The organism is Pseudomonas sp. GD03862 (assembly GCF_029840855.1).
Classification (GTDB): domain Bacteria; phylum Pseudomonadota; class Gammaproteobacteria; order Pseudomonadales; family Pseudomonadaceae; genus Aquipseudomonas; species Aquipseudomonas alloputida.
Window position 1 is genome coordinate 1 of record NZ_JAOCDI010000027.1, and the last position, 57,392, is coordinate 57,392.

Genomic DNA, 57,392 nt, shown 5'->3' on the forward strand with positions numbered 1-57,392 from the left:
GCTTGCCCTGGGCGTGGGTGGCCAACCGTTCCAGTGCTGCGCGCAGTTTGGGGTCGGTAATGCCCTCGGCGGTGTCGCGCAGGCTCTCGGCCGCACTGTTCGAAAGCTCGGCAGCATGCCCGCCACGCTTGGCCGGCACCAGCGGCGGCTGCACCTTGTACAGGATGCGCCTGAGGTTGCCGAATGCTTCCATGGCCTGCAGTGCCGCCAACAAGCGCTTCTGCTGGTAGCGCAGGCGGGTTGCCCAATGGCCGTCGGTAACCACCAGCAACAAAGTACCATCGCGCCAGGACGCCACATGGCAGTGCTCGCGGGCAGCCGGTTGCAACTGGCTTTCCAGCAGGCGCTGCAAGTGTTCCAGGCGCTCGGCCTGGTTAAGCAGCAGGCGCAGCGGGCGCACCTGGCGCAGCAGGGCGGAGGGCGGCTGGGCGGGGGAGGGTTTGTAGGCCATGGGGGTACGCGTGAGGTGACGTGGGCACAGTCTAACATCTCCGTTGCCTGTGCCGGCCTCTTCGCGGGTGAACCCGCTCCTACCAGGGCTATCGATACCTCGTAGAAGCGGGTTCACCCGCGAAGGGGTCGGCACAGGCAGCCAAAGACAAGACTGGTTCTCGATAGCTTTCATGTTGCCAAGCCTTGAACTCAGTGAAAATGCCCCTATCTAAAACAGGCCCCCGCCAAAACGCTGTATCAGCATCGTGGAAATCCACCACTTTCCTCACCATCGTTTCCGGGTAGAATGCTCGTTCGCATGCGGCCTATGGGCTGCACGGGCGACTCATGGGGCCGCCCTCCATCCCTACGTGTGGAAGATCCTGCCGATATGTTTGCGCCTTTGTTAAAAAAACTTTTTGGAAGCAAGAACGAGCGTGAAGTCAAACGCATGCTCAAGACGGTGAGTATCGTCAATGCCTTCGAAGAGAAGATGGTGGCCCTCTCCGACGAGCAACTGCGGGGCAAGACTGCAGAGTTCAAGGAACGCCTGGCCAAAGGCGAGACACTGGACCAGTTGCTGCCCGAAGCCTTCGCCGTGGCCCGCGAGGCCGGCAAGCGCGTCATGGGCATGCGCCATTTCGATGTGCAGCTGATCGGCGGCATGACCCTGCACGAGGGTATGATCGCAGAAATGCGCACCGGTGAAGGCAAGACCTTGGTCGGTACCTTGGCCGTCTACCTCAACGCATTGTCCGGCAAGGGCGTGCATGTGGTCACCGTCAACGACTACCTGGCGCGCCGTGACGCCAACTGGATGCGCCCGCTGTACGAATTCCTCGGTCTGTCGGTCGGTATCGTCTCGGCCTTCCAGCCGCCGGAAGAAAAGCGCGCCGCCTATGCAGCCGACATCACCTACGGCACCAACAACGAATTCGGGTTCGACTACCTGCGCGACAACATGGCGTTCAGCCAGGACGAGAAGTTCCAGCGTGAACTGAACTTCGCCGTGATCGACGAAGTCGACTCCATCCTCATCGACGAAGCGCGTACCCCGCTGATCATTTCCGGTCAGGCAGAGGACAGCTCCAAGCTGTACATCGAGATCAACCGTCTGATCCCGCGCCTCACCCAGCACATCGAAGAGGTCGAAGGCCAGGTCACCCAGGAAGGCCACTTCACCATCGACGAGAAGAGTCGCCAGGTGGAGCTGAACGAAGCCGGTCACCAGTTCATCGAAGAGATGCTGGCCCAGGCGGGCCTGCTGGCTGAAGGCGAGAGCCTGTACTCCGCGCACAACCTGGGCTTGCTGACACACGTCTACGCCGGTCTTCGTGCACACAAGCTGTTCCACCGCAACGTCGAGTACATCGTCCAGGACGGCCAGGTTCTGCTGATCGACGAACACACCGGCCGTACCATGCCGGGTCGTCGCCTGTCCGAGGGCCTGCACCAGGCCATCGAGGCAAAAGAGAACCTGAACATCCAGGCCGAGAGCCAGACCCTGGCTTCGACCACCTTCCAGAACTACTTCCGCCTGTACACCAAGCTGTCCGGCATGACCGGTACGGCCGACACCGAAGCATTCGAGTTCCAGTCGATCTACGGCCTGAACGTGATGGTCATTCCGCCGAACAAGCCACTGGCGCGTAAGGACTACAACGACCTGGTGTACCTGACCGCTGACGAGAAATACGCCGCGATCATCGCCGACATCAAGGAAAGCATGAAGCTGGGCCGTCCGGTGCTGGTGGGTACCGCGACCATTGAAACTTCCGAGCACATGTCCAACCTCCTGAAAAAGGAAGGGATCGACCACAAGGTGCTCAACGCCAAGTATCACGAGAAGGAAGCCGAGATCATCGCGCAAGCAGGCGCGCCAGGTGCACTGACCATCGCCACCAACATGGCTGGCCGTGGTACCGACATCCTGCTGGGCGGTAACTGGGAAGCCGAAGTGGCTGCCCTGGAAAACCCGACAGCCGAGCAGATCGCCCAGATCAAGGCCGACTGGCAGAAGCGTCACCAGCAAGTGATCGAGACGGGTGGCCTGCATGTAATCGCTTCCGAGCGCCACGAATCGCGCCGTATCGACAACCAGCTGCGCGGCCGCTCCGGTCGTCAGGGCGACCCGGGTTCCAGCCGCTTCTACCTGTCGCTGGAAGACAGCCTGATGCGCATCTTCGCCTCTGACCGGGTGAAGAACTTCATGAAGGCACTGGGCATGCAGTCGGGCGAGGCCATCGAGCACCGCATGGTCACCAACGCTATCGAGAAAGCCCAGCGCAAGGTCGAAGGCCGCAACTTCGACATTCGTAAGCAATTGCTCGAATATGACGACGTCGCCAACGAGCAGCGCAAGGTGATCTACCACATGCGCAACAGCCTGCTGGCCGCCGACAACATTGGCGACACCATCGTCGAATTCCGCAAGGAAGTCCTGGACGCTACCATCAGCCAGCACATTCCGCCGCAGTCGCTGCCAGAGCAGTGGGACGTAGCCGGCCTGGAGGCTTCGCTGGCCAGCGATTTCGCCATCAAGTTGCCAATCCAGCAATGGCTCGACGAGGACGATCACCTCTACGAAGAGACCCTGCGCGAGAAGCTGCTGAGCGAGATCACCACGGCCTACACCGAGAAGGAAGACCAGGCCGGTCTCGAGGCCCTGCGAACCTTCGAGAAGCAGATTCTGCTGCGCGTACTGGACGACCTGTGGAAAGACCACCTGTCGACCATGGACCACCTGCGTCACGGTATTCACCTGCGTGGTTATGCGCAGAAGAACCCGAAGCAGGAGTACAAGCGCGAGTCGTTCAGCCTGTTCCAGGAGCTGTTGGAGTCGATCAAGCGCGACACCATCCGCGTGCTGTCGCACGTACAGGTTCGCCGCGAAGACCCGGCCGAAGAAGAAGCCCGCCTGCGCCGCGAGGCCGAAGAGCTGGCGAGTCGCATGCAGTTCCAGCACGCCGCTGCACCGGGCCTGGGAAGTGAGCAACTGAGCGAGGAGGGTGCCGAAGTAGCGGTAGCCTCGGCGCCAGTACGCAATGACCAGAAGCTGGGCCGCAACGAGCCGTGCTGGTGTGGTTCGGGCAAGAAGTTCAAGCATTGCCACGGTCAGATCGAGTGATCTGAACCTAACGTTGTACAAGCCTGGGGCCGCTTTGCGGCCCTTTCGCGACACAAGGCCGCTCCCACAGGTACCGCGCTCGTCCATGATCGGGCGCGATCCTTGTGGGGGCGGCCTTGTGTCGCGATGGGGCGCGAAGCGGCCCCTTTTTCGACATCATCGTTTTTTCTAGGAGCGCTCTAATGGCTGTTGGTCTTGGTCCTTTGCCCACCCTGCACCCGGTTCCGGGTTTTGAACTCGGTATCGCTTCTGCCGGTATCAAGCGCCCGGGGCGCAAGGATGTGGTGGTCATGCGCTGTGCCGAAGGCTCCAGCGTGGCTGGCGTGTTCACCCTCAACGCCTTCTGCGCAGCGCCGGTGATCCTGTCCAAGCAGCGTGTACAGGGCACCGTGCGCTACCTGCTGACCAACACGGGTAACGCCAACGCCGGCACCGGCGCGCCAGGCCTGGCCGCCGCCGAGCGCACCTGCGCCAAGCTGGCCGAACTGGCTGGCGTACCGGCCGAGTCGGTACTGCCGTTCTCCACCGGCGTGATTGGCGAGCCGCTGCCGGTCGAAAAGATCGAAGGCGCGCTGCAGGCCGCCCTCGACAACCTGTCGGAAAACAACTGGGCTGAGGCCGCTACCGGCATCATGACCACCGACACCCTGCCCAAGGGGGCCAGCCGCCAGTTCCAGCACGATGGCGTGACCGTCACCGTTACCGGTATCAGCAAGGGTGCAGGCATGATCCGCCCGAACATGGCGACCATGCTGGGCTACATCGCCACCGACGCCAAGGTGGCGCCAAAGGTACTCAAGGACCTGATGCTGGACGGCGCCAACAAGTCGTTCAACCGCATCACGATCGATGGTGACACTTCGACCAACGATTGCTGCATGCTGATCGCTACCGGCAAGGCCGACCTGCCGGAAGTGACCGAAGCCAGCGGCGCGCTTTTCGAAGCGCTGAAAAAGGCCGTGTTCGAAGTGTGCATGGAAGTGGCCCAGGCCATTGTCCGTGACGGCGAAGGCGCGACCAAGTTCGTGACCGTGCAGGTCAACGGCGGTGGCAACCACCAGGAGTGCCTGGACGTTGGCTACGCCGTGGCCCACTCGCCGCTGATCAAGACCGCGCTGTTCGCTTCCGACCCGAACTGGGGCCGCATCCTCGCCGCCGTAGGCCGTGCCGGTGTACCGGAGCTGGATGTGAGCCTGATCGATGTTTACCTGGACAGCGTTTGCATCGCGAGCAAAGGCGGCCGCAGCCCGAGCTACACCGAAGCGCAGGGTTCGGCAGTGATGGCCCAGGAAGAGATCACCATCCGAATCGAACTGGGCCGTGGCCAGTGCAGCGAAACCATCTGGACGACTGACCTGTCCCACGAGTACGTGAAGATCAACGCCGAGTACCGTACCTGATCTACTGATCCGAAGGCCTCTTCGCGGGCACGCCCGCTCCCACAGGTGTTGCAATGCCTGCAGGAGCGGTGCGGTCCCTGCAGGAGCGGGCTTGCCCGCGAATGGCCGCGCAGCGGCCTGCGGGTTTTGCAATACAAACCTGATGGAGCCGAACCATGAGCTATCACCTGATCATCGGCGACAAGCTGTACTCCTCCTGGTCGCTGCGTGGCGCCCTGGCGCTCGAGCTGGCTGGCGTGCCCTACGAAGAAACCCTGATCAAGCTGAACCAGCCTGATACCCGCCAGCGCATCCTCGCTTTCTCCTCCACCGGCAAGGTGCCGTTGCTCAAGACCGAGCACGGTGTGATCGCCGATTCCCTGGCCATCGCCGAATACCTCAACGAACAGCACCCCGACGCCCAGCTGTGGCCTGCCGACGCAGCCGCCCGCGCCCAGGCCCGTTCGGCTTGCGCGCAGATGCACAGCGGTTTCTTCGCCCTGCGCGGTGCCATGCCGTTCGACCTGTCGCGTGACCAGGCGCTGGACACTGTGCCGCTGGACGTGCAGGTCGATATCGACCGTATCGTCGCGCTGTGGTCCGAATGCCGCGTGGTGGCCAAGGACAGCGGCCCGTTCCTGTTCGGCAAGCCAAGCCTGGCCGATGCCTTCTTTGCCCCGGTGGCCGTGCGCCTGCGCACCTACCGCGTAGAAGTCCCCGCCGAGGCGGCAGCCTACATCGAGACCATTTATCAGTGGCCAGCCTTCCAGGCATGGCAACAGGCAGGCCTGGAGGAGCGTGAAGCGTGAAACGGATTCATGTAGTGGCTGCCGTCATTCGCGGTGCTGATGGCCGTATTCTGATCGCACGCCGTGCCGATACCCAGCACCAGGGCGGCTTGTGGGAGTTCCCCGGTGGCAAGGTGGAAGAAGGCGAAAGCGTCGAAGCAGCGCTTGCCCGCGAGCTGCGCGAGGAGCTGGGTATCGAGGTAAGCCGGTCGCGTGCGCTGATCAAGGTCAGCCATGACTACCCGGACAAGCAGGTGCTGCTGGACGTGCGCGAGGTCGAAGCGTTCACTGGCGAACCCCATGGCGCCGAAGGCCAGCCGCTGGAATGGGTTGCCCCGCGCGATTTGCCGCAGTACGAATTCCCCGAGGCCAACAAACCGATCGTCGCCGCTGCGCGCCTGCCGGACCAGTACCTGATCACCCCGGATGGCTTGGAGGTGCCGCAGCTGCTCAAGGGCATCCAGAAGGCCGTGGCCAATGGCATCCGTCTGATCCAGTTGCGTGCCCCGGACATGTACGACCCCAAGTACCGCGACGTGGCGGTGGATGCGGTCGGGCTGTGTGCGGGCAAGGCGCAGCTGATGCTGAAAGGGCCACTGGAATGGCTGGGTGATTTCCCGGCGGCCGGTTGGCACCTGACGGCCGCGCAGCTGCGCAAGTACGCCGCCAGGGGCCGGCCGTTCCCCAAGGAGCGCTGGTTGGCGGCATCCTGCCACAGTGCCGAAGAGCTGGCGCTGGCTGAGCAGATGGGCGTGGACTTTGTCACCTTGTCGCCAGTGCAGGCGACCCAGACGCATCCGGATGCGGTGCCGCTGGGCTGGGATGAGGCGCAGCGCGTGATTGCCGGGTTCAACAAGCCGGTTTATCTGCTGGGTGGGGTAGGGCCGAGTGAGCGCCAGCAGGCCTGGGAGGCGGGTGCACAGGGTGTGGCCGGGATCCGGGCGTTCTGGCCACAGGTTTGAGTCCCCTGTAACAGGGGCTGCTGCGGGGCCCATTCGCGGGGCCCGCTCCCACAGGAAACTCACAAGCTTCAAGCCTGCTCGAAACCTGTGGGAGCGGGCAGGCCCGCGAATGGGCTGCAAAGCAGCCCCAGAAGTATCAGCCTTTCGGTTTCTCGGCGGGCTGCCACAAAACCTCAGCCACCCCCTGGCGCCGCCCGATGATCCGCGCCGCCACGAACAATAGATCGGAAAGCCGGTTGATATACGCCAAACCAACGCCTTCCAGCGGCTCCACGGCATTCAACTGCTGACACCGGCGCTCTGCACTGCGCGCCAGACTGCGGCACACATGCGCCTGCGCCACCAGCGCCGAACCACTGGGCAGAATGAAGTTCTTCAGCGGCCCCAGCTCTTCATTCCACACATCGATGGCCGCCTCCAGGCGTTCCACTTCCGCCAGGGTCAACGCCTGGTAACTGGGCATCGCCAGCTCGCCACCCAGGTCGAACAAGCGGTGCTGACACGGCGCCAGCACTGTGGTCACTTCATTCAGCCCATGCTCGGCGAGCCCCGCCAGCAGCAACCCCAACTGGCTGTTCAGGCTGTCCACCTCGCCAATCGCTTCGATCCGCGGGTGGTCCTTGGGCACCCGACGGCCGTCGCCCAGGCCGGTTTCGCCTTTGTCGCCGGTGCGGGTATAGATCTTCGAAAGGCGGTAGCCCATGTCATTGCTCCGTTCTGGCCGGCACCGCCGCTGCCGGCTGGGTGAGGGGCAGGCGTAGGGTAAAGCAGGTGCCTTGGCCTGGCGTGGATTGCACTTCCATCTGCCCCTTGTGGTTGTTGGTGATGATGAAGTAAGAGACCGACAGGCCCAGCCCGGTACCCTGGCCGATTTCCTTGGTGGTGAAGAACGGCTCGAAGGTGCGCTTGCGCACCGCCTCGGGCATGCCGACGCCGTTGTCTTCGACCTGGATTTCCGCCCATGGCGGGTTTAGCCGGGTGCGCAGTGTGATGCGTCCGGGCTCGCTGGGTTGCGGGCGTTGGTGGATGGCCTGGGCTGCGTTCTTCAGCAAGTTGAGCAGTACTTGTTCCAGCTCGTTGGCGGTACATGGCACCGGCCCCAGGTCGGGGTCGAACTGGCGCACGATGGCTTGCCCCTTGAAGTCGAAGCCGATGGCCAGATCGAAGTCATTGCCGGCAATTTCAAGCGCCTGATCGATCAGTGCCGGCAGCTCGCATGGCTCCAGCTGGCGGTTGCTGCGGCGGCTGAAGCTGAGCATGTGGGTGACGATCTTCGCCGCCCGGGCGCCGGCCTGCTGAATGCCGTCGAGCAGCTGCGGCACCTCGCGGCTGTCCAGGTAGCGGTTGATCGTGGCCAGGTCGATCCCCAGCTCTTCGGCCTGTTCCTGGTTGCGCGGCAGGTCGGACGACAGGCGTCGGCGAATGTTCTGCACGTTGTGCAGGATAGCGCCCAGCGGGTTGTTGATTTCGTGCGCCATGCCGGCAGCCAGACCACCGACCGAGAGCATTTTTTCCGATTGCACCATCATTTCTTCCAATGACAGGCGCTGGGTGATGTCGTCGATACGAATGACCACGCCGCGCCCGCCGCCGCCGGTCAGTGGGTAGAAGGTCAGGGCGTAGTGGCGCAGGTCGTCGCCCTTGGGCCAGGTTACCCGCTCGATCTTCGCCACTCGATGTTTTTCCACGGTTTCCTTCAGTTGCGGGAGGAACGGCTTCAGCGGCTCGAACGCAATGAACACCGGCTGGTTAAGTGCCTCGTCCAGTGGTGTGCCGGAAAGCACCGTGGCTTCGTGGTTCCATTGGGTCACGTAAAGCTGTTCGTCGAGGGCGATCAGTGCCGAGGGCATCGAGTCGATGATGCTGTTGAGGTAGTTCTGGAAACCGGTGAGCTTTTTCTCGATCTTGCTGCGTACCTGTACTTCCAGTTCCAGCTTGCGGTTGGTGTGGCGGGTTTCTTCAGCAAGGCCCTGAGCCTGGTCGTAGGCACTCTGGAACTCGTCGCGGGCGCTCTTGAGCTGCTGCTCGCGGGCCTCGATGCGCGACAGCATGGTGTTGAAGGCCTCGGCCAGGCTGCCGATTTCATCATCGTTGCCGCGTTGGGCGCGCAAGGCGTAGCTCTCTTCGCGGGTAACCTGGCGGCTGAGTTCCTCAAGCTGGTTGATCGGTTGGGTGATCAGGCGTTTGATCTGCCGGGCGATGACGATCCATAGCAGGACACTGAACACCAGGATGCCCAGGCTGGCGCTGAGTGTGCCGGTGTAGAAGGCCGTGGGCAGTTCGCTGCTGGCTACCAGCAGCAAGTGTGCCGGTGGGTTGGCATCGCGGGGGATGCGGATCAACTGAGTGCTGCGAAACTCCATCAGGCGCCAGCCGTCGATGTTGCGAAAACGTTTGGGCAGGGCCAGCGGCTCGCCATGCTGCAACTGCGCCAGCATTCGGCCATCGCCACCGTAGACCGCGGCGGCGCGTAGCGGTGTGTAACTTTCCAGTTCCTTGAGCAGGGCACGGGCCGTTTCCGGGGTGTCGCCGGCGCGGGCTGCAAGCTGAGGATTGGCCACCAGCCGGCCGATGGTCTGCATGGCCTGAGGCGCCATGCTTTCCTGGGTGATCCAGTAGGCGGCGCTGATGAAGGTGAGGTTGGCCATCAGCAAGATGGTCACCAGCAATACCAGCAGGGCCGCCAGCAGCTTCTGCCCGACCGGGAGGTTTTCCAGGCGTTGGCGCAAGGTCATGGGCAAGGCAATGTCCGTATCCGGTTGAAGGGCCGCGTCAGTCGCAGGGCAAACCACGCGCGCGCAGGTTTTCGACCAAGCGCTGCAGCAGGTGTTCCAGCTGCGGCAATTGCAGGCCATGACGGCCCGCAGCGCGGCAAGCATGGCCGAGCAGGTAGTGCAACTCGGTGCGCCGTCCTGCATGCACGTCCTGGTACATGGAAGAGTAGTTGGCTGCGGTGGCGAGGATTACCCGCTGCACTTCTTCCTCCAGCCCCTCGGCTGCTTGCGGCTGGCCGCAACGGCGCAGCAGGCGGGCCAGCTCGACGCACAGGGCCTGCACTTCACCCAGGTGCCCCAGCAGCCCGCCATTCTGGCAATCGTGAAGCACGGTCAGCGGGTTGATGGCGCAATTGAGCGCCAGCTTGCGCCACAGGCGGGTCAGTATGTCTACTGTCCATTCTGCGGGGATACCGGCCTCGTGCAGGTCATCGAACCAGGCGGGGATCATGGGGTTACGTGGGTCGCCCAGCCAGTTGAAGCCATGGCCGGCAAAACGCACCTGCCAGTCCCCCTCGCGGAAGGCGCCTTCGGTGCTGGAGGCGAAGATGCAGCGAGCGTGCGGCACCAGGTCTGCGACTTCATCCTGGCTGCCAAGGCCATTCTGCAACAGCAGCACTTCGGCGCTCTCGGCCAGCCGTGGCGCTAGACCGGCAATCGCCGGGGCAGCGTCATAGGCCTTGCAGGCCACCAGCAGCCGGTGGATCGGGCCATGCGCCTGCGCCGTTTCGGCTGGTATGGCGTAGTGCCGGGTTTGCTCCTGTTCGATCAGGGTCAGGCCACCGGCCTGTTGATAAGCCTGCAGCCGTTGCCCGTCACGCAGGATCAGGCGCACGGCCTTGCCTGCGCGTGCCAGGCGGCAGGCCCACAGACTGCCAAGGCTACCGGCGCCGAGAATATGCCAGGTGCTGCTCATATGCGTTTCGCAACCCGTTATAATGAGCCCGCATTTTAACCTTCAAACCCAGCGCGCTCCATCTTCAGCCTGAGCGCGCTTTTATTTTGGGAGAACAACCATGCCTTCGTTCGACGTGGTATCGGAACTGGACAAGCACGAAGTGCAGAACGCGGTCGACAACGCCATCAAGGAACTGGACCGCCGCTACGACCTCAAGGGCAAAGGCACCTTCGAGTTCAAGGACAAAGAGCAGACCGTGATGCTCACCGCCGAGGAAGAGTTCCAGCTCGAGGCGATGCTGGAGATCCTGCGCCTTGCACTGGTCAAGCGCAAGATCGACGTGAAGTGCCTGGAAACCAAGGACCCCTACGCCTCCGGCAAGGAAAAGAAACAGGAAGCCAAGTTCCGCGAAGGCATCGACAAGGACCTGGCAAAAAAGATCGTTGCCACCATCAAGGATGGCAAGCTGAAAGTACAGGCCGCCATCCAGGGTGAGCAGGTACGGGTAACCGGCAAGAAACGTGACGATCTGCAGGAAGCCATTGCCCTGCTGCGCACCAAGGAATTCGACATGCCGCTGCAGTTCAACAACTTCCGCGACTGATGCGGGGGTGGCCCGGAACCCCGATGGCCAAATGATGTCCATGGGGGCCGGGGTTGCGTAATAACACGCGCGGCCTGTTCTACCGTGTACTTGCCGCTCGGCATCAGGAGATGAATATGGATTTGAACGCTGAGGTCGACCAGCTCGTCCGCCAATCCCAGACGTGGATCCCTTTGATCATGGAATACGGCAGCCGTGTGCTGCTGGCACTGCTGACCTTGGCGGTTGGCTGGTGGATCATCAACAAGGTCAGCGCCCGCCTCGGCAAGCTGGTTGGCCTGCGCAACGCCGACCTGGCGCTGCAGGGCTTCATCAGCACCCTGGCGAACATCGTGCTGAAGGTGCTGCTGTTGGTCAGCGTGGCCTCGATGATCGGCATCGAGACCACCTCGTTCGTCGCCGCCATCGGTGCCGCAGGCCTGGCCATCGGCCTTGCCTTGCAGGGCAGCCTGGCGAACTTCGCCGGTGGTGTGCTGATTCTGATGTTCCGCCCGTTCCGTATCGGTGACTGGATCGAGGCGCAGGGCGTTGCCGGCACAGTCGACAGTATCCAGATCTTCCACACCGTGCTGCGCACCGGTGACAACAAGACGGTCATCATGCCCAATGGCAGCCTGTCCAACGGCATCATTACCAACACCAACCGCCAGCCGACGCGCAAGGTGGTGTTCGATGTGGGCGTTGACTATGAGGCCGACCTGCAGAAGGCCCGCAATGTGTTGCTGGAGCTGGCAAAGGACCCGCGTGTTCTGCAAGACCCGGCACCGCAGGCGGTCGTGTCGACGCTGGGCGACAGCTCGATCACCGTATCGCTGCGCTTGTGGACCAAGACCTCCGATTACTGGGACGTGATGTTCATGCTCAACGAGTATGCGCGTGACCGGTTGAAGGCCGAAGGGATCGACATTCCGTTTCCGCAGCGGGTTATTCGCGTGGTGCAGGAGGCTGCAACGCAGTAATACCGCGTTCAAGCCGGGGCCGCTTTGCGCCCCTTCGCGGGCAAGCCCGCCCCTACGAGGACATGCGTGTTCTGTGTAGGAGCGGGCTTGCCCGCGAAGGGGCGCAAAGCGGCCCCAGTTTTTTTCGACCCTGATTACACTTGCTCACAGCAATTTCCAGCCATTTCTGGCATATAGCGTGACCCCGCCCGCCACACCCGATACGCCATCATGAAACCACTGCTGTATATCACCCCTCTGCGTGCCTTGCTGTTCGGCCTGACCCTGGCCCTGTTCGAACTGCTGACCTACCTGGCCAGCGATGCGGTCATGCCGGCCATGCCTGTCGTGGTCAACGACCTCGACGCCAGCCCCGAATACATACCCCATGCCCTCAACCTGTACCTGCTGGGGGGCGTGGTACTGCAATGGCTGATCGGCCCGTTGGCCGACCGTTATGGACGGCGCCCTTTGCTGCTGGTCGGCTGCGCATTCTTTGGCCTGGCCTGCCTGGCTACCTTCTGGGTCCAGGACATCGGCCTGTTCAACCTGTTGCGTCTGTTGCAGGGCATTGGCCTGGGCTTTGTGGTCACCGTCAGCTACCCAGCCCTGAACGAGGCTTTCAGCGAGGCTGATGCCGTACGCATGATGGCCCTGTTGGCCAACATCGCCTTGCTGTCGCCCCTGCTCGGGCCGCTGGTGGGCACCTTGCTGCTGCAATGGCTGGACTGGCGCTGGCTGTTCGTGGCATTCGCCATCGGCGCGGTGCTGGCCTGGCTGCTGCTGTACCGCCTGATGCCGGAAACCCTGGGCGTGGAGCGCCGTGACGGCTCGCGGCTGGCGTTCACGCCGATTCACCTGCTGCCACTGCTGGCGGGCTATGGCCAGTTGCTGGGCAACCGCCGCTTCGTTGCAGGCAGCGCCGCCCTTGGGTTGGTCGGCTTACCGCTGATTGGCTGGATTGGCCTGTCGCCGGTGCTGCTGATTCACGATGAGGGGTTGAGTACCCTGGAGTATGCCTTGTGGCAGTTGCCGGTTTTTGGCGGGCTGATCCTCGGTAACCTGATCATCAACCGTATTGCCGATCGCTACCCGCTGCCAGCCCTGGTGCGTGGCGCGCTCTGGCCATACCTGGCTGGCCTGTGCCTGATGGTGCTGGCGACCTGGTACTGGCCGAGCGTGACCAGTGTGGTGGCCGGCATGTCGTTGTATGCGCTGGGGTTGGGCGTGGCCAATGCGGTGCTGTACCGCATGACGCTGTTCTCCAGTGAGCAGAGCAAGGGGCTGGTTTCGGCCATGCTGGGGATGATCACCATTGCCTTGCTGGGGCTCGGCGGTGCGCTGCTGGCGATGATTGGCGCCGGTGCCAGCTTGCTGCATTTTGCCCTGGCGGCGGGGGTGGCGGGGGCGTTGGCGCTGTGGCCGCTGTGGTTTGTGGTGGGTGGGCGGCCTGGGGAAGGGGCTGTAGCTCGATAATCGGTATTGCCGGTGCCGGCCTCTTCGCGGGTAAACCCGCTCCTACACAGGGCCGCGCCGCCTTGTAGGAGCGGGTTTACCCGCGAAGAGGCCAGCACAGGCAATACAAAACTTCAGGGCCGCTCAGCCACAGAGTGATCCTCGGCCACCGGCGTCCCCCGCCCGGCTTCCTGATGCCACTGCAGGGCGATCAGGATCAGCGTAGGCACCCCCAGCAGCGCCGTGATCAGGAAGAAGTCGTGGTAGCCGAACTTCTCCACAATTACGCCCGAATACCCGCCGATCAGCCGCGGCAACAGCAACATGATCGAACTGAGCAGCGCGTACTGGGTCGCCGAGAACTTCAGGTTGGTCAGGCTGGACAGGTAGGCGACAAAGGCCGAGGTAGCCATGCCGGAGCTGAAGTTGTCCAGCGAGATGGTCACCACCAGCATTTCCAGGTTCGGCCCCATGTCAGCCAACATCAGGAACAGGATGTTGGTGCCGGCAGAGGCTACGCCGCCAATGAACAGGATGGGCATGATGCCGAAGCGTACGATCAGCAGGCCGCCAACCCCGGCGCCGACCAGGGTCATGATCAGGCCGAAGATCTTGCTGACGCTGGCAATCTGGTCCTTGGTGAAGCCCATGTCGATATAGAACACGTTGGCCATCACCCCCATCACCGTGTCCGACATGCGATAGGTGGCGATCAGGCCGAGCAGCAGCAGAGCCTGCCAGCGGTAGCGGGTGATGAAGTCGTTGATCGGGGTCAGCACGGGAGCCAGGCCACGACGGCCGAGGCTCGACAGGCAGGCCCAGGTCAGCAGCACGTAGAGGATCAGGCGCAGGAAGGCGCGGTCTTCCAGCAGCAGGTCGAGCGGCGTGGCATCACCGGAGACCACGCTGGACCAGCCGGTATTGAACATCTGGGTGAAGCTGGCCGGTACCGAGACCAGCAGGATGATCAGCACGAACACCGAGGCCATCTGGTGCACCAGCCCATAGCGCGCAGCCGACAGCTGGGTGCGCATGGGCACTGGTGGTTCGCGCATGACCAACGTGGTGAACAGGGCGGGCAGCATCATCACCCCGAACATCACGTACGTGCCGGCCCAGGCCTTGTGCAGGTAGCTGAAGCCGGTAGAGCCGAACCACTCGGCGAAGAACAGGGCACCGGCCGTGGCGAGCAAGGCAGCCACCCGGTAGCCGGCCATGTAACTGGCTGCGAGTGCGGCCTGGCGCTGGTCGTCAGCGATTTCCAGGCGGTAGGCGTCGACTGCAATGTCCTGGGTAGCCGAGGCGAAAGCCACCAGTACGGCCATGGCAATCAGCCAGGAGAGATGCTGTTGCGGGTCGCACAGGCTCATGCCGACCAGCCCGATCACCACCAGCGCTTGCGACAACAGCAGCCACGAACGCCGGCGCCCGAGGCCGCCAAGCAGCGGCAAGCGCCATTGGTCGAGCAGCGGTGACCAGACCCACTTGAAGGCGTAGGCCAAGCCAATCAGGCTGGCATAACCGATGGTTTCACGGGCAACGCCGGCTTCGCGCAACCATACCGACAGGGTCGAGAACACCAGCATGTAGGGCAGGCCGGCGGCGAAACCGAGTAGCAAAAGTACCAATGTTGACGGGCTGGCATAGGCAGCAAGCGCAGCGCGCCAGGTTTTACGGGGCATGGGCCAACATCTGCCTCAAGTTTTCGAAAACAAAGCGCGCACTCTAACCGCTGTGCTCCATTGGGCGCCAGCCATGGCGCGTCATATCCACACGATTGTTGCTTACATTCACACCTTCCCCGCGTAACCGCGCCCTTTGTTCATCGCCCGACGGGGTGCCCAGCGGCAGGCTCAGCCGGCCACCTGCACCGAGCACCCGGTGCCAAGGCAGGCGTGTGTCTGCAGGCAACTGCCCCAGGGTACGCCCCACCCAGCGCGCCGCACGGCCAAGCCCGGCCAGTTCGGCCAGTTGGCCATAGCTCACGACCTTACCGGGTGGCACTTGGCCCAGTACTGAATACAGCGCCGTTCGTCGGCCCTCGGCCGAATCGAGGGCGTGCTCATATCCATCAGACATCTCGCCCGCCTTGGGCTGCAGATGAAACCGGACCGGTGGTCTGGTAAATGAGAGTTGAACTCAACGGCATACTCCCGGTCTGTCCTTGCTCTGGTCGTGGGTATCTGGATAATGCCCGGCTTTTTCGTCAAATCGAACCCATAGTCCGCAAACAAAGCCCGTTTATGAATTCTAGATCCTTGTTGTGCCTTCTTGCTGTTTCCCTGTGTGCCTCTTCAGTGTGGGCCGACACTGTGTGGATGAAGAACGGTGACCGGCTAAGTGGCAAGATCAAGGTATTCGACGGCGGCAAGCTGCTGCTGGAAACCCCTTATGGCGGGTCCATCGCCCTGGACTGGAAACAGGTCCAGACGCTGGAAAGCGACCAGGAGATGCTGGTCAAGCAGGACGCCTACAGCGGAGAGAAAGCCAAGTCGCTCAAGGCGGCAGAGCCAGGCAAGGTGACCTTGGCCAATGGCGATTCACCGAAGACGGTGGAGCTGGCCAGCATCGAGCAGATCATGAAGCCCAAGCCGCTGGTCGAGGATTTCGTGTGGAAAGGTAATGTCGACGTGGCGCTGGACTACAAGCGCGCAGAGAACGACACCGACGATTACGACGTGGGCTTCAAGACCACTGCCCGCCATGGCCGCTGGCGGCACAACGCCGAGGGTGAGTACAACCGCGAGACCAAGGACGACGTCACCACCACCAACAACTGGAGCGCCGAGTACGCGCTGGACCGCTTCATTACCGATAAGTGGTTCTGGCAGGGGCGTGCGGAATACAAGCGCGATCACATCGAAGACCTGGCCCGCCAGCGCACCGTGGGTACCGGCCCGGGTTACCAGTTCTGGGACGATGAGCTGGGTGCGTTCTCGCTGGGCTCACTGATCAACCGCACTGATTTCGAGTACCGGGACGGCGGCAAGGATAATTTCTATTCTGCGGCCGTGAAGTGGGATTACACCCGCTACCTGATCGGCAAGAACGTGCAGCTGTTCACCAACGGCGAGTTCGCCAAGCCGCTGGGTGGCGTGGCCGACTACTCGCTGGATGCCGAGGTTGGCCTGCGCTACAAGGTCACCGAGTGGGCCTCGCTGAACCTCAAGGCGGAGAAGGATATCATCACCGGCACGCGTGAGAGTGACCTGGACAAGACACGCTATACCGCGGGCTTCGGCGTTACCTGGTAAGGCGTCTGGATGCAGGTCAGTGGCACAGGCAGCTGATAATGCTTATCTTGTCCCCAACCCGTCCGCCAGGAGCCGCCCTCAAGTGAGTACCAACGCCATTCGCCCCGCCCGGGAACTGCTGCTCAAGGAATACCGCGGCGTGCTTTCGACACATTCCAGGTCGATGCCTGGCTACCCCTTCGGTTCGGTCGTGCCGTACTGCCTGGACGCCCAGGGCAACCCGCTGATCCTGATCAGCCGCATTGCCCAGCACACCCACAACCTGCAGAAGGACCCCAAGTGTTCGCTGCTGGTGGGTGAGCGCGAGGCCGAGGATGTGCAGGCGGTAGGGCGCCTGACGGTGATGGCCGAAGCGCACAAGCTGGTCGACGAGGCCGTCATCGAGGCCGCCGCCGAACGCTATTACCGCTATTTCCCGGACGCGGCCGACTACCACAAGGCCCACGATTTCGATTTCTGGGTGCTGCAACCGGTGCGCCACCGCTACATCGGCGGCTTCGGTGCGATCCACTGGCTTGACCATGTGACCTTGGCCAACCCGTTCGCGGGCAAGGCCGAGGGGAGCATGATCGAACACATGAACAGCGATCACGCCAGTGCCATTGCCCACTACGTCGAATTGACCGGGTTGCCACAGCACGTACCGGCGCAGATGGTTGGGGTAGACAGCGAAGGCATGCACCTGCGCATCGGCCAGGCAGTGCACTGGTTGCCTTTCCCCACTACTTGCAACACGCCGACACAAGTCCGCGAGGCCTTGGTTTTGCTGGCTCGCGCCGACCATTGGCCGCTTGTGATGCAAGCCGAGGGTTGAAATCCGGAGCGCAGGCATCCATTTGAGGTCTTATTGGAAGGTTATCTTCCGTCGAGGAACCCTTGATGCGTGCTTTTCTACTGCTGTTTCTGATTTTTCCTGTGCTGGAGCTGTTCGTCTTCGTGAAGGTCAGCGCGGCTATCGGTTTCTTCCCGGCGTTGCTGCTGATCATCGCCGGCTCCGCCCTGGGCGTACTGGTCATGCGGGTGGCCGGCCTGGCGACTGCATTGCGCGCCCGTGAAAGCCTGCAGCGCGGTGAATTGCCCGCCGAGGACATGTTCCAGGGCATGATGCTGGCCGTGGGCGGTGGCCTGTTGTTGCTGCCCGGCTTCATCAGCGACGTGCTGGGTGTGCTGTGCCTGCTGCCATTCACCCGCCGCCTGGCGGCGCGCAAGATGCGCGAGCGTGCCGAGGCCCAGGCCATGCGCCAGCGTGCATTCCAGGATGACCCCTTCCAGGCGCAGCCGCGTGATGGCGGCCACCGCCCGAACGTGATCGAAGGCGAGTACGAGCGCCGCGACAAGTAAGAAGGACCGGGGCCGCGCAAGCGGCCCCGGTTTTTTTTGGCCTGATGAAAAATTTTCTATCTCGAGCCTTGTAATTGGATGTGGCGGCCTCATGTATGTGGTCACCGCAAGGTTTCTGGTGGCAACACCAGACATTACACAGGTGGTTCGCTCACAGCGGGCCACCCCCGGCAACGCCGGACAGCATCAAAACCGCCGGTGTCGAACCGGCCGATGAAAACCACAATTTGGGAGAGATCGACAATGAAACTTCGTCCTCTGCATGACCGCGTAGTCATCCGTCGCAGCGAAGAAGAATCGAAAACCGCTGGCGGTATCGTCCTGCCGGGTTCGGCCGCTGAAAAACCAAACCGCGGCGAAGTTGTAGCCGTCGGCACCGGTCGCGTTCTGGACAACGGCGAAGTTCGCGCGCTGGCCGTGAAAGTGGGTGACAAAGTGGTTTTCGGCCCGTACTCGGGCAGCAACACCGTGAAAGTCGATGGCGAAGACCTGCTGGTCATGGCCGAGAACGAAATCCTCGCCGTTGTCGAAGGCTGATTTCCCCCGACTTCCCGTTACTCCAAAGTTTTTCAAGGATTAAACGATCATGGCTGCTAAAGACGTAAAATTTGGTGATTCCGCTCGTAAGAAAATGCTGGTTGGTGTCAACGTTCTGGCTGACGCGGTAAAAGCGACCCTGGGCCCGAAAGGCCGTAACGTGGTACTGGCCAAGAGCTTCGGCGCGCCGACCATCACCAAGGACGGCGTTTCCGTCGCCAAAGAAATCGAGCTGAAAGACGCTTTCGAAAACATGGGCGCCCAGCTGGTCAAGGAAGTTGCTTCCAAGGCCAACGACGCTGCCGGTGACGGCACCACCACCGCTACCGTTCTGGCTCAGGCCATCGTCAACGAAGGCCTGAAAGCCGTCGCTGCCGGCATGAACCCGATGGACCTGAAGCGCGGTATCGACAAGGCCACTGCTGCCGTTGTTGCCGAGCTGAAGAACCTGTCCAAGCCATGCGCCGACTCCAAGGCCATCGCCCAGGTAGGTACCATCTCTGCCAACTCCGACAACTCCATCGGTGAAATCATCGCCGAAGCCATGGAAAAAGTCGGTAAAGAAGGCGTGATCACCGTTGAAGAAGGCTCGGGCCTGGAAAACGAACTGTCCGTCGTAGAAGGCATGCAGTTCGACCGCGGCTACCTGTCGCCGTACTTCGTCAACAAGCCGGACACCATGGTTGCCGAGCTGGAAGGCCCGCTGCTGCTGCTGGTCGACAAGAAAATCTCCAACATCCGTGAGCTGCTGCCAGTTCTGGAAGCCGTTGCCAAGGCCGGCCGCCCACTGCTGATCGTTGCCGAAGACGTTGAAGGTGAAGCGCTGGCTACCCTGGTAGTCAACAACATGCGCGGCATCGTCAAGGTTGCTGCAGTCAAGGCTCCGGGCTTCGGCGATCGCCGCAAGGCCATGCTGCAGGACATCGCTGTCCTGACTGGCGGCCAGGTCATCTCCGAAGAAATCGGCCTGTCCCTGGAAACCGCTACCCTGGAGCACCTGGGTAACGCCAAGCGCGTCATCCTGTCCAAGGAAAACACCACCATCATCGACGGTGCTGGCGCTGACACCGAGATCGAAGCACGCGTCAAGCAGATCCGTGCCCAGATCGAAGAAACTTCCTCGGACTACGACCGTGAGAAGCTGCAAGAGCGTCTGGCCAAGCTGGCTGGCGGTGTTGCCGTGATCAAGGTCGGTGCCGGCACCGAAGTTGAAATGAAAGAGAAGAAAGCCCGCGTTGAAGACGCCCTGCACGCTACCCGTGCAGCCGTTGAAGAAGGCGTGGTGCCTGGCGGTGGTGTTGCCCTGGTTCGCGCCCTGGCAGCCATCATCGACCTGAAAGGCGACAACGAAGACCAGAACGTCGGTATCGCGCTGCTGCGTCGCGCTGTTGAATCCCCGCTGCGCCAGATCACTGCCAACGCCGGTGATGAGCCAAGCGTGGTTGCTGACAAGGTCAAGCAAGGTTCGGGCAACTTCGGCTACAACGCCGCTACCGGTGAATACGGCGACATGATCGAGATGGGTATCCTGGACCCAGCCAAGGTCACTCGCTCGGCGCTGCAAGCTGCTGCTTCGATCGGTGGTCTGATGATCACCACCGAAGCCATGGTTGCCGACCTGCCGGAAGACAAGCCAGCTGCTGGCATGCCTGATATGGGCGGCATGGGTGGCATGGGCGGCATGATGTAAGCCAGCCTTACCCCTGCACCATCAAAAAGCCCCGGTTCGCGAGAACCGGGGCTTTTTTTATTGCTGTCGGGGCCTCTTCGCAGCACAAGGCTGCACTTGAGCCTTGTGCTGTGAAACGAGTGGATCAACCGACCAGCGGATCACCGACGTGCAGGATTTTCATGCCGTTGGTGCCACCGATGGTGTGGTAGCTGTCACCCTTGGTCAGAATCACCCAGTCACCTTGCTCCACCAGGCCACGTTTGAGCAGCTCGTCGACCGCCGCCTGGCTCACCTTGTCGGCCGGCAGCGCGGCCGGGTCGAAGGCAATCGGGTACACGCCACGGAACATCGAGGCGCGCGCCTGGGTGGCGCGGTGCGGCGACAGGGCGAAGATCGGTACATGCGAACGCAGGCGCGACATGATCAGCGGGGTGTAGCCGCTTTCGGTCAGGGCGATGATCGCCTTTACGCCTGGGAAGTGGTTGGCAGTGTACATGGCCGCCAAGGCGATGCTTTCGTCGCAGCGCTGGAAGGTGGTGTGCAGGCGATGGCTGGACTTCTGGCTGGTCGGGTGCTTTTCGGCACCCAGGCAGATGCGTGCCATGGCCTGGACAGCTTCGATCGGGTAGGAACCGGCGGCGCTTTCGGCCGACAGCATCACCGCATCGGTGTTGTCCAGCACGGCGTTGGCCACATCGGACACTTCCGCGCGGGTCGGCATCGGGTTCTGGATCATCGACTCCATCATCTGGGTCGCCACGATCACGGCCTTGTTGTTGCGGCGGGCGTGCTGGATGATCTTCTTCTGGATAGCGATCAGCTCGGCGTCGCCGATTTCCACGCCCAGGTCACCACGGGCAACCATCACCGCGTCGGAGGCGGCGATCAGCTTGTCGAGGGTCTCGTCATCGGCCACCGCTTCGGCGCGTTCGATCTTGGCCACCAGCCAGGCGCTGCCGCCGGCTTCATCACGCAGCTTGCGCGCGTATTCCATATCGCTGGCGTCACGCGGGAAGGATACGGCCAGGTAGTCCAGGTCCATTTCCGCAGCCAGTTTGATGTCGGCCTTGTCTTTTTCGGTCAGGGCCGGTGCGGTCAGGCCGCCACCTTTACGGTTGATGCCTTTGTGGTCCGACAGTGGGCCACCGATGATCACCACGCAGTGCAGGGCATCTGCAGTGGCGGTTTCGACGCGCATGACCACGCGGCCATCGTCGAGCAGCAGTTCGTCACCAACGCCGCAGTCCTTGACCAGGTCGGGGTAGTCGATACCGACGATGTCCTGGTTGCCTTCGGTCAGCGGGTGGGCGGTGGAGAAGGTGAACTTGTCACCGATCTTCAGTTCGATGCGCTTGTTGGCGAACTTGGCGATGCGGATCTTCGGACCCTGCAGGTCGCCCAGCAGTGCAACATGGCGGCCGTTCTTGGCGGCGATGTCACGGATCAGGCGCGCGCGGGCCTTGTGCTCGTCCGGCGTGCCGTGGGAGAAGTTCAGACGTGCCACGTCCAGGCCGGCGAGGATCAGTTGTTCGATCACTTCCGGCGAGTTGCTGGCGGGGCCAAGGGTGGCGACGATTTTGGTGCGGCGGATGCTCATGCACAGACTCCTATAGTGAAGCGCAGCGAAAGGCTACTCCTGAATCTCGCTGTAGTCATTGTTCCGTTGCACTACCTGCAACCAAGGCAGGGTGGCATTTGAACGGGGCAGGGTATCCTTGCAAAAGGGTGTGAAGATTTGCAGGCAAACGCCGATACACTGGCATCAAAGGAGATCCCCATGCGAGCCCTGATCGTTTTAGCCTTGGCCGCCAGCGCCGTCGGCTGTACCCGCTGGTCCATGGACCACCACCTGAACAATGCCTACCGCGCCTACGACCGCGGCGATTGCGCACGGGTCATGCTCGAACTGTCGCAGGTTGATCGCACCAGCCGTGCCCGGCCGTTCATCCACCCCGAAGTGTCACTGCTGCGCGGCCAGTGCCTGGAGCGCCAGGCGTTGTACGTGGACGCGGCGCAGACCTATCAGTACCTGATCCAGCAGTACCCGGGCAACGAATATGCCTATCGCGCCCGGGCGCGCCTGCAGACCTTGGAAAAACTCGGCCATTTGCGCGGTGCAGAAACGGCCGTGGCCAACCCGGTGACGACCGTACCTTGGCGCTAACACAAAGGTGTGGTTTATTTCACGGGATTTGCTGCGCGTGCTGCGCTAATCTGTAACTCAGCTGTTACAACAACCGCCAGTACCTAGTATTCCTGGCATCAGGTACGGAATACACTCGCGATCATGTTCAACAAGCGCCACATAGAACGTCATCAGCTACCTTGTGTCCTCAAGGTGTTCAACCGCTTTACCGGTCAGGAGATCGGTCAGCTAGGCAATGCCTCTGAAAATGGGTTGATGGTCATCAGCCAGCTGCCCGTGTTGGTCGGGCCCGATTACGAGCTGCAACTGCGTATGCCCCTGCCTGGCGGCGGGCACCAGTTCGTCAACCTCACTGCCAGTTGCCTGTGGTGCCGCGAGGACCAGACGCCTGGGCACTACGATTCGGGCTTCATGCTGCTGCAGTCTCCGCGCGAGTACGATGATTTCGTACGTTCGTTGCGCGACTATTTCAGTTTCCGCCCCGCCAACGCTCCCGTCTGAACGTTCATTTTTCAGAATCGCGCTAGAATCGGGTCGACCTTGATACAGGACGACCCCGTGACCTCCAGCATTTTCTGGCACGACTATGAAACCACCGGCATCAACCCGCGCTGCGATCGGCCGCTGCAGGTGGCCGGCCTGCGCACTGACTTCGACCTTAACGAAATCGACGAGCCAATCAGCCTTTATTGCCGACCGTCGGACGACATCCTGCCGCACCCGGCGGCCTGCCTGGTGACAGGCATTACGCCGCAACTGCTGGCGGAGCAGGGCCTGTGCGAAGCCGAGTTCATGACTCGCGTGCATGCCCAGCTGGCGCAACCGGGCACCTGTGGTGCCGGCTACAACACCCTGCGCTTCGACGATGAAGTGACCCGCTACAGCCTTTACCGCAACTTTTTCGACCCCTATGCCCGTGAATGGCAGGGAGGCAATAGCCGCTGGGACCTGATCGACATTGTGCGCACCGCCTATGCCTTGCGCCCGGAAGGCATTGAATGGCCGCAACAGGACGGGCGCACCAGCCTGCGTCTGGAACTGCTGAGCAAGGCCAATGGCATTGACCACGGTCATGCCCACGAAGCGCTTTCCGACGTGCGGGCAACCATTGCCTTGGCTCGCCTGATTCGGCAGAAACAACCCAAGTTGTATGACTGGCTGTTTCAGCTGCGCAGCAAGCATAAAGTAATGGAGCAGGTCCGTCTGTTGCAGCCACTGGTGCATATATCCGGGCGTTTTTCGGCGGCGCGCAATTACCTGGGGGTCGTATTGCCACTGGCCTGGCACCCGCGTAATCGCAATGCACTGATTGTCTGCGACCTGCATCAGGAAACCCTACCGTTACTGCGGGAAAGTGCTGAAGTTTTACGTCAGCGCTTGTACACCCGGCATGATGAATTGGCCGAAGGTGAATTACCGGTACCGCTCAAATTGGTGCAGATCAATCGCTGTCCGGTAGTGGCGCCGCTGTCCGTATTGCGCCCGGTCGATCAACAACGATTGGGCCTGGACTTGACGTTGTTACAATCGCGCGGTGAACAACTGGCCAATCAACAGGCGCAATGGCAAGAAAAGCTGGAGCACATCTATGGCAAGGACGAGTTCGCCCCGAGTGAGGACCCGGAACAGCAGTTGTATGATGGTTTTATAGGTGACCGCGACCGGCGCTTATGCGAGCAAGTTCGTGCGCTGGAACCGGCGCAGTTGAGCCATGGCCAATGGATGTTCGATGATCCGCGTTTGCCGGAGCTGTTGTTCCGCTACCGGGCACGTAACTTCCCTGAAACCTTGACCGGCGAGGAGCGGCAACGTTGGTATGGCTTCTGCCAACAGCGCCTGAGCGACCCGCAGTGGGGGGCGCCGAATACCTTGGGCGACTTCGAAAAGGCGCGCCAGCAAGCCTGGGAGGGCGCCGACGAGGCAGGCAGGCGCGTGTTGGAGGCCTGGCAACTGCATGCTCGACAACTGCAGGAACGCTATTCCATCGGCTGATGGCAGATAAACAAAAACGCCGGCAATGTGCCGGCGTTTTTGTTGTGCGAAGCAAGAGGGCGTATGCGGATAATCAGTCCAGCAGGGTTGCCCAGCTTTCAACCACGTCGCCGCCCCAAGTGGCTTTCCACTCTTTCAGGGTCTTGTGGTTGCCGCCTTTGGTTTCGATCACTTCACCGTTGTGCGGGTTCTTGTATTGCTTGACCTTGCGTGCGCGCTTGGTGGCGGTAGTCTTGACCGAACCACGAGGTGCCTTGCTCAGTTTCGACTCTGGATCGAGCAGGGCAATCACGTCGCGCAGCGACTTGGAGTACTCGCCCATCAGTGTGCGCAGTTTGCCTTCGAACTCCAGTTCTTTCTTCAGCTTGTCATCCTGCGACAGATTGGCCAGGCGGGCCTGAAGTTCCTTGATGGCTTCTTCGGTGGCGCGGTACTCGTTGATCAGGGACATGGAGTGTTCCTTAATGCGTGTTCAGAAATGTGTGGGGCAATAATAGACAGCCCATACTCGCAAGTAAACATAAGATTGGGCAATTAACTGTTAATTAAGCTGTGACAGCATTTCTCTACGTGAACAAAATTTTACATATGCCCCGTGCGTTTCCTCTTGTCTGTCAGGCAGCGCCCGTGTGGCGTTTTCGGGCTTGCATATGCCATCGCGGTAACGATCAATACTGCGTTTTTTCTGGCGGACCGCTAGAATAGGCGCCTTTGCGAAGTTCTGGAGTCTCATTCATGCGCACCTATCGTCTGGTGATCGCCTGCCCCGACCGTGTAGGCATCGTGGCGAAAGTCAGTAATTTCCTGGCCTTGTACAATGGCTGGATCAACGAAGCCAGCCACCACTCCGATGAGCAGAGCGGTTGGTTCTTCATGCGTCATGAAATCCGCGCTGAATCGCTGCCGTTCGGTATCGAAGCCTTCCGTGAGGCGTTTGCGCCGATCGCCGAAGAGTTCTCCATGACCTGGCGCATTACCGACTCGGCTCAGAAAAAACGCGTGGTATTGATGGCCAGCCGTGAGTCGCACTGCCTGGCAGACTTGCTGCACCGCTGGCACACCGATGAGCTGGACTGCGAGATCCCTTGCGTGATTTCCAACCACAACGACCTGCGCAGCATGGTCGAGTGGCACGGTATTCCGTTCTTCCATGTACCGGTCGACCCCAAAGACAAGGCCCCGGCCTTTGCCGAGGTGTCGCGCCTGGTGCAGGAGCATGCGGCCGACGTCGTGGTACTGGCCCGCTACATGCAGATCCTGCCGCCACAACTGTGCCGGGACTATGCCGAGAAGGTGATCAACATCCATCACAGCTTCCTGCCGTCGTTCGTCGGCGCCAAGCCTTACCACCAGGCCGCCCTGCGTGGGGTGAAGCTGATCGGCGCGACGTGCCACTACGTCACCGAAGAGCTGGATGCCGGCCCGATCATCGAGCAGGATGTGGTGCGTGTCAGCCATGCCGACAGCATCGAGGACATGGTCCGCTTCGGCCGTGATGTGGAGAAGATGGTGCTGGCCCGTGGCCTGCGTTATCACCTGGAGGACCGCGTGCTGGTGCATGGTAACAAGACTGTGGTGTTCGACTGACACCGTCCGGCTTGCTGTGAGATGCGGGGCTGCTGCGCAGCCCTGTCGCGACAGGGGCGCAGAGCGCCCCGGCAATCCTGGGTGAAACGGCCATGACCAAGCAACGCAACAACCCCGTCGCCTCACCTCCACCGACCCTTGGCGAAGGCTGCCTGGCCCGCTACGACCCTGAAGCCCTGGATGACACGGATGGCACCGACTTCCCCGGCGCCGCCGAACTCTGGCAACAGCTCAACCCGCCTGACGCCGCCAGCGCTCCAGCAACGGACGTCCCAGCAGGCACACAAACACCGGCCCCCCAGCCAGTAGATAAAAGTAGTACGTAACCGCCCGCCATATCAGGATTGCCGCAGCTGCGGTCGAGCTGCCCACCAAGGGTGTCAACAGGCTGGCCGACGTCAGCTCGGCGGCCCCGGCGCCGCCAGGCAGCAGACTGAATTGGCCGGCGCTGAGCGACAGCATCTGCACCAGGAAGCTGGGAATCCAGTGCAGGTTTACCCCCAAGCCCCGCAGCACCAGGTACAAGACGCTGTAGCGCAGCCCCCAGTGGATGCAGGTCAGGGTGAACACCAGGCTCAGCCTGCGCTTGGGCAGGCGCCAGGTCTGCGCCAGTGCTGCAACGAAGTGCAGCAGTTTGCGCGCCCAGCGACGTTTGCGCGGCTGGCCCATCCCCATGCGCTGCAACAGCCTGCCGTTCATGCGCATTATCGGGCGCCGGTAGCGCAACAGCCCGATCACCCCGGCCAGTGCTGAGCACAGCAGTAACGCACTGCCAAGCAACATGCTTTCCTGGCTGCGGCCCAGGCTGTGGAACAGCGCGTAGCCGGCAATCGCCAGCATTGCGCAGAAGAAGAACACCAGGTCGTTCAACTGGTCCATGGCAAAAACGGCGCCGCTGCGCGCCGGGCGGATGCGGTCTCGCGCCAGCAGGGCCATCAGGGTCAGCGGCCCACCACTGCCGCCAGGGGTGGTGCAGATGGCAAACTCGGTGGCCATGACCACGCCCAGGCTGCGAGCATGGCTCAACTGTTTTGCCTGCTCACCCAGCAACAGGCGCAGGCGCAGCGCATTGATGACCCAGCACAACAGAATCATCCCCAGCAGCATGAGCAGCAGGTGCGGGTCGAACCGGCTCAGCCTCGGCAGCAGCTCGCTACCACCCAGCAATGCTGGCACCAGCGCTGCACCCAGCAATGCCAGCGCCAGCCAGGCCCAGCGCTTCATGCTGCCCCCTGGCGCTCCAGCCAGGCAGATTTGGTCAGCGGTTCGCGGCCATCCTTCAACAGTCTCTCCAGCGTGCGCAACCAATAGTCACGGGATGAGCGATGGCGCATGTCTACAGGGTGCAGCCCCAAGCGCAACGTGCTCGCGCCCCGCCAGCGCTGGCATTGCCAGTCGCATAGCGTGCGGGACAGTTTGCGACGCCATGCGCTCCGGGCGCTCCAGACCAGGCCTGGCGCATCAATGGCCGTAAAGTCCGGCAAGCGGTACAGATGCTGCGGTGTACTGGTGTATTTCAGTGGCAGGCGGCACAGCGCTTGCCGCGTGCCCTGGCTCATGAGCCAGGCCGGTGCGACAAACCCTGCCACAGGCCACCCTTGGTCCTCGAACAGTGCCAGGCCCTCCTGTAGCCGGGTAAGCGCTTCGTTCTCATCAAGGCTGTAGAACTCGCCTTCATGGGTATAAATGCGCCGCATGAAGTAGTCGACGGGGCTGCGCGGTACGGGGCCTTCGTCAGCATGGGCATAGCCGTGAAGTGCCAGTTCGTCGCCTTTGGCAAGGCGTTCGTCCAGCAGACGGCAGAACGAAGGTGCCTGGTGCAGCGGATTGCGTCGATGGAAGTCCGGGACTACCAGCCATGTCATTGGCACGTTGCCCAGCGCGTCCACGGCCCCTACGAACGGTTCATAGTCCGGCCAGGTTTCCGGGGCAACATCATGCAACACCAGCATGAGGCTGCGTTGGCTGGCGGAAGGCTCAAGCATGGGCGCGCACCTGCGGCTGATGGCCGAGCACGGCCTGGTAGTGCTGGAGCAGGCCAGCTACCACGTTATCCCATGAATAATGTTGCTCTACATGGTGACGGGCCTGCACGCCGAGCTCGCGGATACCTGCCTCGAACGCCTCGCGCACGGCGGACGCCATGGCCCGGCCATCGTTGGGCGTGCACAGGCGGCCACACTGTTCGTTGATGATTTCAGGGAACGCACCGGCGCGCACGGCCACCACGGGGGTGGCGCTGGCCATGGCTTCGAGAATGACCAGGCCGAATGTTTCCTGGTCGCCAGCATGCACCAGCAAGTCGGCGCTGGCGATCAGCCGGGCCACCTCTGCAGCTGGGCAGAAGTGATCGATGACGCTGACGTTGTGCGGCACGCTGGCCGGCATGTTCGAGCCCACCAGTAACAGGTGGTAGGGGTCGCCGAGTCGCTGCATGCAGTCAAGCAGCACCGGCAGGTTCTTTTCCCGCGAGCCGCGGCCGGCAAAGATCAACAGGCGGCTGGTGTCGGCAATGCCCAGTTCGGCACGTACATGTGGGTCGCGCCGGGAGGGGTGGAAAGTGGCAAGGTCAACGCCCAGCGGCTGCACATGGACATCGCGCACGCCCAAGCGGCGTAGTTTGTCGGCCATCACCTGGCTGGGGGCCAGTACCCGATCAAAATTGCCGTAGAGCTTGCTGACGTAGGCCTCGACATTGGGTGCGAACCAGTTGCCCATGCGGTTGCTGACCAGTAACGGCAGGTCGGAATGGTAGAAACCGATCACGGGCACGTCGAGCTGGCGCCGCGCCTCCAGCGCCGCCCAGGCGGTCAGGTAGGGGTCGCCAACTTCGATCAGGTCGGGTTTGAGCGTGCGCAGTGTATTGCACCAGGGGGCCAGGCGTACCGGAAAGCGGTAACCCTTGCCAAACGGCAAGGGCGGCGCAGGTACCTGATAGATGCCATCGCCGTGTTGGGCGCTGGCACCGGGAATCAACAGGCTGTGGCGTACGCCGTGAATGGCGTCGAGACGGTGATGTTTGGCATCAAGATAGGTACGTACGCCACCGCTGGCCGGGGCGTAGAACATGGTGATGTCGGCGATGTGCACGATCAGCATCCCTCCGGGATCGTCTTCGGGTCTGTCATCCGGCGTTGAATTGCCGGCGATGAAATGCCTAAAGGTGGACCTATCAGAAGGATAGTTTGTTCGATCGGTTTGAGAGGAGGGGAGTGCGTAATGCCTGGCGCAGCGCAGAGGCTGCGCCAGGCGAATGTGTAGCCTCTATCAGATACGGAAGCTGCCCACCAGGTGCTTCAGGCGGCCAGCCTGCTGCTCGAGGTCGGAGCAGGCGCGCAGGGTCGCTTGCAGGTTCTCCACGCCTTCCTGGTTGAGCATGTTGATCTCGTTGATGTCCATGTTGATCGCCTCGACCACGGCGGTCTGCTCTTCGGTGGCAGTGGCCACCGACTGGTTCATGCCGTCGATCTCGCCAATGCGCACGGTAACGCTGTCCAGTCGCTCACCCGCCTGGTTGGCGATCTGCATGCTGTCCTGGCTGTGGCGCTGGCTCTGCTCCATGGTGTCGACCGACTCGCGGGCACCGACCTGCAGCTCTTCGATCATGGTCTGCACTTGCTGCGCCGACTCCTGGGTGCGGTGCGCCAGATTGCGCACCTCATCGGCGACCACGGCAAAGCCACGCCCGGCCTCACCGGCGCGGGCCGCTTCGATGGCGGCGTTCAGCGCCAGCAGGTTGGTCTGCTGGGAAATGCTGGTGATCACTTCCAGGATCTGGCCGATATTCACGGTCTTGCTGTTCAGTGTTTCGATGTGCGCGCTGGAGGTGACGATCAGGTCGGACAGGCGGTTCATCGCGGCAATGTTGCGCTCGACCACTTGCTGGCCTTCTTCGGCCAGCAGGCGCGCGGAGCTTGCGTGCTGCGAAGCCTGGGCGGCGTTGCCGGCGATTTCCTGAGCCGCAGCGCCCAGTTCGTTGATGGCGGCGGCGACACTGTTGGTGCGGTTGGACTGCTCGTCGGAGTTGGTCATCGACGAGTTCGAAGCGCTGATCACCCGCAGGGCCACTTCGTTGACCTGCTCGGTGGCCGAGGACACTTCGCGAATGCTGCTGTGAATGCGTTCGACGAAGCGATTGAAGGCGTTGCCGAGGACACCGAATTCGTCGTGGCTGTGGATGTGCAGGCGCTTGGTCAGGTCGCCCTCACCTTCGGCGATGTCTTCCATGGCGCGGGTCATGGTGTGCAGCGGTTGCATCAACACGCGGATCAGCAGGCCGAGCAGGCCGATGATGATCACCACTGCCACTACCGTGGCGATCACCGCAGAGGTGCGGAAGGTGCTGAGCATCGAGAAGGCCTTGTCCTTGTCCACCGACAGGCCGATGTACCAGTTCGCCGACGGCAGGCCGGTAATCGGGCTGAAGGTCAGCAGGCGGGTCTGGCCATCGCTTTGCACTTCGGTCAGCTCGCCGGTCAGTTTCGGCGTGTGCTGCGGGAACAGGTCCGACAGCGACTTCATGACCAGATCCTTATCCGGGTGCACCAGGATCTTGCCCTGGTCGTTGACCAGGAAGGCGTATCCCATGCCGCCGAAGTTCAGCGAGTTGATGATCTGCACCAGGCCGTCCAGGGCCAGGTCGCCGCCGACCACGCCAACGCTGCTGGAGACCTTGCTGAGGATGCCGATGACCATCTTGTTGGTGGTCATGTCGATGTAGGGTTCGGTCAGCGTCGCGCCGCTGGCATTCATGCCGTCCTTGTACCAAGGGCGGGTGCGCGGGTCGTAGCCGTCGGGCATCTTCGCGTCCGGGCGCACGCTGAAACCGCCGTCGACTTTGCCCAGGTAGACCGTGAGGAAGCTGGATATCAGCGCATTCTGACCCATCAGGGTTTCGGCGTTGGCCGGGTCCTGGGCAATGTTCTGCGCCAGGTTTTCCACCAGTTTTATCCGGCCCTCGAACAGGTTGCGAATGTTGGTCGACGTGGAGGCGCCCATTTCAGCCAGATAATTTTCCAGGTCCTCGCGGATCGCATTACGCTGGAGGTAATCGTTGTAGAGGGTGAAAAGGCTGAAGGCGAGTATCACGATCAGTGATGCCGCCAAAAGAATCTTGTGGCTGAAACGAAGGCTTTTGTTCATGGCGTAATCGGTTCCGCTAAGGTTTTATATCAGGCGTTCGCACGAGTGGAGCCGTAGGTTGTGCAACATCCCGAAAAGTCCCTTTTCGGCTGTTCCTCTCTATTAAGGCGAATAACACCCACAGGTATCGGCCGAATTAAGCTAAAGCTTGAGCAGAGGATTAAAGAGATGTCGGAATTTTCGACCATCGTTGTAGGCGCGGGCCCGGATGGCCAGCCAGTCGGGCAAGCAATGCGCCTGGCCAACCGCCACGGTCTGGTGGCTGGCGCAACCGGTACTGGCAAGACCGTCACCCTGCAGCGCCTGGCGGAGGTGTTCAGCGACGCAGGGGTGGCGGTGTTCGCCGCGGATGTCAAAGGCGACCTTTGTGGCCTGGGTGCTGCCGGTGCGCCACAGGGCAAGGTGGCTGAGCGCATCGCCGGCATGCCGTGGCTGGGGCATACGCCCAGGGCTTACCCGGTGAGCTTGTGGGATATCGCCGGGCAGTCTGGCCACCCGCTGCGCACCACCCTCAGTGAAATGGGGCCGTTGTTGCTGGGCAACTTGCTGGAACTGACCGACAGCCAGCAGGCGGCGCTTTATGCAGCATTCAAGGTGGCCGACCGCGAAGGCCTGCTGCTGCTGGACCTCAAAGACCTCAAGGCCCTGCTGGCGCATCTGAAGGACAACCCGCAGCTGCTCGGCGAAGACAGCGCGCTGATGACCACGGCCTCCACCCAGGCTTTGTTGCGCCGGCTCGCTACCTTGGAGCAGCAGGGCGCCGAGGCACTGTTCGGCGAGCCGGCATTGCAACTGGAGGACCTGCTGCGCCCTGATCCGGATGGACGTGGACGTATCCACTTGCTCGATGCCAGCCGATTGGTGCACGAGGCACCCAAGGTGTACGCGACGTTCCTGTTGTGGCTGCTGGCCGAATTGTTCGAGCAGTTGCCCGAGCGCGGTGATGCCGACAAGCCGGTGCTGGCGCTGTTCTTCGATGAAGCACACCTGCTGTTCAACGGCACGCCCAAGGCGTTGCAGGACCGTCTTGAGCAAGTGGTCCGGCTGATCCGCTCCAAGGGGGTGGGGGTCTATTTCGTTACCCAGTCGCCGGGTGACTTGCCCGACGCGGTGCTGGCCCAGTTGGGCTTGCGCATTCAGCACGGCTTGCGGGCGTTCACGGCCAAGGAGCAGAAGTCGCTGCGGGCGGTAGCCGATGGTTTCCGCCCCAACCCGACGTTCGACACCCTGGCGGTGCTGACCGAACTGGGTATTGGCGAAGCGCTGGTGGGTACGTTGCAAGAGAAGGGCACGCCGGCCATGGTGCAGAGGGTGCTGGTTGCACCGCCGCAGTCGCGTATCGGGCCACTGAGTGCGGCTGAGCGCAGTGCGCTGATTGCGGCTTCGCCATTGTCGGGGCGCTATGACAAACCGGTGGACCGTGAGTCTGCCTATGAAATGCTGAGCCAGCGTAAGGGCGAGCCGGTGGAGCCGGCGCCACAACCGAAGGCGGATGAAGAGAGTTTTGCCGACAAGGCGGGTGAGTTCTTGCAGAGTGCAGCGGGGCAGGCGATCAAGTCGGCAGTGCGCCAGGCGGCCAACCAGTTGGGGCGGCAGTTGGTGCGCGGCTTGATGGGGTCGTTGTTAGGGGGCAAGAAAAGGTAGTCTTCCTGCGCCGCGCCCATACCCTTGGTAGCACAAGGCTGCTTCGGCAGGCATAACGGCTATGAAAAAGGCGCCCGAGGGCGCCTTCATTCATTGCGGTGTCACTCAGCCAATGGCTTTGGACGCCAGCCAGAACAGGCCGGCCGCCAGGCCCATCGAGGTAGGCAGGGTCAGGACCCATGCCAGCAGGATGGTCTTCACGGTGCCGCCTTGCAGGCCACTTTTGTTGGCGACCATGGTGCCGGCCACACCGGACGACAGCACATGGGTGGTCGATACCGGCAGGGCGAATACGTTGGCCATGCCGATGGCGCAGGCTGCGGTGATCTGTGCCGACATGCCTTGGGCATAGGTCATGCCTTGTTTGCCGATCTTCTCGCCCACCGTCAACACCACGCGCTTCCAGCCAACCATGGTGCCCAGGCCAAGGGCCAGGGCGACGGCCACGATCACCCAGAACGGGGCGTATTCGGTGGTGGCGGTGAGGTCTTTGCGCAGTTTTTCAAGGTCGGACTTTTCACGGGCGTCCAGGCCTGGCAGCTTGCCAACCTTCTTCGCCGTGTCATCCAGGCACAACAGATAGCGGCGCACTTCAACGCGCTTCTCGGCATCGAGGCTGTGGTAGTCCGTCACGCCCTTCAGTGAGGTCTGCAGCGCAGCAATGGTCGGCTCGGTCTGCTGCGGGTTGCAACTGAACTGCTCCGGCAGGTCGCTGGCCTTGGCCTTGCCCAGTGCCAGGAACTCGCCCAGGGTGGCAGCGTTACGCTGGTAGAACTGGCTCATGTGCAGGGTGGCGTCGCGAGTACGTTCGATCTGGTAGGTGGTGCTGTTCAGGTCGAGTACGAACTTGGCCGGGACAATACCGATCAGCACCAGCATGATCAGGCCGATGCCTTTCTGGCCGTCGTTGGAGCCGTGCACGAAGCTCACGCCCATGGCGGAAACCACCAGGACCAGACGGTTCCAGAAGGGCGGGTGCTTCTTGTCGTCGAGCTTGCGGCGCTGTTCCGGGGTTTTGTGCATCTTCGACAGCGGGCGCCACCATTTCAGGCCGATCAGCACCAGGGCAGCAACGGCGAAGCCGGCCATTGGCGAGACCACCAGCGACATGGCGATATCGATCGCTTTCTGCCAGTTGACGCCGTCGCCCAGCGGAATGTCGTTGATCAGGGCGTTGGCCAGGCCGACACCGAGGATGGAGCCGATCAGCGTGTGCGAACTGGAGGCGGGGATGCCAAAGTACCAGGTGCCCAGGTTCCAGGTGATGGCCGCAGCCAGCAACGAGAAGACCATGGCCAGGCCGTGGCCGGTGTTCACATTGATCAGCAGCTCTACCGGCAACAGGTGCACGATGGCATAGGCCACCCCTACACCGCCGAGCAGAACGCCAAGGAAGTTGAACACGCCGGAGAAGAACACGGCGAGGTGCGGCGGCATGGCTTTGGTATAGATGACGGTAGCTACCGCGTTGGCGGTGTCATGAAAGCCATTGATGAACTCGAAGGCGAGTACGAAGGTCAAGGCGAGCAGCAGGCTCACCAACACCCAGGCATCCAGTCCGCTGAATAAATCGATCATGAAGGTTGTCTGGCGGGTCTTAGGGGGGCGGGATTATGCCAGAAAACCTTGGCAATCGATGCACCTGTAACAGGCAGATGACAGTCTTCATGGTGCAAGCGCGCCATGCAGAGGGGGGCGGCACGGGAGGTAAATAGCGGCTAAAAATCACAAAATAGGGCGAAAAAAGGCCGAAAGCTTGAGAAAAATCCATTTCGCAAAAATTCAAACGCCTGTATGAAATTTGTGTGATTCCATTTCATCATCGGCCAGACAGTAAAGATCGAGCTCGCCCGGGTAGGCCGGGCGACGATGCGCAGAGGGCCCCGAGACTCAGGGGTTGTCGCTGCGCAGTTCTTTTTCGATGCGTTCCAGTTCCTGGCTGAAGGCCTGGTCGCGAACGCTGGCACGCTTGCGCCAGGGTTTGCGTTCCGGATCCGGTTGTGCGGCGTATGTGGTGACTTCGCCACCATAAACATCCTTGTAACGTTCAGCCTGGCGCTCGAGTTCCGCGCGCAGTTCATCTTTCGTCACGTGCAGTACCTGAAATAAGTGTAATGACTGTTGTCATGCATTGTGCAACATGCATTTGCCTTGCTGGCCGCAACGGCTTGATAAAGCGGAAGGTTCAACGACCACGGTAAGCGGAGGGCCTGCGCAATCGATTATAGCAACCGATAATTCGCCGAACATCGATAATTTACGCAACCCTGACATCATCTGGCGTAAGTAGCAGATTGTGCCCGCGAACAGTTGGGACCTTTCGTACAAAGTTTGAAAGGAATGGCGGATAGAAGTTCGTTGCAATGTCAGGGCGGGCCGTAATGAAAAACGGCCTCGCCGAAAGGCGAGGCCGTTGCCTGGGGACTTCTACGGTGGGTACCTGACCAGTCTCTCCAAAGAAGCCACAAGTGGCATGGGAAAGGTATAAGCAAAAGTGTCGGCGGTCAATTGCGATTATCGGCCGTTTGTTCGATAATCGCACGAACCGGTGTTTTTTTTGAGGTGTGCGATGAGTGACGAAACCCTGGGCAACGATTCCGGCAATGCCGAGGTGGCGCGACCTGCTTCGGCTGCCATGGCGCCGCCGATCGTGGCTTCCCCGGCCAAGCGCATCCAGGCCTTTACCGGTGACCCGGACTTCATGACCTCGCTGGCACGTGGCCTGGCCGTGATCCAGGCATTCCAGGAGCGCAAGCGCCACCTGACCATCGCCCAGATCAGCCACCGTACCGAAATCCCTCGCGCGGCGGTGCGCCGTTGCCTGCACACGTTGATCAAGCTGGGGTACGCCACCACCGACGGGCGTACCTATTCGCTGCTGCCCAAAGTGCTGACCCTGGGGCATGCCTACCTGTCGTCGACGCCGCTGGCAATTTCTGCACAGCCGTACCTGGATCGCATCAGCGACCAGCTGCATGAGGCGGCCAACATGGCCACCCTCGAAGGCGACGACATCCTTTATATAGCCCGTTCGGCCACGGTCGAGCGGCTGATCTCGGTCGATCTGTCGGTGGGCGGGCGCCTGCCGGCCTATTGCACGTCGATGGGGCGCATTCTGCTGGCGGCCATGGATGACACCAGCCTGCGTGAGTACCTGGAACGTGCCGACCTCAAGGCGCGCACCAGCCGCACCCTGAATGACCCCGAATCGTTGTTCGCCTGCATCCAGCAGGTGCGCGCCCAGGGCTGGTGCGTGGTAGACCAGGAACTGGAACAGGGGCTGCGATCGATTGCCGTGCCGGTGTATGACGCTTCGGGGCAGGTGTTGGCTGCGCTGAACGTCAGTACCCATGTCGGGCGGGTGACCCGCAGTGAACTGGAGCAGCGGTTCTTGCCGATTTTGCTGGCAGCCAGCCGGGACCTTTGCCACCAGTTGTTTGGTTGAGACCACAGGGAGCACTTTGCGGCCCCGGATCAGAACAGGCAAAACCGTTTCCTGTGCGATAAACGCACAGTGTCGTGCCGGGTGAATTGCGTCACCTCGGCCGGCTGATTAATGTCTCTCGCAACGGTCGGCTAGCCGACCGAACAAGAAAAACACTAGAGGCACTCACTCATGAATACTGTCACCTCGCTGCTGCGGCCGCACCCGCATGCAGTATCGTTATATCCAGGCTGACCCAGGCCATATACCCCAATCATCGCCCTTGTACCGGATGCCCGCGTGCAATGGCCTGACTGTGCCCCACATTCTGGATAACAATAATGAACCAAGCGCAAACCAACGTCGGCAAAAGCCTCGACGTTCAGTCATTCATCAATCAGCAGCCGCTGTCCCGCTATCAGTGGCGGGTCGTGCTGCTGTGCTTCCTGATCGTCTTCCTCGACGGCCTGGACACCGCTGCCATGGGGTTCATCGCCCCGGCACTGTCGCAAGAGTGGGGGATCGACCGCGCCAGCCTTGGGCCGGTCATGAGTGCCGCGTTGATCGGCATGGTGTTCGGCGCCCTGGGCTCCGGGCCGCTGGCTGACCGTTTCGGCCGCAAAGGCGTGCTGGTGGGGGCGGTGCTGGTGTTCGGTGGCTTCAGCCTGGCCTCGGCCTATGCCACCAACGTCGACCAGTTGCTGGTACTGCGCTTCCTGACGGGCCTGGGCCTGGGTGCAGGCATGCCCAACGCTACCACGCTGTTGTCCGAATACACGCCGGAGCGCCTCAAGTCGCTGCTGGTGACCAGCATGTTCTGTGGCTTCAACCTGGGCATGGCGGGTGGTGGCTTCATTTCCGCCAAGATGATCCCGGCCTACGGCTGGCACAGCCTGCTGGTCATCGGTGGCGTGCTGCCGTTGCTGCTGGCGCTGGTGCTGATGGTCTGGCTGCCGGAGTCGGCGCGGTTCCTGGTGGTGCGCAACCGCGGTACCGACAAGGTGCGCAAGACCTTGTCGCCAATCGCGCCGCAAGTGGTGGCTGAGGCAGGCAGTTTCAGCGTGCCGGAGCAAAAGGCGGTGGCTGCACGCAACGTGTTCGCGGTGATCTTCTCTGGCACCTATGGCTTGGGCACCGTGTTGCTGTGGCTGACCTATTTCATGGGCCTGGTGATCGTCTACCTCCTGACCAGCTGGCTGCCAACCCTGATGCGTGACAGCGGCGCGAGCATGGAACAGGCCGCGTTCATCGGCGCGCTGTTCCAGTTTGGCGGCGTGCTAAGTGCAGTCGGCGTGGGTTGGGCCATGGACCGTTTCAATCCGCACAAGGTGATCGGCATTTTCTATCTGCTGGCCGGGGTGTTCGCCTACGCAGTGGGGCAGAGCCTGGGCAACATCACTCTGCTAGCCACGCTGGTGCTCGTCGCGGGTATGTGCGTGAACGGTGCGCAGTCGGCAATGCCATCGCTGGCGGCGCGCTTCTATCCCACCCAGGGCCGGGCCACAGGCGTATCGTGGATGCTGGGTATTGGCCGCTTTGGTGCGATTCTCGGCGCCTGGAGTGGTGCAACGCTGCTGGGCCTGGGCTGGAGCTTCGAGCAGGTGCTGACGGCGTTGCTGGTACCGGCGGCGCTGGCGACCGTGGGAGTGGTCGTCAAGGGGCTGGTCAGCCACGCCGACGCAACCTGAGGGCGAGGGCCGCGTTGCGGCCCATTCACAGCACAACGCCGCTCCCGCAGGGGCGGCGTTGTGCTGCAATCAGGGCGCACAGTTGCCCTGCGCGTGGGGTGGATAGTTGCGCAACAAATGGTTCGTTAATCGCACAGATAGTCGATTATCGGATTGTAAGGTACCTACCAGTCTCCTTAATCTGGGTTTACCGAAGCACCCTGACCAGGAGCCTCCAAATGCCACGCGCAGACCATTTCCGAACCCACCCAAATCGAGCTGTCCGCCATGCGTGACCTCGACGCCCGTACCGCCGCTGACCATGGCCAGCTGGCAGGAGAAGCCTGATGCACGACGTATTCATCTGTGATGCCATCCGTACCCCGATCGGCCGCTTCGGCGGCGCCCTGGCCAGCGTGCGGGCCGACGACCTGGCAGCCGTGCCGCTGAAGGCGCTGATCGAGCGCAACCCTGGCGTGCAGTGGGACCAGGTAGACGAAGTGTTCTTCGGCTGCGCCAACCAGGCCGGTGAAGACAACCGCAACGTGGCCCGCATGGCACTGCTGCTGGCCGGCCTGCCGGAAAGCATCCCGGGCGTCACCCTGAACCGTCTGTGCGCGTCGGGCATGGATGCCGTCGGCACCGCGTTCCGCGCCATCGCCAGCGGCGAGATGGAGCTGGTGATTGCCGGTGGCGTCGAGTCGATGTCGCGCGCCCCGTTCGTCATGGGCAAGGCTGAAAGCGCCTATTCGCGCAACATGAAGCTGGAAGACACCACCATTGGCTGGCGTTTCATCAACCCGCTGATGAAGAGCCAGTACGGTGTGGATTCCATGCCGGAAACCGCCGACAACGTGGCCGACGACTATCAGGTTTCGCGTGCTGACCAGGACGCTTTCGCCCTGCGCAGCCAGCAGAAGGCTGCCGCTGCACAGGCTGCCGGCTTCTTTGCCGAAGAAATCGTGCCGGTGCGTATCGCTCACAAGAAGGGCGAAATCATCGTCGAACGTGACGAACACCTGCGCCCTGAAACCACGCTGGAGGCGCTGACCAAGCTCAAGCCGGTCAACGGCCCGGACAAGACGGTCACCGCCGGCAACGCCTCGGGCGTGAACGACGGTGCTGCGGCGATGATCCTGGCCTCGGCCGCAGCGGTGAAGAAACACGGCCTGACTCCGCGTGCCCGTGTTCTGGGCATGGCCAGCGGCGGCGTTGCGCCACGTGTCATGGGCATTGGCCCGGTGCCGGCGGTGCGCAAGCTGACCGAGCGTCTGGGGATAGCGGTAAGTGATTTCGACGTGATCGAGCTTAACGAAGCGTTTGCCAGCCAAGGCCTGGCGGTGCTGCGTGAGCTGGGTGTGGCTGACGATGCGCCCCAGGTAAACCCTAATGGCGGCGCCATTGCCCTGGGCCACCCACTGGGCATGAGCGGTGCACGCCTGGTACTGACTGCGTTGCACCAGCTGGAGAAGAGCGGCGGTCGCAAGGGCCTGGCGACCATGTGTGTGGGTGTCGGCCAAGGTCTGGCGTTGGCCATCGAGCGGGTTTGACCTGTACCGGCCTCTTCGCGGGGAAGCCCGCTCCAACAGGGATCCACGCAATCACCTGTGGGAGCGGGCTTCCCCGCGAAGAGGCCTCTCCTGTGAGACATAAGGCCCATTGCCAGCCCGATAGCGGAACGAGTGTGTTACTAGGTATGTCTAGAACTACCTAGGACCCTCCAGGAGTAAACCCGTCATGACCTCAACCTATTACACCGGCGAAGAACGCAGCAAGCGCATCTTCGCTATTGTCGGTGCCTCATCAGGCAACCTGGTGGAATGGTTCGACTTCTACGTCTACGCCTTCTGCGCGATCTACTTCGCCCCGGCCTTCTTCCCCTCCGACGACCCCACCGTGCAGCTATTGAACACGGCAGGTGTATTCGCCGCGGGCTTTTTGATGCGCCCCATTGGTGGCTGGATCTTCGGCCGCCTCGCCGACCGCCATGGTCGCAAGAATTCCCTGATGATCTCGGTGCTGATGATGTGCTTCGGCTCGCTGATGATCGCCTGCCTGCCCACCTATGCCAGCATCGGCACCTGGGCCCCGGCGCTGCTATTGCTGGCCCGCCTGATCCAGGGGCTGTCGGTAGGGGGCGAATACGGCACCACGGCCACCTACATGAGTGAAGTAGCACTGCGTGGGCAGCGCGGCTTCTTTGCTTCGTTCCAGTACGTCACCCTGATCGGCGGCCAGTTGCTGGCGGTCCTGGTCGTGGTGATCCTGCAACAGCTGCTGACTGAAGATGAACTGCGGGCCTGGGGCTGGCGCATTCCCTTCGTGGTGGGCGCCATCGCCGCCCTGATCTCGCTGATGCTGCGCCGTTCGCTGCACGAGACCAGTAGCGCCGAAGCCCGCAATGACAAGGATGCAGGTTCGATCGGAGGTTTGTTCCGCAATCACGCAGCGGCGTTCATCACGGTACTGGGCTACACCGCGGGTGGCTCGCTGATTTTCTATACTTTCACCACCTATATGCAGAAGTACCTGGTCAACACCGCGGGCATGACCGCCAAGAACGCCAGCTACGTAATGACCGGGGCGTTGTTCCTGTTCATGGTGGTGCAGCCGTTCTTCGGCATGCTGTCCGACCGTATCGGCCGGCGCAATTCGATGCTGCTGTTCGGCGGCCTGGGTACCCTGTGCACCGTGCCGCTGCTGATGGCGCTGAAAACCGTGACCAGCCCGATCATGGCCTTCGTGCTGATCAGCCTGGCCCTGTGTATCGTGAGTTTCTACACCTCGATCAGTGGTCTGGTGAAGGCCGAGATGTTCCCGCCGCAGGTGCGTGCACTGGGTGTTGGCCTGGCCTACGCGGTGGCCAACGCAGCATTCGGCGGTTCGGCCGAGTATGTGGCCCTGGGCCTGAAAACCCTGGGGATGGAAAACACTTTCTACTGGTACGTGACGGCGATGATGGCGATTGCCTTCCTGTTCAGCCTGCGCCTGCCGAAGCAGGCGGCGTACCTGCACCATGATGATTAAGGACGCTGCATGAGCAACCAACTGTTCGACGCCTATTTCACCGCGCCGGCCATGCGCGAGATTTTCTCCGACCGAGGCCGCCTGCAGGGCATGCTGGATTTCGAAGCCGCGCTTGCCCGTGCCGAAGCCTCTGCCGGTTTGGTCCCGCACAGCGCGGTAGCGGCCATCGAGGCGGCATGCCAGGCCGAGCGCTACGACGTTGGCGCGCTGGCCAATGCCATCGCCACCGCGGGCAACTCGGCCATTCCGCTGGTGAAAGCGTTGGGCAAGGTGATCGCCACCGGCGTGCCTGAGGCTGAGCGCTATGTGCACCTTGGGGCCACCAGCCAGGATGCGATGGATACCGGTCTGGTTCTGCAGCTGCGCGATGCCCTCGATTTGATCGAGGCCGACCTCGGCAAGCTGGCCGATACCCTGTCGCAGCAGGCCTTGAAGCACGCCGATACGCCATTGGTGGGTCGTACCTGGTTGCAACACGCCACCCCGGTGACCCTGGGCATGAAACTGGCCGGTGTACTGGGTGCTTTGACCCGCCACCGTCAGCGCCTGCAGGAGCTGCGCCCGCGCCTGCTGGTCCTGCAGTTCGGCGGTGCCTCGGGCAGCCTGGCGGCCCTGGGCAGCAAGGCGATGCCGGTGGCCGAAGCGTTGGCCGAACAGCTCAAGCTGACCCTGCCCGAGCAGCCCTGGCACACCCAGCGCGACCGCCTGGTGGAGTTTGCCTCGGTACTGGGCCTGGTTGCCGGCAGCCTAGGCAAGTTCGGCCGTGATATCAGCTTGCTGATGCAAACCGAGGCGGGGGAGGTGTTTGAGCCTTCTGCGCCGGGTAAGGGTGGTTCTTCGACCATGCCACACAAGCGCAACCCGGTGGGTGCCGCCGTGTTGATCGGTGCCGCGACCCGCGTGCCGGGCCTGCTGTCGACGCTGTTCGCGGCCATGCCTCAGGAGCACGAACGCAGCCTGGGCCTATGGCATGCCGAGTGGGAAACCCTGCCGGATATCTGCTGCCTGGTCTCTGGCGCCCTGCGCCAGGCTCAAGTGATTGCCGAGGGCATGGAGGTGGATGCCGCGCGCATGCGCCGTAACCTCGACCTGACCCAAGGCCTGGTGTTGGCCGAAGCGGTGAGCATCGTCCTCGCCCAGCGTCTGGGTCGCGACCGTGCCCACCACCTGCTGGAACAATGCTGCCAGCGCGCGGTGGCTGAACAGCGGCACCTGCGTGCCGTGCTGGGTGACGAGCCACAGGTCAGCGCCGAGCTGTCTGGCGAAGAACTCGATCGTCTGCTCGACCCTGCCCATTACCTGGGCCAGGCCCGCGTCTGGGTGGCGCGCGCCGTGTCCGAACATCAACGTTTCACTGCCTGAAGGAGACCGCTGTGGCGCACTTGCAACTGGCCGATGGCGTTTTGAATTACCAGATCGATGGCCCGGATGACGCCCCGGTGCTGGTCCTGTCCAACTCGCTGGGTACTGACCTGGGCATGTGGGACACCCAGATTCCGCTCTGGAGCCAGCACTTCCGGGTGCTGCGCTATGACACCCGTGGTCACGGCGCATCGCTGGTCACTGAAGGCCCTTACAGCATCGAACAATTGGGCCGCGACGTGCTGGCCCTGCTCGATGGCCTGGACATTCAGAAGGCTCACTTCGTCGGCCTGTCGATGGGCGGCCTGATCGGCCAGTGGCTGGGTATCCATGCAGGTGAGCGCCTGCACAGCCTGACCCTGTGCAACACGGCCGCCAAGATCGCCAACGACGAGGTGTGGAACACCCGTATCGACACGGTACTCAAAGGCGGCCAGCAGGCCATGGTCGACCTGCGCGATGCCTCCATCGCCCGCTGGTTTACCCCGGGCTTTGCCCAGGCACAGGCGGAGCAGGCCCAGCGTATCTGCCAGATGCTGGCGCAAACCAGCCCACAAGGCTACGCAGGCAACTGTGCAGCGGTACGTGACGCTGATTATCGTGAGCAACTGGGCCGCATCCAGGTGCCCGCGCTGATCGTTGCCGGTACGGAAGACGTGGTTACCACCCCTGAGCATGGCCGCTTCATGCAGGCCGGTATCCAAGGTGCCGAGTACGTCGACTTCCCGGCGGCGCACCTGTCCAACGTCGAGATTGGCGAGGCCTTCAGCCGCCGCGTGCTCGATTTCCTGCTGGCTCACTGAGGACAACGCCATGGACGAGAAACAACGTTACGACGCTGGCATGCAAGTGCGCCGCGCAGTGCTGGGTGATGCCCACGTGGACCGCAGCCTGGAGAAGCTCAACGACTTCAATGGCGAGTTCCAGGAAATGATCACCCGCCACGCCTGGGGTGACATCTGGACCCGCCCGGGGCTGCCGCGCCATACCCGCAGTCTGATCACCATCGCCATGCTGATCGGCATGAACCGCAACGACGAGCTGAAGCTGCACCTGCGTGCGGCGGCCAACAATGGCGTGACCCGCGACGAGATCAAGGAAGTGCTGATGCAGAGCGCGATCTACTGCGGCATTCCGGCGGCCAATGCCACGTTCCACCTGGCTGAGTCGGTGTGGGATGAACTTGGCGTAGAGTCTCGCCAGTAAACCGTGATCACGGGCAGGCCCCTGCAACAGGGCGCTTGCCCGCGAATGGCCTTTACACCGATGCCTTTTTTTGCCGCATGGCAATCGGGCCGGCGTTGGCTTCCACGGCGCGCTTCAGGGTCGGGCACAGGCCCAGCATGAACGCAGCTTCCGCCACCACGAACAGTGGCCCGATGATCAGGCCGCTCACGTCGTCGACAAATGCCGGTTTGCGGCCTTCGTAGTAATGGCCGATGAACTGGATGATCCAGCCCACCACGAACGTCCCCAGCCCGGCGCCGAGCCATAGCGTTGTCGACTGCACTGCCAGCGCCTCACCGACCCACAGGCACAGGCCCAGCAACAGCCCCATCACCAGCCCGAAGCGCAGGTCCAGGCGCAAGTAGAACCACACAGACGCCGCCGCTGCCAGCAGGGCAGGGGACAGCCACATGCCAGCTATCTCCCAGCCTGGGCGTGAAAGCAGGATGGTGACTGCCAGCACGATCATGGGGATGCCGACGAAGTGGGTGGCGATGTTGCGTGGATCGCGGTGGTAGTTGGCGTATTGGCTCAGGTGGTCGACGAGGGTTTTCATTGTTGTGCCTCCCTGTTCAGCTTTGTTTCACCTGTAGCGGATAGTGATCAGGATAGCCTGCAGTCACCACCATCATCAGCTCAGCGAATGGCGGCAGCTCGCACTGGGCAATTCATGGCAGGGTTTTCATCACGCTGTTGCCAATGATGCTTTCAAAAGGGAGGGCGTCTGGCCTCTTCGCGGGGTTATTCGCGAAGAGGCCAATTGAGTCACAGAAGATTCAGCGGATAACTCACAATCAAGCGGTTCTCATCGAACGCGTTGGTGCTGAAGTCGCGACGCATGGTCGAGTTGCGCCATTTCAGCGACAGGTCCTTGAAGCTGCCCGACTGCACCACATAGGCCAGCTCTGTTTCCCGCGCCCATTCCTTGCCATCGTCCACGCTGCCCACGGTGACGTTGTCACCCTTGATATAGCGGTTCATCAGGGTCAGCCCGGGTACGCCGACGGTGGCGAAGTTGAAGTCATGGCGAACCTGCCAGGAACGCTCCTTGGCATTGTCGAAGCTTGAATTGTAGCTGTCGTTGGCCAGGGTACCGCCACTGGTGCCATTGACCCGCATCCAGGCATCGTCGCCGCTGACCTTCTGCAGGCCAACGTAAAAGGTGTGGCCTTGGTAGCGCGCGGAAAGCAAGGCGGAGGCGGTGCGGTTGTCCAGCTTGCCGGCCCGTTCGGCGCCATCTTCCTTGCCGATGAAGTAGCCCAGGTTGGCGCCCAGCGTCCAGTCGCCCAGCGGCTGGCTGTGCGTCAGGTTGAGGTATTGCTGGCGGTAGATGTCCTTGAGCTGGGCATCCCACAGGCCGATCATGGTGCGCTTGTCGTTGAAGGTGTACTCACCGCCGCCGAAGTTGAAACGGTCGGAGGTGAAGGCGGCTTTGCCGTTGAGCGACATGTCTTCCATGCTGGCATCGTTGCGCGGGCTGTTGCCGCGGAACTGGCCGGCGTATAGGGTCAGGCCGGCGATTTCCCTGGAGGTCAGCTGGCCACCGCGGAAGGTTTGCGGCAGTGAGCGGCCATCGTCCGAACGCAGGATTGGCAGTACCGGCATCCATTCACCGACTTTCAGCTCGGTTTCGGACAGCTTGGCCTTCAGCGCCACACCCAGCCGGCCAAAGTCATCGGCCGGGCGGCCGTCGTCATGCACTGGCAGCAGGTGGGTGTTGGTGGTGCCTTTGCCGCCGTCGAGCTTGACCGAGTACAGGCCCAGTACGTCCACGCCGAAACCGACCGTGCCCTGGGTGAAACCGGAACGGGCATCGAGGATGAAGCTTTGTGTCCATTCCTCGGCCTTGCCCTGTGGGTGGGCCGGGTCGACGAAGTTACGGTTGATGTAGAAGTTGCGCAGGTTGAGGGTGGCCTTGGCGTCCTCGATGAAACCACCTTCGTTGGCGGCGAATGCGGGGAGGGCGCAGGACATGGCCAACAGGCCAGGCAGCAGCTGACGTGCGGGTAGCGAAATGCTCATCTGTCGTGGATCTCTTGTTTTTATGGTCGAGCCGGTGCACTGCAGGATCGGGCCTGCAGGTGCGGGTGTTTTTGATGAACTTGGGTAACGTTGCGTGGTGGGGATGGTGCGGGGTAGTGCGGGGGTGAGGCAATTCGCCGCAAACGGAACGGGGCGATAATCGAACGGAATGTTCCGGTTGGTTAATAACTCTCCTGGGGCGGCCTCTTCGCGGGTGAACCCGCTCCTACAACGGCTTGCGCCCAACCACCGATATGTGTCCACCACACGATCCGCGTAGGAGCGGGTTCACCCGCGAATACGGTGGTGGCTGCGACGGTGAATCACCAGGGATACTGGCCGGCACAGGCACTAAAAAAGCAAAGCCCACCGCTAAGGGTGGGCTTGTGCTGTAACAAGGCCGATCAGCCTTTCGGTGTTTCCACCGATGCCTGCTGGTTGGCCTGCCCGGTCTGCTCGTACCAGCCACCGCCAAGCGCCTTGTACAGGTTGACCTCGCTGGTCAGCTGCGACAGGCGGTCTCCGATCAGCGCTTGCTGGGCACTGAACAGGTTGCGTTGGGCATCGAGGAAGGTCAGGTTGCTGTCAATCCCGATGCGGTAACGGCGTTCGGCCAAGCGGTAGTAGTCCTGGTTCGCCTGCACCAGGTCGCGCTGGGCCTGCAACTGCTCTTCGAAGGTCTTGCGTGCCGCCAGGCCATCGGAGACTTCCTGGAAGGCCGTCTGGATGGTTTTTTCGTACTTGGCGACGTTGATGTCCTTCTGGATTTTCGAGTAGTCCAGGCTGGCTTTCAGGCTACCGGCGTTGAAGATCGGCAGGTTGATCTGCGGCTGGAACAGCCAGGTGCCCTGGCCGCCCGAGAACAGGTGGCCCATGTCGGGGCTCAGGCTACCAGCGTTCGCGGTCAGGCTGATGCTCGGGAAGAACGCTGCGCGGGCTGCACCAATGTTGGCGTTGGCAGCCTTGAGCAGGTGCTCGGCTTCCTGAATGTCCGGGCGACGCTGAAGGATATCCGATGGCAGGCCGGCCGGTACTTCGGCCAGTTGGTCGGCATCAAGCTCCAGCGGCTTGGCCAGGTCGGCAGGAATGCCGGTGCCCAGCAGCACGGTCAGGCTGTTGACGTCCTGGGCGACCAGGCGCTGGTACTGCGAGTACTTGACCCTGGCGCCTTCCACGGCGGTACGCGCCTGGCTGACGTCCAGGGCCGAGGCCACGCCGACCTCGTTGCTGCGACGGGTGAGGTTGTAGCTTTCCTCGTAGGTCTTCAGCGTTTCTTCGGTCAGCTTGAACAGGGCCTGGTCGGCCTGCCAGGTGTAGTAGGCGTTGGCCACGCTGGCTACCAGGGCGATTTGCGTGGAACGACGCGCCTGCTCGCTGGAGAGGTAGGTTTCCAGGGCCTGCTCGGTCAGGCTGCGCACGCGGCCGAACAGGTCCAGCTCGTAGGCGCTGACGCCCAAGGTGGCCGAGTACTGGCTGGTGATGCCAGATTCGCCCGTTTGCGACATGTTCGCCGGGACACGCTGGCGGCTGCCGCTGCCGGTGGCCGAAACCGCCGGGAACAGGTCGGCGCGCTGAATGCGGTATTGCGCACGGTAGGCGTCGAGGTTCAACGCCGCGACCCGTAGGTCGCGGTTATTGACCAGCGAGGTCTGGATCAGCTGTTGCAGCGCCGGGTCGTGGAAGAACTGGCGCCAGCCCTGTTCAGCAGCGGCAACATCCGCCGATTGCGTCGGCGAGTAAGCAGGGCCTTGCGGCCACTGCGCAGCCACCGGCGCCTCTGGGGTCTGGTAGTCAGGGATCAGCGAGCAGCCGCCAAGAATGAAAGCGGTTACCGCCAGGGACAACAAAGACTTGGTCATTGCCCAGCCTCATAACGTGGATTTTCAGGGGTGACGTCTTTTTCCGGCTCTTTGCTGCCGAACAGCGACGACACTGCGACGAAGAACAGTGGTACCCAGAAGATAGCCAGCACGGTCGCACTGATCATGCCGCCGATCACGCCAGTACCGATGGCGTGCTGGCTGCCGGCGCCGGCGCCGCTGGCGATGGTCAACGGTACCACGCCCAGGATGAACGCCAGCGAGGTCATGATGATCGGGCGCAGACGCATGCGGCACGCCTCGATCGCTGCGTCGTACAAGCTGCGGCCTTGTTCGTGCAGCTCCTTGGCGAATTCCACGATCAGAATGGCGTTTTTCGCCGCAAGACCGATGGTGGTCAACAGGCCAACCAGGAAGTACACGTCGTTGGACAGGCCGCGCAGGCTGGTGGCGATCAGCGCACCGATGATACCCAGCGGTACTACCAGCACCACAGCGATCGGGATCGACCAGCTTTCGTACAGGGCCGCCAGGCACAGGAACACGAACAGCACCGAGAGGGCGAACAGCGCCGGCATCTGCGAGCCGGAGAGTTTTTCCTCGTAGGACATGCCGGTCCAGGAGAAGCCGATACCGCTCGGCAGCTCGCCTGCAATGCGCTCGACCTCGGCCATGGCTTCACCGGTACTGTAACCAGGCGCTGGTGCACCAAGGATTTCCATCGCTTCGACACCGTTGTAACGCGACAGCTTCGGCGAACCATAGGTCCATTCGCCTTTGGCGAAGGAGGAGAACGGCACCATCTCGCCTGCGCCGTTGCGCACGTACCATTTTTGCAGGTCTTCCGGGCTCATCCGCGCGCTTGGTTCGCCCTGGATGTACACCTTCTTGACCCGGCCACGGTCGATGAAGTCGTTGACGTAGCTGGCACCCAAGGCAATCGACAGGGTGTTGTTGATGTCGGCAATGGTCACGCCCAAGGCGCTGGCACGTTCGTCATCAATGGTCAGCTGGTACTGCGGTTCATCGTTCAGACCGTTCGGGCGCACGGCGCTGAGGATCTTGCTCTGCGCAGCTTTGGCCAGGAACTGGTTGCGCGCCTCCATCAACTTCGCGTGGCCGACACCGCCGCGGTCCTGAAGGAACACGTCGAAGCCGGTGGCGTTACCCAGTTCAAGCACCGCTGGCGGGGCGAAGGCGAACACCATCGCATCACGGAAGGTGAAGAAGTGCTGCTGGGCGCGCTGGGCCAGGGCGAACACGCTGTTCTCCTTCGAGCGTTCATCCCAGGGTTTGAGCATGATGAAGGCCATGCCCGAGCTCTGGCCGCGGCCTGCGAAGTTGAAGCCGTTGACGGTGAACACCGACGATACGGTATCGGCTTCGTCCTTGAGCAGGTATTCACGCATCTGGTCGACCACGACCTGCGTGCGCTCGGCACTGGAGCCGGCCGGGGTCTGCACCTGAGCGAACAGCACGCCCTGGTCTTCTTCTGGCAGGAACGCGGTAGGGATGCGGGCGAACAGCCAGATCATGCCTACCACGATCAGCGCATAGGCCAGCAGGAATGGCACCTTGTTGCGCAGGATGGTGCCTACACTGCGCTCGTAGCCATTGACGCTGCGGTCGAAGTTGCGGTTGAACCAGCCGAAGAAGCCGCCTTTGGCGGTGTGGTGCTCGCCCTTCTTCAGCGGTTTGAGCATGGTTGCGCAGAGCGCCGGGGTGAAGATAAGCGCAACCAGCACCGACAGGCCCATGGCCGAGACGATGGTGATGGAGAACTGCCGGTAGATCACACCCGTGGAGCCGCCAAAGAACGCCATGGGCAGCAGTACGGCCGAGAGCACCAGGGCGATACCCACCAGGGCGCCCTGGATCTGTTCCATCGAGCGTTTGGTCGCTTCCTTGGGCGGCAAGCCTTCCTCGGACATGACCCGCTCGACGTTCTCCACCACGACGATGGCGTCGTCCACCAGCAAGCCGATGGCCAGAACCATGGCGAACATGGTCAGGGTGTTGATGCTGAAGCCCGCGGCGGCAAGGATGCCGAAGGTACCCAGCAATACCACCGGTACGGTCATGGTGGTGATGATGGTGGCGCGGAAGTTCTGCAGGAACAGGTACATCACCAGGAACACCAGCACCACGGCTTCGATCAGGGTGTGGATCACGCCGCTGATCGATTCGGTGACCACTGGGGTGGTGTCATACGGGAATACCGCCTTGACCCCCGGCGGGAAGAACGGTTCCAGGCCTTTGATGGTCTCGCGCAGTGCCTTGGCAGTGTCCAGCGCGTTGGCGCCGGTTGCCAGTTTTACCGCCAGGCCGGAAGCCGGCTTGCCGTTGAACTGGGCGCTGACGGCGTAGTTTTCACCCCCCAGGCCCACTTGGGCGACGTCACCCAGGCGCACCTGTGAACCGTCTTTGTTGACCTTGAGCAGAATACTCTCGAACTGCTCGGCGGTTTGCAGGCGGGTCTTGCCGATGATGGTGGCGTTCAGCTGGGTGCCCGGCAGGGCTGGCAGGCCGCCGAGCTGGCCGGAAGACACCTGCACGTTCTGTGCGGCCACAGCGGTCTTGACGTCGACCGGGGTCAGCTGGAACTTGTTCAGCTTGGCCGGATCGAGCCAGATACGCATGGCGTACTGCGCACCGAACACCTGGAAGTCACCTACACCCGCGGTACGCGAGATCGGGTCCTGCATGTTCGAGACGATGTAGTTGGCCAGGTCGTCCTTGGTCATGCTGCCGTCTTCGGAGACCAGACCAATCACCAGCAGGAAGTTCTTCACTGCTTTGGTGACGCGGATACCTTGCTGCTGCACTTCCTGCGGCAGCAGCGGGGTGGCCAGGTTCAGCTTGTTCTGTACCTGTACCTGCGCGGTGTCGGGGTTGGTGCCCTGTTCGAAGGTGGCGGTAATGGTCATGCTGCCGTCGGAGTTACTTTCCGACGACACATAACGCAGGTTGTCGATACCGTTGAGCTGCTGCTCGATCACCTGCACCACGGTGTCCTGCACGGTTTGCGCCGAGGCGCCCGGGTAGGTCACGGCGATGGCGATGGCCGGCGGCGCGATACTGGGGTACTGGTTGATCGGCAGCTTCAGGATGGACAAGGCCCCGACCAGCATGATCACCAAGGCGATCACCCAGGCGAAGATCGGGCGATCGATAAAGAACTTCGACATGGTTTACTCCGCTTTGGCGTCTGCTTTCGCCGCGTTGGCCTGATCAGGGCCGGCCGGCTTCTTGACGTTGGTGGCATCGCTGACCTTCACCTCGACGCCTGGGCGCACGTACTGCAGCCCTTCGGTGATCAGGCGGTCACCCGGGTTGAGGCCTTCCTCGATCAGCCAGTCGCTACCCAAGGTGCGGCTGGCCTTGAGCTGGCGCAGTTCGACCTTGTTCTCCTGGTTGACCACCAGGGCGGTGGGTGCGCCCTTGAGGTCGCGGGTCACGCCTTGTTGCGGTGCCAGGATGGCGTTGGTGTTGACCCCGGCCTTGAGCCGCGCATGCACGAACATGCCTGGCAGCAGGGTGTGATCGGGGTTGGGGAACAGGGCGCGCAGGGTCACCGAGCCGGTGGTCTCGTCGACCGCGACTTCGGAGAATTCCAGGCGGCCTTCCTGCTTGAACAGGCTGCCGTCTTCCAGCACCAGCTGAACCGAGGCGGCGTTTTTGCCGGCCTTCTGCAACTGGCCGCTTTCCAGGTCACGGCGCAGCTTGAGCAGCTCGGCGGTGGACTGGGTAACGTCGACATAAATAGGATCGAGCTGCTGGATGGTGGCCATGGCGTCGGTCTGACCGTTGCTCACCAGTGCACCTTCGGTGAACGAAGAGCGACCGATACGGCCGCTGATTGGCGCCAGAACCTTGGTGTAGCGCAGGTCGATCTGTGCGCTCTTGAGCGAAGCCTCGGCCTGCAATCGTTTGGCATTGGCGTCGTCGTATTCCTGTTTGGAGACGGCCTGTTCGTCAATCAGTTGCTTGTAGCGTTCGGCCAGTGAGCGTGTAGCCAGCAGGTTGGCCTTGGCATTGGCCAGGGTGGCTTCGTACACGGCAGGGTCGATCTGATACAACTGCTGGCCTTCCTTGACCTCACTGCCTTCCTTGAACAGGCGCTTGAGGATGATGCCGTTGACCTGCGGGCGCACTTCGGCGACGCGGTAGGCACTGGTTCGCCCCGGCAATTCCGAGGTGAGGGTGAAGGCTTGCGGCTGGATGGTCACGACGCCGACCTGAGGAGCCTGCGCCGCGGGCGCTGCTTCTTCTTTCTTACAGCCACTGAGCAGGGTTGCCAGGGCGACGGCGGAAACCAGAGCGGTAACGGCTGGCTTGAATTGCATGAGGATCCTCGGGTCGCTGGAGCAGGGAGACGCTCAAGAGTAATGGAAGAGATCTTGATCTGGAAAAAATGCTATCCGGTGGATAAATAGCTTGCTAAGGAATATACTTACATTCATGGTTGTTTGTAAATACTGCTGGGTTGTACTCAGGTACAGCCGCAGCGTTTGATTAGCTCATCCGAGAGGCCCCGGCAGAGGTGCCCCCGGAGCGTCCCCGCACGCGCTGCGCGTTCGGGCCAGATGAGGTTGTGCTGCCATGGTCCGTAGAACCAAAGAAGAAGCCCAGGAAACCCGTGCCCAGATCATCGAGGCGGCGGAAAGGGCCTTCTACAAGCGCGGGGTCGCGCGAACCACCCTGGCCGACATCGCCGAACTGGCGGGTGTGACGCGGGGGGCGATCTACTGGCACTTCAACAACAAGGCCGAGCTGGTGCAGGCGTTGCTCGACAGCCTGCGCGAGACCCATGACCATTTGGCGCGCGCGAGCGAAAGCGAGGATGAACTCGACCCGCTTGGCTGCATGCGCAAGCTGCTGTTGCAAGTGTTCAACGAGCTGGTGCTCGATGCCCGAACCCGTCGTATCAATGAAATCCTGCATCACAAGTGCGAGTTCACCGATGACATGTGTGAAATTCGCCAGCAGCGCCAGAGTGCGGTGCTGGATTGCCACAAGGGCATCACCCTGGCGCTGGCCAATGCCGTACGCCGGGGCCAGTTGCCTGGCGAGCTGGATGTCGAGCGCGCGGCGGTGGCCATGTTTGCCTATGTCGATGGCCTGATCGGGCGCTGGCTATTGCTGCCTGACAGTGTCGATCTGCTGGGCGATGTCGAAAAATGGGTCGACACCGGGCTGGATATGCTGCGCTTGAGCCCGGCTCTGCGCAAATGACACTTTGTTAAGGATTGTGAGGGAGTGTTTCCCCTTTGTGTTAAGGGGGTATTAAGGGCATGTCCGCCCTGCGGCTGTTCGCAGCACAAGGCGGCTCTTGCAGCGAGTGCGTAGCCTTCAGCGGCCGCGCAATTGCCGGTCGGGCAAGGCCAATGCCGCAAGCAGTCCCAGCACCGCGACGACCGCACTCCCCATCAGCAGCTGCCGGAACGTTTCCAGCAACCGTCCCTGAGTCACCGGGTCCACCTCTGCGGCCTTCAAGCTCCCCAGCAACGGATTACCCGACAGTTCGAAACCACCCTGATGCAGCAGTGCCAGCAACAAGCTGGACATGCATGCCACGCCCATGGCTCCGCCCAGCGAACGGAACAGGTTGGTGGTGCTGGTGGCCACGCCGATGTCTTTGCTGGCCACCGCGCTTTGTGTACCCACCAGGGAGGTCGGGAATTGCAGCCCGCAGGCTATACCGGTCAGCAGCATGAACAGCGCACTGAGCAACGCTGATTGCGGCGGGGTCAGTGCCATCGCGAAAATGGCCACTGGCATCAGCAGTGCACCGGCCAGGATCTGTGGCTTGTAGCGCCCGGTCCGGCTGGTCATGCGGCCACCTGTGAAGGCGCCCATGGGCAGCCCCATGGCCAGCGGCAGCAGATGCAGGGCGGCGCTGTCGGCACCGGCGCCGGTAATGCCTTGGAAACGCAGGGGCATGAGCATGGTCAGCGAAATGGACTGGAAGCTGGCGAAGAAGATCACCGCCCAGCACAGCACTGCCACACGGTTGCCGAACAGGCTGAGCGGCAGCAGCGGCTCCGGGCAGCGGCGTTCGTGGGCGATGAATAGCGCCAGGCCCAGCAGGGCGCAGCCGAACAGCGCCAGCACGGCCGGGTCGGCCCAGGCGTGGCCCTGGCCCACCAAGGTGATGCCCAGGAGCAGGCTGCCAAGGCCGAGAATCAACAGCATGGCGCCAAGGTAGTCCACCTGTGCCTCACGACGCTGCACTGGCATGTCAGCGAGCGCACGGCGAATGGCCCACAAGGCGACCAGCCCCAGCGGCAGGTTGATCCAGAACACCCAGCGCCACGACAGGTACTCGGTCAACCAGCCGCCCAGCACTGGCCCGGCCACGCTGGCCGCGGCGTACATGCTGCTGAAGTAGCCCTGGTAGCGGCCGCGTTCGCGCGGGGGCACGAAGTCGCCAATGATTGCCTGGCTCACCGAGACCATCCCGCCTGCGCCGATACCCTGCAGTACCCGGGCCAGCACCAGTTGCGGCATGTCCTGGGCCATGGCGCAGGCAATGGAGGCCAGGGTGAACAGGCTGATGCCGGTGAGGATCATCCGGCGCCGGCCGTAAAGGTCGCCCAGTTTGCCGTAGATCGGCACGGCCACGGTCATGGCCACCATATAACCGGAGATGACCCAGGCCAGCAGGCCGACATCGCTGAACTGCGCCGAGATGGCCGGCAGCGAGACGGCGACGATGGTCTGGTCCAGTGCGCCGAGGAAGATGGCCAGCATCAGGGCGGTGAGCACGTTGCGCAGGGCGGTGGGGGGCAGGGCGGCGGTCACGGGAATACCTTGTTTTGTCTATGGCGGCCCCTTCGCGGGCAAGCCTGCTCTCACAGAAGCCCTCGGATTGTAACCTGAGTTAGGTAGCTTCCTATGTACTATCTGCATCCCCTATGCAAGATCGGCATTGGCGCATTCATCCAGTGCTGCATGGCTGCGTGATATCGTTGGTATGCCACAGAGGCTGAAATCCGGGGCTTGCACCAGGTTGGTGCAGCATATTGCCGCAGGTTTTTCAGTCCGCTGTCTCCCACACCTTTTATTCCTCTGCCTGCATGTCGAGCATGACCGCCCAGATGGCGACGGTTGGAACAGGTCAGGTAGACCCGATTACAGGGGTCGGTAGTTACCGTTCAAATTTCAACTTTTTTGCGGAGTGATCATGCCCAAGGCTTCCCACCAAGATCTGCGTTTTGCCTTCCGCGAGCTGCTCGCTTCAGGTTCCTGTTTCCACACTGCCTCGGTGTTCGACCCAATGTCGGCACGCATTGCCGCAGACCTGGGCTTCGAAGTCGGTATCCTCGGCGGTTCGGTCGCTTCGTTGCAGGTACTGGCTGCTCCGGACTTCGCTCTGATCACCCTCAGCGAGTTCGTCGAGCAGGCCACCCGCATTGGTCGGGTCGCGCAACTGCCGGTACTGGCCGACGCCGACCACGGCTATGGCAACGCACTGAACGTGATGCGCACGGTGATCGAACTGGAGCGCGCCGGTGTGGCCGCACTGACCATCGAGGACACCCTGCTGCCTGCCCAGTTCGGGCGCAAGTCCACCGATCTGATCCCGGTCGAGGAGGGGGTTGGCAAGATCCGCGCGGCGCTGGAGGCACGGGTCGATTCGTCCCTGTCGATCATTGCCCGTACCAACGCGGGCGTAATCAGCACCGAAGAAATCATCGTGCGTACCCAGAGCTACCAGAAGGCGGGCGCTGATGGCATCTGCATGGTCGGGGTCAAGGACTTCGAGCAGCTCGAGCAGATTGCCGAGCATCTGACCGTGCCGCTGATGCTGGTCACCTATGGCAACCCGAACCTGCGCGATGACGAGCGCCTGGCGCGTCTGGGCGTGCGCATCGTGGTCGATGGCCATGCGGCTTACTTTGCCGCGATCAAGGCCACTTACGACTGCCTGCGGCTGCAGCGTGGTCGGCAGAACAAGTCGGAAAACCTCAGTGCCACCGAACTCTCGCACACCTATACCCAGCCAGAAGACTACATTCGCTGGGCCAAGGAATACATGAGCGTCGAAGAGTGATCGGCAGGGCGCCGTCCATTCAACGGACGGCGCTCAAGGTTGCACTGTGAGGCACGCAATGTGCCTGCTCGCAGCTATTGGCGACGCTTGGCTGGCTGCGTTGCAGTTCGACGCGCCAGCAGGCCGAGCCATACAGCGCTGTAACTGCGGTAAGGGCCATGACAAGGGCGACTCTTCTGGATTTGATGCCCATGGTGCTCACCTCCTGTGACAGCGATAGGGGTGTACGCCACTAGTATAGATCCCGATCCCACTCCGGCTCGTCCTTGAAACGCTGTACCAGGAAATCCAGCATGCTGCGCAAGGTCGCCGGCATGTGTTTGCGCGACGTATACACCGCATTAAGGTTCAGTTCACGCGGTTTGGCCTCGGGCAGCAGACGCACCAGTTCACCCCGGCGTATGGCGTCTGCGGCCTGGAAGGTTGGCAGCATGGCGATACCTGCGCCAGCCAGCGCGGCCCTCTGCAGGGGCATCACCTCATTGGCACTGATGTTTCCCGATACGGGGACGGCGACCTGCTGGCCGGCTACCGCGAAATGCCAAAAGCTGTGTCCGAAATAGGCATGGGTCAGGCAGTTGTGCAGGCTCAGTTCCTCAACCCGTTGCGGCGTGCCTCGCTCATTCAGGTAGGCCGGTGCCGCGCACACGACCGAGCGGCACACGCTCAGGCGCCGGGCGATGAGGCTGGGGTCCACGTCATTGCTGGTGCGAATGGCCAGGTCGATGCGCTCGTCCACCAGGTTGACGGTGCGGTCGAGCATCTGCAGTTCTACCTTCACGTCAGGGTAGCGCCGCACATAGGCGGCCACTGCATCCACCAGCTGTGCCTGGCCGAATGAGGTACTGACGCTGATACGCAGCGCCCCCCTTGGCGCGTCTTCCGGCTGCTGCACGGCAGCCTGCAGGTCGCCGGCCAGTTCCAGCAGTTGCCGGCAGCGAGGCAGGGTTTCCTGGCCGGCTGCCGTGAGGCTGAGCTTGCGCGTGGTCCGCTGCATCAGCCGCGCGCCAACCCAGTCTTCCAACTCTGCCAGGTAGCGCGACACGACCGGACGCGATAACTGCAGATAGTCCGCCGCCGCCGACTGACTGCCCAGGTCGATGACAGTGACGAATACACGCATGGCGTTGAGGCGATCCATGATTTGCCCGATTTCAGAAACAAACTATGTCTGAGCATCGCATTTTTTGTGACGAATCGGGTAACTAAGCTGTGCGCATTGTTTGCCGGAAGGCGTTATCCGAAGCCGGCAGACGAGAGCCCTGGCGCTGGCGGCGAAGGTCGCCAAGGGCAGTCATTTCGTTCAACTGATGGAGAGTATTTCATGAGCAAGATCGCAATCATCGGTGCCACTGGCCGCGCTGGCAGCCAGTTGCTGGAAGAGGCTCTGCGCCGTGGTCACCGTGTACTGGCCATTGCCCGCGACCCTTCCACGCTTGAAGGGCGTGAGGGTGTGACCGTCAAGTCGCTGGATGCCACGGACAGCGCGGCCCTGCAAGCAGCCGTCGCAGGTATGGACGCTGTGTTGAGTGCCGCGCATTTCTCGACAATGCAGCCGCACGCCATCATCGAGCCGGTGAAGCGCGCCGGGGTCAAGCGCCTGCTGGTGGTGGGTGGCGCCGGTAGCTTGTTGCTGCCGTCAGGGCATCGGGTGATCGACAGCCCGGATTTCCCAGAGGCGTATAAAGCCGAGGCCAGTGCCGGCGTGCGTTTTCTGGAGGCGCTGCGGCGCGAGCCGAACCTGGACTGGACCTTCCTCTCGCCTTCGGCCGAGTTCGTTGAGGGTGAGCGCAAAGGTCACTATGCGCTGGGCAAGGATCATCTGTTGATCGGTGCGGACGGCAAGAGCTGGATCACGTTTGCCGACTATGCGATTGCCATGCTGGATGAGCTGGAGAAGCCGAAACACTCGCGGCAACGGTTCACAGTCGGCTATTGAGTCGCCTGCGAAAGGGCCGTCACAGGCTGGCCTGGCCCTCCAGCCAGTCCAGCAATTCCAGCAACCCCGGCGGCAAGCTCCTGGCCTGGCTCACCAGGTAATACCCCTTGCCTGTCAGCACCTTCAGCGCAAACGGCATGCACAACCGCCCACCGCGCAGGTCATCGCCAATCAGC

The 57,392-nt window shown here is 62.1% G+C and carries 51 protein-coding genes and 1 pseudogene (1 of these 52 running past the window's edge); 29 read left to right on the plus strand and 23 right to left on the minus strand.

Annotated elements, in window-relative coordinates; all coding sequences use genetic code 11:
• On the minus strand, window positions 1–451 hold a 451-nt coding region (locus N5D53_RS17565; RefSeq protein WP_279840562.1), incomplete at its 3' end, for a DciA family protein.
• A 372-nt stretch (window positions 452–823) separates the two neighbouring features.
• Between N5D53_RS17565 and secA the strand changes: the two genes are divergently transcribed.
• From secA to N5D53_RS17585, 4 genes are all read left to right on the plus strand, one after another.
• Window positions 824–3,559 carry a preprotein translocase subunit SecA gene (gene secA / locus N5D53_RS17570; protein ID WP_020193381.1) on the plus strand — a complete coding sequence of 912 codons (2,736 nt, stop codon included), beginning with the start codon at window positions 824–826 and terminating at the stop codon, window positions 3,557–3,559.
• Between the two features lie 182 nt (window positions 3,560–3,741).
• Window positions 3,742–4,959 carry a bifunctional glutamate N-acetyltransferase/amino-acid acetyltransferase ArgJ gene (gene argJ, locus N5D53_RS17575; protein WP_010952461.1) on the plus strand — a complete coding sequence of 406 codons (1,218 nt, stop codon included), beginning with the start codon at window positions 3,742–3,744 and terminating at the stop codon, window positions 4,957–4,959.
• A gap of 155 nt (window positions 4,960–5,114) precedes the next feature.
• The gene (locus tag N5D53_RS17580) at window positions 5,115–5,747 is read left to right on the plus strand and encodes a glutathione S-transferase family protein (RefSeq protein WP_190870008.1); all 633 of its coding nucleotides are present in this window, start codon (window positions 5,115–5,117) and stop codon (window positions 5,745–5,747) included.
• On the plus strand, window positions 5,744–6,688 hold the full coding sequence (locus tag N5D53_RS17585; protein ID WP_104962512.1) for a Nudix family hydrolase: 945 nt from the start codon (window positions 5,744–5,746) through the stop codon (window positions 6,686–6,688). Before N5D53_RS17580 ends, N5D53_RS17585 begins: the two co-directional genes overlap by 4 nt.
• 136 nt (window positions 6,689–6,824) lie before the next feature.
• On the opposite strand, the gene N5D53_RS17590 is transcribed toward N5D53_RS17585, so the two are convergent.
• From N5D53_RS17590 to N5D53_RS17600, 3 genes are read right to left on the minus strand one after another with little or no spacing between them, the layout of a single operon-like run.
• On the minus strand, window positions 6,825–7,391 hold the full coding sequence (locus N5D53_RS17590; protein ID WP_104962511.1) for a cob(I)yrinic acid a,c-diamide adenosyltransferase: 567 nt from the start codon (window positions 7,389–7,391) through the stop codon (window positions 6,825–6,827).
• A 1-nt stretch (window position 7,392) separates the two neighbouring features.
• Complete coding sequence (locus N5D53_RS17595) at window positions 7,393–9,423, minus strand: ATP-binding protein (protein WP_104962510.1); 2,031 nt, start codon at window positions 9,421–9,423, stop codon at window positions 7,393–7,395.
• 37 nt (window positions 9,424–9,460) lie between these two features.
• A complete protein-coding gene (locus N5D53_RS17600) occupies window positions 9,461–10,378 on the minus strand; it encodes a putative 2-dehydropantoate 2-reductase (RefSeq protein ID WP_104962509.1) in 918 nt (305 codons plus the stop codon).
• Between the two features lie 100 nt (window positions 10,379–10,478).
• Between N5D53_RS17600 and N5D53_RS17605 the strand changes: the two genes are divergently transcribed.
• The 3 genes from N5D53_RS17605 (at window position 10,479) to N5D53_RS17615 (ending at window position 13,378) form a co-directional block, all read left to right on the plus strand.
• Window positions 10,479–10,964 carry a YajQ family cyclic di-GMP-binding protein gene (locus N5D53_RS17605; protein WP_003251890.1) on the plus strand — a complete coding sequence of 162 codons (486 nt, stop codon included), beginning with the start codon at window positions 10,479–10,481 and terminating at the stop codon, window positions 10,962–10,964.
• 116 nt (window positions 10,965–11,080) lie between these two features.
• On the plus strand, window positions 11,081–11,923 hold the full coding sequence (locus N5D53_RS17610) for a mechanosensitive ion channel domain-containing protein (RefSeq protein WP_190870009.1): 843 nt from the start codon (window positions 11,081–11,083) through the stop codon (window positions 11,921–11,923).
• Window positions 11,924–12,133: 210 nt separating this feature from the next.
• Window positions 12,134–13,378, plus strand: coding sequence for an MFS transporter (locus N5D53_RS17615; protein WP_104962508.1), 1,245 nt, complete (start codon window positions 12,134–12,136; stop codon window positions 13,376–13,378).
• Between the two features lie 113 nt (window positions 13,379–13,491).
• On the opposite strand, the gene N5D53_RS17620 is transcribed toward N5D53_RS17615, so the two are convergent.
• Window positions 13,492–15,039, minus strand: coding sequence for an AmpG family muropeptide MFS transporter (locus N5D53_RS17620; protein ID WP_104962507.1), 1,548 nt, complete (start codon window positions 15,037–15,039; stop codon window positions 13,492–13,494).
• Window positions 15,040–15,082: 43 nt separating this feature from the next.
• Complete coding sequence (locus N5D53_RS17625; RefSeq protein ID WP_020191618.1) at window positions 15,083–15,436, minus strand: MGMT family protein; 354 nt, start codon at window positions 15,434–15,436, stop codon at window positions 15,083–15,085.
• A 164-nt stretch (window positions 15,437–15,600) separates the two neighbouring features.
• Here N5D53_RS17625 and N5D53_RS17630 point away from each other — a divergent pair, with 164 nt between their 5' ends.
• The 5 genes from N5D53_RS17630 (at window position 15,601) to groL (ending at window position 20,179) form a co-directional block, all read left to right on the plus strand.
• Entirely contained in the window at window positions 15,601–16,611 is a 1,011-nt protein-coding gene (locus N5D53_RS17630) for a DUF481 domain-containing protein (RefSeq protein ID WP_279840563.1), read from the plus strand.
• Between the two features lie 82 nt (window positions 16,612–16,693).
• Window positions 16,694–17,425: a HugZ family protein gene (locus tag N5D53_RS17635; protein ID WP_064491142.1), complete on the plus strand. Its 732-nt coding sequence runs from the start codon at window positions 16,694–16,696 to the stop codon at window positions 17,423–17,425.
• A 65-nt stretch (window positions 17,426–17,490) separates the two neighbouring features.
• Window positions 17,491–17,952: an FxsA family protein gene (locus tag N5D53_RS17640; RefSeq protein ID WP_003251903.1), complete on the plus strand. Its 462-nt coding sequence runs from the start codon at window positions 17,491–17,493 to the stop codon at window positions 17,950–17,952.
• 243 nt (window positions 17,953–18,195) lie between these two features.
• Window positions 18,196–18,489 (plus strand): co-chaperone GroES, encoded by a 294-nt coding sequence (locus N5D53_RS17645; RefSeq protein ID WP_003251905.1) that lies wholly within the window; start codon window positions 18,196–18,198, stop codon window positions 18,487–18,489.
• A gap of 49 nt (window positions 18,490–18,538) precedes the next feature.
• On the plus strand, window positions 18,539–20,179 hold the full coding sequence (gene groL, locus N5D53_RS17650; protein ID WP_010952474.1) for a chaperonin GroEL: 1,641 nt from the start codon (window positions 18,539–18,541) through the stop codon (window positions 20,177–20,179).
• Window positions 20,180–20,303: 124 nt separating this feature from the next.
• On the opposite strand, the gene pyk is transcribed toward groL, so the two are convergent.
• Window positions 20,304–21,758 carry a pyruvate kinase gene (pyk, locus tag N5D53_RS17655; RefSeq protein WP_003251912.1) on the minus strand — a complete coding sequence of 485 codons (1,455 nt, stop codon included), beginning with the start codon at window positions 21,756–21,758 and terminating at the stop codon, window positions 20,304–20,306.
• 180 nt (window positions 21,759–21,938) lie between these two features.
• Here pyk and N5D53_RS17660 point away from each other — a divergent pair, with 180 nt between their 5' ends.
• From N5D53_RS17660 to sbcB, 3 genes are all read left to right on the plus strand, one after another.
• Window positions 21,939–22,325, plus strand: a complete 387-nt coding sequence (locus N5D53_RS17660) for a hypothetical protein (protein ID WP_003251914.1) — start codon at window positions 21,939–21,941, stop codon at window positions 22,323–22,325.
• 123 nt (window positions 22,326–22,448) lie between these two features.
• Entirely contained in the window at window positions 22,449–22,808 is a 360-nt protein-coding gene (locus tag N5D53_RS17665; protein WP_012053641.1) for a PilZ domain-containing protein, read from the plus strand.
• Window positions 22,809–22,865: 57 nt separating this feature from the next.
• Window positions 22,866–24,299, plus strand: a complete 1,434-nt coding sequence (gene sbcB, locus N5D53_RS17670; protein ID WP_064491140.1) for an exodeoxyribonuclease I — start codon at window positions 22,866–22,868, stop codon at window positions 24,297–24,299.
• A 73-nt stretch (window positions 24,300–24,372) separates the two neighbouring features.
• On the opposite strand, the gene mvaT is transcribed toward sbcB, so the two are convergent.
• Window positions 24,373–24,750, minus strand: a complete 378-nt coding sequence (gene mvaT, locus N5D53_RS17675; protein WP_003251920.1) for a histone-like nucleoid-structuring protein MvaT — start codon at window positions 24,748–24,750, stop codon at window positions 24,373–24,375.
• 284 nt (window positions 24,751–25,034) lie between these two features.
• On the opposite strand from mvaT, the gene purU reads away from it, so the two are divergent.
• Window positions 25,035–25,886, plus strand: a complete 852-nt coding sequence (gene purU / locus N5D53_RS17680) for a formyltetrahydrofolate deformylase (protein WP_003251921.1) — start codon at window positions 25,035–25,037, stop codon at window positions 25,884–25,886.
• Between the two features lie 92 nt (window positions 25,887–25,978).
• Window positions 25,979–26,212 carry a hypothetical protein gene (locus N5D53_RS17685; protein WP_081273152.1) on the plus strand — a complete coding sequence of 78 codons (234 nt, stop codon included), beginning with the start codon at window positions 25,979–25,981 and terminating at the stop codon, window positions 26,210–26,212.
• Here N5D53_RS17685 and N5D53_RS17690 read toward each other — a convergent pair.
• The 4 genes from N5D53_RS17690 to N5D53_RS17705 form a co-directional block, all read right to left on the minus strand.
• Entirely contained in the window at window positions 26,118–27,110 is a 993-nt protein-coding gene (locus tag N5D53_RS17690; RefSeq protein ID WP_279840565.1) for a lysylphosphatidylglycerol synthase transmembrane domain-containing protein, read from the minus strand. The genes N5D53_RS17685 and N5D53_RS17690 overlap by 95 nt on opposite strands.
• A complete protein-coding gene (locus N5D53_RS17695; RefSeq protein WP_279840566.1) occupies window positions 27,107–27,871 on the minus strand; it encodes a DUF2334 domain-containing protein in 765 nt (254 codons plus the stop codon). The genes N5D53_RS17690 and N5D53_RS17695 overlap by 4 nt, the downstream gene beginning before the upstream one ends.
• On the minus strand, window positions 27,864–28,985 hold the full coding sequence (locus tag N5D53_RS17700; RefSeq protein WP_020193164.1) for a glycosyltransferase family 1 protein: 1,122 nt from the start codon (window positions 28,983–28,985) through the stop codon (window positions 27,864–27,866). The genes N5D53_RS17695 and N5D53_RS17700 overlap by 8 nt, the downstream gene beginning before the upstream one ends.
• Before the next feature lie 168 nt (window positions 28,986–29,153).
• Window positions 29,154–31,028 (minus strand): methyl-accepting chemotaxis protein, encoded by a 1,875-nt coding sequence (locus N5D53_RS17705; protein ID WP_010952482.1) that lies wholly within the window; start codon window positions 31,026–31,028, stop codon window positions 29,154–29,156.
• 168 nt (window positions 31,029–31,196) lie between these two features.
• Between N5D53_RS17705 and N5D53_RS17710 the strand changes: the two genes are divergently transcribed.
• Window positions 31,197–32,672, plus strand: coding sequence for a helicase HerA-like domain-containing protein (locus N5D53_RS17710; protein ID WP_104887093.1), 1,476 nt, complete (start codon window positions 31,197–31,199; stop codon window positions 32,670–32,672).
• A 105-nt stretch (window positions 32,673–32,777) separates the two neighbouring features.
• Here N5D53_RS17710 and N5D53_RS17715 read toward each other — a convergent pair whose 3' ends face one another.
• Both N5D53_RS17715 and N5D53_RS17720 read right to left on the minus strand, forming a co-directional pair.
• Window positions 32,778–34,250: an inorganic phosphate transporter gene (locus tag N5D53_RS17715; protein WP_014592256.1), complete on the minus strand. Its 1,473-nt coding sequence runs from the start codon at window positions 34,248–34,250 to the stop codon at window positions 32,778–32,780.
• Between the two features lie 312 nt (window positions 34,251–34,562).
• Window positions 34,563–34,763, minus strand: coding sequence for a hypothetical protein (locus N5D53_RS17720; protein ID WP_003251937.1), 201 nt, complete (start codon window positions 34,761–34,763; stop codon window positions 34,563–34,565).
• A 544-nt stretch (window positions 34,764–35,307) separates the two neighbouring features.
• On the opposite strand from N5D53_RS17720, the gene pcaR reads away from it, so the two are divergent.
• The 8 genes and pseudogenes from pcaR (at window position 35,308) to pcaC (ending at window position 43,358) form a co-directional block, all read left to right on the plus strand.
• Window positions 35,308–36,117, plus strand: coding sequence for a pca regulon transcriptional regulator PcaR (gene pcaR / locus N5D53_RS17725; protein ID WP_033723735.1), 810 nt, complete (start codon window positions 35,308–35,310; stop codon window positions 36,115–36,117).
• Window positions 36,118–36,437: 320 nt separating this feature from the next.
• Window positions 36,438–37,784 (plus strand): MFS transporter, encoded by a 1,347-nt coding sequence (locus N5D53_RS17730; protein WP_020192010.1) that lies wholly within the window; start codon window positions 36,438–36,440, stop codon window positions 37,782–37,784.
• Between the two features lie 231 nt (window positions 37,785–38,015).
• Window positions 38,016–38,111: pseudogene (locus N5D53_RS17735) on the plus strand (CoA-transferase subunit beta); the annotation flags it as partial.
• Entirely contained in the window at window positions 38,108–39,313 is a 1,206-nt protein-coding gene (pcaF, locus tag N5D53_RS17740) for a 3-oxoadipyl-CoA thiolase (protein ID WP_172835047.1), read from the plus strand. The pseudogene N5D53_RS17735 and the gene pcaF, both read left to right, overlap by 4 nt.
• Window positions 39,314–39,500: 187 nt before the next feature.
• Entirely contained in the window at window positions 39,501–40,790 is a 1,290-nt protein-coding gene (locus N5D53_RS17745; RefSeq protein WP_010952486.1) for an MFS family transporter, read from the plus strand.
• 9 nt (window positions 40,791–40,799) lie between these two features.
• Window positions 40,800–42,152, plus strand: coding sequence for a 3-carboxy-cis,cis-muconate cycloisomerase (locus N5D53_RS17750; protein ID WP_010952487.1), 1,353 nt, complete (start codon window positions 40,800–40,802; stop codon window positions 42,150–42,152).
• Window positions 42,153–42,163: 11 nt separating this feature from the next.
• Window positions 42,164–42,955 carry a 3-oxoadipate enol-lactonase gene (gene pcaD, locus N5D53_RS17755; protein ID WP_014754363.1) on the plus strand — a complete coding sequence of 264 codons (792 nt, stop codon included), beginning with the start codon at window positions 42,164–42,166 and terminating at the stop codon, window positions 42,953–42,955.
• A gap of 10 nt (window positions 42,956–42,965) precedes the next feature.
• Window positions 42,966–43,358: a 4-carboxymuconolactone decarboxylase gene (pcaC, locus tag N5D53_RS17760; protein ID WP_010952489.1), complete on the plus strand. Its 393-nt coding sequence runs from the start codon at window positions 42,966–42,968 to the stop codon at window positions 43,356–43,358.
• A gap of 52 nt (window positions 43,359–43,410) precedes the next feature.
• Here the strand turns inward: pcaC and N5D53_RS17765 are convergent, their stop codons facing one another.
• From N5D53_RS17765 to ttgA, 5 genes are all read right to left on the minus strand, one after another.
• Window positions 43,411–43,935 carry an Mpo1-like protein gene (locus N5D53_RS17765; RefSeq protein ID WP_064491137.1) on the minus strand — a complete coding sequence of 175 codons (525 nt, stop codon included), beginning with the start codon at window positions 43,933–43,935 and terminating at the stop codon, window positions 43,411–43,413.
• A gap of 209 nt (window positions 43,936–44,144) precedes the next feature.
• Complete coding sequence (locus tag N5D53_RS17770; protein WP_064491136.1) at window positions 44,145–45,401, minus strand: OprD family porin; 1,257 nt, start codon at window positions 45,399–45,401, stop codon at window positions 44,145–44,147.
• 404 nt (window positions 45,402–45,805) lie between these two features.
• Window positions 45,806–47,260, minus strand: coding sequence for an adeC/adeK/oprM family multidrug efflux complex outer membrane factor (locus tag N5D53_RS17775; protein ID WP_010952492.1), 1,455 nt, complete (start codon window positions 47,258–47,260; stop codon window positions 45,806–45,808).
• Entirely contained in the window at window positions 47,257–50,409 is a 3,153-nt protein-coding gene (gene ttgB / locus N5D53_RS17780; RefSeq protein WP_014754360.1) for a multidrug efflux RND transporter permease subunit TtgB, read from the minus strand. Before ttgB ends, N5D53_RS17775 begins: the two co-directional genes overlap by 4 nt.
• Window positions 50,410–50,412: 3 nt before the next feature.
• On the minus strand, window positions 50,413–51,567 hold the full coding sequence (gene ttgA, locus N5D53_RS17785; RefSeq protein ID WP_064491135.1) for a toluene efflux RND transporter periplasmic adaptor subunit TtgA: 1,155 nt from the start codon (window positions 51,565–51,567) through the stop codon (window positions 50,413–50,415).
• 256 nt (window positions 51,568–51,823) lie between these two features.
• Between ttgA and ttgR the strand changes: the two genes are divergently transcribed.
• Complete coding sequence (gene ttgR / locus N5D53_RS17790; RefSeq protein ID WP_012053630.1) at window positions 51,824–52,456, plus strand: efflux transport transcriptional regulator TtgR; 633 nt, start codon at window positions 51,824–51,826, stop codon at window positions 52,454–52,456.
• 117 nt (window positions 52,457–52,573) lie between these two features.
• Here the strand turns inward: ttgR and N5D53_RS17795 are convergent, their stop codons facing one another.
• Complete coding sequence (locus tag N5D53_RS17795) at window positions 52,574–54,025, minus strand: MDR family MFS transporter (RefSeq protein ID WP_104887096.1); 1,452 nt, start codon at window positions 54,023–54,025, stop codon at window positions 52,574–52,576.
• Between the two features lie 382 nt (window positions 54,026–54,407).
• Between N5D53_RS17795 and N5D53_RS17800 the strand changes: the two genes are divergently transcribed.
• Complete coding sequence (locus N5D53_RS17800) at window positions 54,408–55,277, plus strand: oxaloacetate decarboxylase (RefSeq protein WP_020190257.1); 870 nt, start codon at window positions 54,408–54,410, stop codon at window positions 55,275–55,277.
• A 19-nt stretch (window positions 55,278–55,296) separates the two neighbouring features.
• On the opposite strand, the gene N5D53_RS17805 is transcribed toward N5D53_RS17800, so the two are convergent.
• Complete coding sequence (locus N5D53_RS17805) at window positions 55,297–55,470, minus strand: hypothetical protein (RefSeq protein WP_279840567.1); 174 nt, start codon at window positions 55,468–55,470, stop codon at window positions 55,297–55,299.
• A gap of 39 nt (window positions 55,471–55,509) precedes the next feature.
• On the minus strand, window positions 55,510–56,418 hold the full coding sequence (locus N5D53_RS17810) for a LysR family transcriptional regulator (protein ID WP_279840568.1): 909 nt from the start codon (window positions 56,416–56,418) through the stop codon (window positions 55,510–55,512).
• Window positions 56,419–56,601: 183 nt separating this feature from the next.
• On the opposite strand from N5D53_RS17810, the gene N5D53_RS17815 reads away from it, so the two are divergent.
• A complete protein-coding gene (locus N5D53_RS17815) occupies window positions 56,602–57,216 on the plus strand; it encodes an NAD(P)-dependent oxidoreductase (protein WP_198747815.1) in 615 nt (204 codons plus the stop codon).
• 19 nt (window positions 57,217–57,235) lie between these two features.
• Here N5D53_RS17815 and N5D53_RS17820 read toward each other — a convergent pair whose 3' ends face one another.
• On the minus strand, window positions 57,236–57,392 hold the 3' portion of the coding sequence (locus N5D53_RS17820) for a LysR substrate-binding domain-containing protein (protein WP_014592244.1). The gene runs 719 nt beyond the window's last position; the window shows 157 of its 876 coding nt (coding positions 720–876); the start codon falls outside the window, past its right edge — the gene reads right to left on this strand; it ends in the stop codon at window positions 57,236–57,238.

Coding starts and splice junctions, on each gene's coding strand:
- N5D53_RS17690 (WP_279840565.1), bottom strand. CDS start 27,110: ATGAAGCGCTGGGCCTGGCTGGCGCTGGCATTGCTGGGTGCAGCGCTG.
- N5D53_RS17620 (WP_104962507.1), bottom strand. CDS start 15,039: ATGCCCCGTAAAACCTGGCGCGCTGCGCTTGCTGCCTATGCCAGCCCG.
- N5D53_RS17615 (WP_104962508.1), top strand. CDS start 12,134: ATGAAACCACTGCTGTATATCACCCCTCTGCGTGCCTTGCTGTTCGGC.
- N5D53_RS17685 (WP_081273152.1), top strand. CDS start 25,979: ATGACCAAGCAACGCAACAACCCCGTCGCCTCACCTCCACCGACCCTT.
- N5D53_RS17805 (WP_279840567.1), bottom strand. CDS start 55,470: ATGGGCATCAAATCCAGAAGAGTCGCCCTTGTCATGGCCCTTACCGCA.
- N5D53_RS17695 (WP_279840566.1), bottom strand. CDS start 27,871: ATGCTTGAGCCTTCCGCCAGCCAACGCAGCCTCATGCTGGTGTTGCAT.
- ttgR (WP_012053630.1), top strand. CDS start 51,824: ATGGTCCGTAGAACCAAAGAAGAAGCCCAGGAAACCCGTGCCCAGATC.
- N5D53_RS17605 (WP_003251890.1), top strand. CDS start 10,479: ATGCCTTCGTTCGACGTGGTATCGGAACTGGACAAGCACGAAGTGCAG.
- N5D53_RS17600 (WP_104962509.1), bottom strand. CDS start 10,378: ATGAGCAGCACCTGGCATATTCTCGGCGCCGGTAGCCTTGGCAGTCTG.
- N5D53_RS17765 (WP_064491137.1), bottom strand. CDS start 43,935: ATGAAAACCCTCGTCGACCACCTGAGCCAATACGCCAACTACCACCGC.
- ttgA (WP_064491135.1), bottom strand. CDS start 51,567: ATGCAATTCAAGCCAGCCGTTACCGCTCTGGTTTCCGCCGTCGCCCTG.
- N5D53_RS17770 (WP_064491136.1), bottom strand. CDS start 45,401: ATGAGCATTTCGCTACCCGCACGTCAGCTGCTGCCTGGCCTGTTGGCC.
- N5D53_RS17705 (WP_010952482.1), bottom strand. CDS start 31,028: ATGAACAAAAGCCTTCGTTTCAGCCACAAGATTCTTTTGGCGGCATCA.
- N5D53_RS17660 (WP_003251914.1), top strand. CDS start 21,939: ATGCGAGCCCTGATCGTTTTAGCCTTGGCCGCCAGCGCCGTCGGCTGT.
- N5D53_RS17625 (WP_020191618.1), bottom strand. CDS start 15,436: ATGTCTGATGGATATGAGCACGCCCTCGATTCGGCCGAGGGCCGACGA.
- N5D53_RS17750 (WP_010952487.1), top strand. CDS start 40,800: ATGAGCAACCAACTGTTCGACGCCTATTTCACCGCGCCGGCCATGCGC.
- N5D53_RS17645 (WP_003251905.1), top strand. CDS start 18,196: ATGAAACTTCGTCCTCTGCATGACCGCGTAGTCATCCGTCGCAGCGAA.
- N5D53_RS17580 (WP_190870008.1), top strand. CDS start 5,115: ATGAGCTATCACCTGATCATCGGCGACAAGCTGTACTCCTCCTGGTCG.
- groL (WP_010952474.1), top strand. CDS start 18,539: ATGGCTGCTAAAGACGTAAAATTTGGTGATTCCGCTCGTAAGAAAATG.
- N5D53_RS17700 (WP_020193164.1), bottom strand. CDS start 28,985: ATGCTGATCGTGCACATCGCCGACATCACCATGTTCTACGCCCCGGCC.
- N5D53_RS17800 (WP_020190257.1), top strand. CDS start 54,408: ATGCCCAAGGCTTCCCACCAAGATCTGCGTTTTGCCTTCCGCGAGCTG.
- pcaR (WP_033723735.1), top strand. CDS start 35,308: ATGGCGCCGCCGATCGTGGCTTCCCCGGCCAAGCGCATCCAGGCCTTT.
- N5D53_RS17730 (WP_020192010.1), top strand. CDS start 36,438: ATGAACCAAGCGCAAACCAACGTCGGCAAAAGCCTCGACGTTCAGTCA.
- N5D53_RS17595 (WP_104962510.1), bottom strand. CDS start 9,423: ATGACCTTGCGCCAACGCCTGGAAAACCTCCCGGTCGGGCAGAAGCTG.
- N5D53_RS17665 (WP_012053641.1), top strand. CDS start 22,449: ATGTTCAACAAGCGCCACATAGAACGTCATCAGCTACCTTGTGTCCTC.
- N5D53_RS17590 (WP_104962511.1), bottom strand. CDS start 7,391: ATGGGCTACCGCCTTTCGAAGATCTATACCCGCACCGGCGACAAAGGC.
- N5D53_RS17630 (WP_279840563.1), top strand. CDS start 15,601: ATGAATTCTAGATCCTTGTTGTGCCTTCTTGCTGTTTCCCTGTGTGCC.
- pyk (WP_003251912.1), bottom strand. CDS start 21,758: ATGAGCATCCGCCGCACCAAAATCGTCGCCACCCTTGGCCCCGCCAGC.
- ttgB (WP_014754360.1), bottom strand. CDS start 50,409: ATGTCGAAGTTCTTTATCGATCGCCCGATCTTCGCCTGGGTGATCGCC.
- mvaT (WP_003251920.1), bottom strand. CDS start 24,750: ATGTCCCTGATCAACGAGTACCGCGCCACCGAAGAAGCCATCAAGGAA.
- N5D53_RS17640 (WP_003251903.1), top strand. CDS start 17,491: ATGCGTGCTTTTCTACTGCTGTTTCTGATTTTTCCTGTGCTGGAGCTG.
- N5D53_RS17815 (WP_198747815.1), top strand. CDS start 56,602: ATGAGCAAGATCGCAATCATCGGTGCCACTGGCCGCGCTGGCAGCCAG.
- N5D53_RS17710 (WP_104887093.1), top strand. CDS start 31,197: ATGTCGGAATTTTCGACCATCGTTGTAGGCGCGGGCCCGGATGGCCAG.
- N5D53_RS17775 (WP_010952492.1), bottom strand. CDS start 47,260: ATGACCAAGTCTTTGTTGTCCCTGGCGGTAACCGCTTTCATTCTTGGC.
- N5D53_RS17610 (WP_190870009.1), top strand. CDS start 11,081: ATGGATTTGAACGCTGAGGTCGACCAGCTCGTCCGCCAATCCCAGACG.
- argJ (WP_010952461.1), top strand. CDS start 3,742: ATGGCTGTTGGTCTTGGTCCTTTGCCCACCCTGCACCCGGTTCCGGGT.
- N5D53_RS17715 (WP_014592256.1), bottom strand. CDS start 34,250: ATGATCGATTTATTCAGCGGACTGGATGCCTGGGTGTTGGTGAGCCTG.
- purU (WP_003251921.1), top strand. CDS start 25,035: ATGCGCACCTATCGTCTGGTGATCGCCTGCCCCGACCGTGTAGGCATC.
- N5D53_RS17810 (WP_279840568.1), bottom strand. CDS start 56,418: ATGGATCGCCTCAACGCCATGCGTGTATTCGTCACTGTCATCGACCTG.
- N5D53_RS17745 (WP_010952486.1), top strand. CDS start 39,501: ATGACCTCAACCTATTACACCGGCGAAGAACGCAGCAAGCGCATCTTC.
- secA (WP_020193381.1), top strand. CDS start 824: ATGTTTGCGCCTTTGTTAAAAAAACTTTTTGGAAGCAAGAACGAGCGT.
- pcaC (WP_010952489.1), top strand. CDS start 42,966: ATGGACGAGAAACAACGTTACGACGCTGGCATGCAAGTGCGCCGCGCA.